This window comes from Colwellia echini (assembly GCF_002843355.2).
Classification (GTDB): Bacteria; Pseudomonadota; Gammaproteobacteria; order Enterobacterales; family Alteromonadaceae; genus Colwellia; species Colwellia echini.
This window is the reverse complement of record NZ_PJAI02000004.1, coordinates 57,672-115,342: the sequence shown is the minus strand read 5'-3', so window position 1 is coordinate 115,342 and position 57,671 is coordinate 57,672. Positions and strand designations below refer to the sequence as shown.

Below are 57,671 nucleotides of genomic sequence, written 5' to 3'. Positions count from 1 at the left end.
CTACAGTACCAATCTCATCAGACTCTATTAACTTGATGTCAAAGGATTTTCCCAATAACCTTGATAACGAAGCTGCCGCCATCCAACCAGCAGTCCCACCACCTGCAATAACGATTTTAGTGATTTTATTATTATTTAAATTATTCTTCATTTTAGCCTCAGTACATGCGTTGTTAAGGAAATTACTGTTTTCATTATTTTTTAAGATTATTTTTAAAATCTATTAATCGTTGAATATTGCCTAATGAAGCAGTAATAAAGTAAGCAATTCTTAAAAATCCTGATGTGTGCATTTCATTAAGCGCATCACCACTGAGTTTAGAAAGTTTTTCTTCGTTAAGGGTATAATTACCTTCAAGAGAAATATTATCCCCATTATTTAATTCTATATTTAAAGCGACAGGTTCAATCAATTCATTTTTTATAAAAACATCAAACATTTCTTGGTTTAGCTGAGAACCATCATAGAGTGCTTTTAAAGACTGATTGACTTGTTGAAGGTAAGGGCTAGCTTCACCATTTTTTTGGAAAACAGCTTCCCCTTTCATTTTGTTTACTCTTGGATTATCCAAATCAATAGCAATAATCGGTTGTTTAACTTTTTCGCCATTTACTTCTTGTTCTTCAAATCCGATAGTAAAAGGTCCTTTAGTGATCATCGCAGGAATATAACTTGCTTGCCAACCGGCCTTAATATAAAGATTCTCATTAGCAACTAAACCAAGTAATACGACACTTTGAAATTGACCTGTTTCAGGATTTTTAATAAAAAGAATAGGGTAATCACGTTGTGCATTTTTTATTTCGGTTGGAAATATTAAAGCACTATTATTTTTTTCGGCAAATTCACCGTCAAAATTGGTGATAACTTTAAGGTCTTTGTGATTTTTATTATCGAGAATACTGTGATCAGCCATGGGAATTCCTTTAGATGAAGCTTGCGCAACGTAACGTGTTATTTAACGTAATGATTTACTGTACTTAAAATTAATACTTTATAAAAGACTCTTTAGTAAAAGATTGTTTTATAAAAATTAACTTAACTTGCTTTAATTGAATATTAGTTTGCATCAATGTAGGGTATTCACAATAAGTGAAATTAATAAGCCGCTGAGTTTTTAATATTCAGCGGCTTATTTTAATTATTTATGCTTTTGTTGTTCGCTAATAATTAGATATTAACGATAAGTTAATACCTAATTAAGTACTACTTAGAACGTGTAACGAGCGCCTAATTCGTAACGAGCACTCCACTCTTCAGCAGATGTTAACTGATTACCTGTACGACCGTGTTTACGTGGATCTTCACCTGTAATGTTGATACCTGCAAATGACATAGAGAACTCTTCAGTAAATTGATAATTTAAATTGAAATCAATTTGTGCGAAGGCTTCCGTGAACTCTGGTTCATTTTGATAAATCGCTGCACTGTCTAAGAAGTCGTCACGCCAGTTATAAGCTAATCGACCTTGGAAATCATCCATTTCATACATTAATACTAAGTTTGCTGTATCACTTAAACCAAGTAATGCAAATTGAGTATCAGTAGAAGCTAAATCAAATTCAATGTCACCGTTAACATATGTGTAGTTAGCTATAACACCAAAACCTGTATCACCAAAGAAATGTTGAAACGCAAATTCCATACCGTCGATAACCGCTGACTTGTTATTAGTAGGAGATTGCGATAAGAATTCCATTGCAGGATCATCACTATTACCAAGGACTGTTTGCGTCTCATAGAAAGTATCGTCATGACCATTTGAGTAGATGGTTTCACCTAATTGGGTGGCTACCACTTGTGAGAACAAGGTTGTATCGTTTACTTCATATCCACCGGCTTGTAAATCAAGAATAGCTTGTTCTGCTCGTGGACCACCACTAGGGTCTGTTAAACCATAATATGGACTTGTAATAGGTGCGTTACCAATAAAACCATCAACGTCTTTTCTGAAGTAACCTGCAGAAACGTAACTCGTATCATCAAAGTACCATTCAAGCGAAAGATCGATGTTAGTTGATTCTAATGGTTCAAGTGAAGCTCTACCAACGTTTGCGCCACCCGCAGAGCCACCTAAGATTGTAGGGCTATTTGGACCGCCAGTAATACTTACACCATTACTTAATTGACCATAAGCAGGGCGACCAATTGTTTGACCAAATGCTGCACGACCTTTTAACGTATCGGTAAAGTTAATATCAAAATCGATGTTAGGTAGGAAATTACTATAACTATTTGACTCTGATATTAATGTAGCATCTTCGAAGGCGCCTTGGTTAACTTCAAAGTCGTTATTACTAACCCATGCAACAGCGGTTGGTGCTGCTATATTAGCTGTTGAAGTAGAATCTGTTTGTTCATAACGAACACCAACAGACACGTTATATGGCATATCACCCATATAACCAGCATAAGCACCTTTGATATAAGCTGCGGTAACATCTTCTTGAATACGACGGTCAGTAGCAAGCGCGGTATCACGTGCTAAATCTAAGTCATATACGCCTGCAGCCCAATTAGCTAAATCAATAGTGTCACCACGGAAAGCTTCAGTCCACCCTGCTGTTTTGTAATCGTCTAGCGAGTCGTTAAAGTCGATAGCTTCTAACATGCCGGCAGGTATTTCACCTGGATTACTTACACCCCAACCACCCATATTTTGGTTGGTGCTTGATTGCGTAGAATGATTATCCATTTTTCTAGATTCAACACCAAAATCAATTCTACCGTCTTCAAATTCCCATGCGCCGTCAATACGAATTTGAATAATGTCATTTGTATTATATGCATGTGCTTTTTGATAAATAGAGCTACCAACATCTGATTCATCAAACTTTTGATTACAATTTAAACCAATTCTTGGGTCACAATCATCAAAATCAACGATCATTTCAGGGATACCAGCGTCACTATAAGTAGCACCTTGTCCTGCTATAATATTAGAACCCAAGCCAACAGTTACATCATTACCTAAGCTTGATAACGGTGAAGAATCAGAAGAAGAATCGTTATAATCGAATGCAAAACTTAAATCATCATTAACTTGCCATTCTAAGTTAAAGCCAAGTGCTATATCTTCAGTTACTGAATTGCGGTATTTTGCTTTGGTTGCTATATCACGAGGAGCTTGTTCTCTTCTGTCTTCCATATAGTTTAAAGGAGACGGGTTTAAACCTTGAGTAAAGTCGATTTCACTTTTATAGGTATCCATCCAAATTGATAACTCGGTACCTTGTTCTTCTTTTTCTAATTTAGTGTAAGTGTAATCAAATGTCGCAGTTACACTGTCTATTGGGCGGTATTGTAGTGCTAATTGTGCATTAGTACGTTCACGTTGTCTGTCCCATAAACGGTACGCTAAATCTGAAGGAAGTAAAAAGTCATCACCATTAGTTGGAGGATTAGTTACATTGACAGGAATACCGTCGGTAGCAAGTAATGGACCGTTCCAATCACTGTTGCGCCATTGTGCAACGCCTGCAGTTGTTGAGCTACTGTCACGTTGTGCAAAACTACCAGAGAAAGAAGCACCAAACATTTCTTCTTCATCTGTCCAACTTAATAAACCTGATAATTCAGGTGTTACTTTGTCGCTGTAATCTTTAACACCGTTTCTTACCGAGGTATCCATCATTGCGTTCGCGCTAATGCTAGCAACTAAACCTGGGTTATCAAATGGTCTAGCCGTCTCAATATTGATGGTAGCCCCAATACCACCACTTGCCATGGCCGCATTAGCTGTTTTGAATACTTCAACTGTTCTAACTGCATCAGCTGAAATGTTTTGGAAGTCGTAAGCTCGGTTATCAGAAGCACCACCACCATCAGGTAATGTTGATGAAGCCATTTGACGTCCGTTTAACGTAATTATGTTATATTGAGGGCCAAAACCACGAACTGTTACTTGGCTACCTTCACCATTGGCGCGGTCAATTGAAACACCCGTAATCCGTTGTAATGATTCTGCTAAGTTAGTATCTGGAAACTTACCTATATCTTCTGCTGATATAGCATCAACAACGCCTGTTGCATCACGCTTTAGTCGAGTTGACTCCTGAATACTTGAACGTATTCCCGTTACTTGAATTACTTCAGTATCTTCATTTTGTATTTCAGTTGCTGCTACGACTTCTTGTGTGGTTGATTCATCTGCTGCGAAAGCAGGTAAACTAGTCGCGCCAAGTATCACCGATAAGGTGGTGGCAATCTTTGTTTTAGTAAATATTTTGCTGTTCATGTTGTATCCCCATTTTGTGGATCATTTTATAATTATTGATTTTGGTTGAGGCTTAAAATGCTATACAAAAAAATATCACGAGTTACTAAGTTTTAACAAGTTGTAAATAAATGTATATGTAAGCGCTTACATAAAAGTATGTTAATAATAAAAATACGTCAATAGTTATTTCAAACTAAATTAAAGCTTTTACACTAACTAAACCTATTTTTATTTACTTATAATAATAATTATTTTTATTAAATCATTTAATTACAGTTGTTTATATTTAAACTTGAGTGGTAGGTCAAATTTATTGATTGATAATAATTAAAATGTACGTATATTTGTAAGCGCTTACATTGATGTGTAATTAAGCAGGTAAATGTAACTTTTAATGAATATTTTTGATGCGAAAATGTAACTTTATTCATTAGAGAATAATTATAAAGTTCGGCTTTCTAACCCTGTTCAATATGCTCTTTATTAGCATATATATTTAATTAAGCTCATATAGCAAGAGCAATGCTACGGTTTATAAACAATAGCGATATAAAAGAATATATAACAAGTAACAACACCTAGAAAACATCGTACAAGTACTCGCGGTTAATTAATCTATAGCCAACATAATAGAAATAATAAAGAACGATAGTTTAAGAGAGTTTAATAATGATAAAAAAAATAAAACAACAACTCACATTGGGCGAAAAAGTCGGCTATGCCTGTGGCGATGTCGCTTCAAACTTTTATTGGCGAGTATTCGACGTATTCCTTTTCATTTTCTATACCGATGTCTTTGGTTTACCAGCAGCAGCTGTTGGCACCATGATGTTGGTAACTAGGCTTATAGATGCTTTTTCAGATCCTATAATGGGTGCATTAGCCGATAGAACAACTACGCGTTTTGGTAAATTCAGACCTTATTTATTATGGGGCATAATTCCTATGATAGCGGCGGGGGTACTTACCTTTACCGTGCCAGACTTTACTGATAGCAATAAATTGATTTGGGCTTATGCAACATACATATTTATGATGCTAGCTTACACATTTATTAATGTTCCATATGGTGCGTTAATGGGGGTAATGACGGGTGACAGTCAACAAAGAACCACATTAACTAGCTTTCGTTTTATCGGTGCTTTTTCTGGCGGTAGCCTTGTTGCTTATATGACACCTGAATTAGTCAACTATTTAGGGCAGGGTAATGAAGTACTAGGTTGGCAGTTAACTATGCTGCTTTATGGGCTGATTTCAGCAGGTCTTTTTGTTACTACCTTTTTATCAACTAAAGAGCGTATATCTCCACCCCCGCAACAAAAAACACCTGTATTACAAGATTTAAAAGATTTAACTCAGAATAAACCTTGGAAAGTTTTATTTGTTTTAGCGCTGATCATTATGATGACTATTTCGTTAAGGGGTAGTACGGGTACTTTTTATTTTAAATATTATGTTGAGCGTCCAGATTTAATTGGTAGTTTTGCAATGGCCTACATGATTTCATTAGCGATAGGTGCAGCCTCTACGCCGCTATTAACTAAGTTTGTAGATAAACGTCGTTTACTGATGATTTTAATGGCTATTGTAGCCACACTATCATTGGTTTTTTATTTTGTACCGAACGACAACATCACTTTAATGTTCGCTTTACAAATTATGATTGGTTTAGCGTTAGGACCAAAATCACCCTTGGTTTTTTCAATGTATGCAGATACCGCTGACTTTTCACAATGGCGAACGGGAAGGCGTGCAACCGCTATGATTTTCTCTGCAGCAGCATTCGCTCAAAAACTTGGCGGTGCATTTGCGGGGGCAATGATTGGCTGGATTTTAGGCTCTCTTGGCTATATTGCCAACGAAGCGCAATCAGGAGCTTCGCAAGAAGGGATTGTCTTATTGATGACTTTGATCCCAGCAGTTTTCGCGGCTATTGCTGTACCTCTAATTTACTTTTACCCATTAGATGAACATGAGTTAAATAGGATCCAAGGCGAGCTTGCTGCTGAAGATTTAGAGCAAGAGAAGTTAGCACAAAAACAGCTAAACAAAGAAACCTCGAATAAAGGTAATGATAAATCAGGTACAAGAGGAGCAACTAATGTCTAAAATACCTTTAATCAGTATTGATTCTAATAATATAAATAACAATAAAAGTGTTGAAACTAATTGTGGGAATCTCAGTAAAGTTAAACTGACAAGCCCAACAGCTTTGCCTAATGCGACAGGTTTTTTATGGAACCAAAACATGGTGATGCAAGTAAATTGTCGAGGCTATGTTAATTCACTTTTTATGCAGCCAGAGCCAGCTAAATATTCTTATGCGCCGAACATGGAAGCTAAAAGTTTTATTCAACCTGAGCACAGTTACTTTAGCCATCACCCCGGTCGATTTTTTTATCTAAAAGATGAAGACAGCGGCGAAATAATATCTCTACCTTATGAGCCTATGCGAGTTCAGCTTGATAGTTTTTCGTTTGAGTTAGCCGATAGTCATATTGCTTGGCTCATTGAACATCGCGGCTTAAAAATCGAAGTGAAAGTTAATTTAACAGAGTTTGACTTAGTTGAGTGCTGGCTTTTCTCGGTAACTAATGCAACGGATAAAATTAGAAATATTAGTGTTTATCCTTATTTTACTATTGGTTACATGTCATGGATGAATCAATCGGCAACCTATAACGAATCATTAAATGCGATTGTTGGCGATTGTGTTACGCCGTATCAAAAGGTTGAAGATTACTTCAAACATAAAGACTTTAAAGATAAAACATTTTTCTTAAGTGATACAAAACCTAGCGCTTGGCATGCGAATCAGAAAGTATTTGAAGGTGAAGGTGGCTTGCATCAACCAACAGCGTTGCAAGCAGACCTATTACAAAATGTTGATGCACGTTATGAAACGCCAGTTGCGGTAATGCAATTTAAGCAGAAATTATTAGCGGGAGAGCAAAAGAGTTATCAATTTTTGTTCGGACCTGCCAAAGATGATGCTGAAATAGCTACGATCAAAGAGAAATATCTTGGTGAACAAAAACTCATTGCAGCGAGAAAAGATTACCTAGCATACATAAAACAAGGTAAAGCTTGTGTAACTGTTGACTCAGGTAATGCCGGTTTTGATGATTTTTTTAATCATTGGCTACCAAGACAAATGTTTTACCATGGCGACGTGAATAGGTTGAGTACTGATCCTCAAACTCGCAATTATATTCAAGACAATATGGGGATGGCTTTTATCCACCCAGAAAAAACTCGGCAAGCTTATATTTTAGCGGTATCGCAACAAACCATTAATGGCGCTATGCCTGAAGGTGTGCTGCTTTATAAAGACGCAGAGCTTAAATATATTAATCAAGTTCCTCATGCAGATCATGGTGTATGGCTGCCAATTTGTTTATTAGTTTATTTAAACGAAACAGGTGATGTAAGCTTACTGAATGAGTTGATTAGTTTTGCTGACTCAACAGAAAAGCAAACGTTCTCCCGCCATATTGAATTAGCATTAGATTACTTGATTAAAGCGACAGATCACCGCCGATTAAGTTTTATTGAACAAGGTGATTGGTGCGATCCAATGAATATGGTGGGCTATAAAGGTAAAGGCGTATCAGCGTGGTTATCGTTAGCAACAGCATACGCGATAACTATGTGGTGTGATCTTTGTGAAGAATATAACATCTCAGTTAATCAACAAAGACACGAGGAATATCGTTTAGCAGCTAAAATGATGAATAATGCTGTAAATCAACATCTCTGGCATGATAAGTGGTTTGCTCGTGGTATTACCGATGAAGGGCGTGTATTTGGAACTGATAAAGATGTTGAAGGTAAAATATTTTTAAATCCACAAAGTTGGGCTATGTTAAGTGGCGCATCAAGTAAAGAACAGCAAACCAAAATGATAACGGCAATATCAAAGCAACTAATTACGCCCCAAGGTGCCATGATGCTAGCACCAAGTTATACCGCTATGGTTGAAGATGTTGGTCGTATAACTCAAAAACATCCCGGCGTTTCTGAAAATGGCTCGGTTTATAATCATGCGGCAATATTCTATATTTATGCACTTTATCAAGTAGGTCAAAATGATTTAGCTTTTGACCTACTCAGTAAAATGTTGCCCTCGATTGATAATGCTAAAGTTACTGGGCAATTACCTATTTACGTGCCTAATTATTATCGCGGTGCTTATCATCAACTACCAGAGCAAGCAGGGCGTTCAAGTCATTTATTTAATACCGGCACAACGTCTTGGTTATACCGTTGTTTAGTAGAAGAGTTGTGTGGGTTAAAAGGTTGCGCAACTGGCTTAAAAGTAGCGCCGAAATTGCCCTCATCAATGAAGCAGATATCAGGACAGCGATTATTTAGAAAAGCGATTATTGATTTTGAACTGTATCAACAAAGTGAAGTTGATACAGTTGAAATCTTATTAGATGGGCAAGTCGTAACGGGCAATATATTAGGTGATTTAAAAGCAGGACAACAATATAAATTGCTAGTAAAACTGCCTATTGTTGAACAGTAAAAAATAGTAAGGAATTAATATAATGAATAACTATCTTAAATTGATAGCCACATTAATGGTATCGGCTTCAATGAATACTTCAGCACTTGAAGCCAAAAAAACACCACAAGCAATACAAATAGATGGCTTAGCTAATGAAGCAAGCTGGCAATTAGCTAGCTGGCAACAGATTGACAATGTAATTTTGGGCGAAAACTTAACTAAGGATGATTTTTCAGCCCAGTATAAAATTATGTGGGATGAGCAACAGTTATATTTATTGGTAGAAATAACTGACGATGTATTATTTGATCAACATGCCGATCCTCGTTATTTATATTGGGATGACGATGCGTTAGAAATCTTTATTGACGAAGATGCTTCTGGTGGCAATCATCAATTTAATTTCAACGCATTTGCCTACCATATTGCGCTGGATAATCAGGCGGTAGATATTGGTGAAAAAAATGCAGACGGCTCAAATAACTTTGTATTATTAAACGACCACTTAACCAGTAAGTGGCAACGCAGTGAAGTTTCACCTAATAAAGTTATTTGGGAAGTTGCCCTTCGACTTTATGACGACAGTTTTACGATGGAGCAGAACAACCCTCAACCAGTGAAATTGTTTGTAGGTAAAAAAGTCGGCTTTATGTTGGCTTATTGTGATAATGATGGCAGTAAAGAGCGCGAGCACTTTATTGGTTCAACTGATATTAAAGCGGTGAACGGTAGTAAAAACTTAGGTTATATCACCGCAGATGTTTTTCAAAAATTGCTTTTGGTTAACTAGTTAATCAATGGTCATAATTTAAAAGTATTAGGTAAATGTATGTAAGGGCTTACATGATGTTTGTATTGTATGTGTTGCATAGATCTAATTACCACAGAATAATTTATTGGAAGGTTCGTGAATGAAATATAATAATAAATATACACTGTTATCAATTACGGTACTTGCTTTAACGACAAACCTTACCGCTTGTTTTAGTGAGCACAAAACAAGCGAAAATAAGGTAGCAGAGCAAAGTAAGCATAATAAAGAAAAATTAAATGAAAAGTCTGCGCTAAGTAAAGAAAACCGCCTAGCAACAGTAGAACAAGATGTTGAAGCGATGCTCGACAAAATGACATTACCCGAGAAAGTTTCTTTAGCGCATGCTAGTGGTAAATTTCATATCAATGCCATTGACCGTGTCGGTATTCCAGAAATGTGGTTGTCTGATGGACCTCATGGCGTGCGCCATCAAATTGAGCGTCACACGTGGGCATCAGCAGGTTGGACAGATGATCACGCAACTTATTTACCTCATCTTACTTCCGTTGCTGCAAGTTGGGATCTTGACATGGCCGCACTACATGGCCAGGTTTTAGGTGCTGAAGCACGTGACAGGAAGAAAGATTTTATTTTAGGACCTGGTGTTAACTTAGCCCGTTTACCTTTATATGGTCGAAATTTTGAGTATATGGGCGAAGATCCAATTTTAGCGGCAAAGTTAGTAGTTCCTCAAATTAAAGCTATTCAAGCTAATGATGTTGCCGCTACGGTAAAACATTACGCATTAAATACCCAAGAGTTAAATCGTATAGGGGTGAATGCAAAACCTGACGAACGTACCTTAAGGGAAGTATATTTACCTGCTTTTGAAGCGGCGGTAAAAGATGGCGGCGTATTGGGTATGATGGGCTCGTATAATCAATATTACGGTACCAATGCTAATCAAAGTAAGCACTTAGTAATGGACATTTTAAAAGGTGAGTGGGGTTATAAAGGGGTACTACTTACTGATTGGCATGTAGATATAAATACATATGATGCCGCTGTTAATGGCTTAGATTTAGAAATGGGCACTAAAGTTGATAGTTACGATGAGTACTTCTTAGCGAAACCTTTTTTAGAAATGATTGAAGCAGGTAAAATACCGGAATCAGTTGCTGATGAAAAAGCCCGTCGCATTTTAAGAGTACAGCATAGCATTGGCATGTACGACGAAAATCGTTTTCCAGGAGAAAGAAACAGTAAAGCTCATCAAGCTGCAGCACGATTAATTGCCGCAGAAGGCGTAGTACTATTAAAAAACACGCCTGTTGGAACTGATCCAGCAAAACCTGTTTTACCTTTAGATAAATCTAAAATAAAAAATATCCTAGTATTAGGACCAAATGCCGATAAAAAGCATGGTACCGGTGGTGGCTCTTCTGAAGTTAAGTCTTTATATGAAATTACTCCTTTACAAGGATTAAAAGCTGAGTTTGGTGAAAATGTAAACATAACGGTAATGAGAGCACGTAGCAGCGAATTATCAGCCATTGCCAGTGATTATGTTGAAAGCCGTCATTGGACAGGCACAGCAGCGTGGAATATTTCTTACTACACAGATAAAACTCGTGAAAACCTTATTGAAGAATCTTGGATTGTTGATTCTAAATTCACTGCAAAATCTATCAGTGAAGGTCATACTGAGGAAAATGAGAAAGCCAGTGTTAAAGGTAAGGTAGAAGGACTTTTTGAAGCAAGTAGTGATGAAAGCGCAGGCGCTAAATTAGCAGGCGAAATGCTTACTTCGTCTAAAGCACCAACCAAATATATTACTATGACCGCAAAAATTAAACCGCTGTCTACAGGCTTACACCAATTGATTGCAGAAACGGTTGGTGATTTCACCTTGATAATAAATGGCGAAATGGTACTTAACTCAGATGATTATGCTAGTGATAAAAAGAGTAAAGGTAACCTAACTAAGCTGACTCATGACGTTGAACTTAACGCAGGCGAAAGCTATGCATTTGAAATTAGTTATGATGGCAATGAAGGTTTTACTTTAGGTTGGAATGCTCCAGGCGAATTATTTAGCACTGAAGCTGAATATATTGCTGCCGCTAAAAAAGCGGATGCGGTTATCTACTTTGGTGGGTTAAGCCATGCAGACGATAGAGAATCAATTGATCGCCCAGATATGAAACTACCTTACTCTCAAGATGAAATTATTAGTAAGCTGATTGCCGCTAATGAAAAGACTATTGTGTTTCTTGTTGCAGGCTCTGCGGTTGAAATGCCTTGGGCAGATAAAGCTAATGCAATTGTTTGGGGTTGGTATGGCGGCATGGAAGCAGGTTACGCTTTTGCTGATATTTTAACGGGTGATGTTAACCCAAGTGGTAAAATGCCTATTACCTTGCCTAAGCGCCTGGAAGATACCGCACCTATCGCATTGAACGATTATAATGCCACGGAAAGTTTATACACAGAAGGCGTATTTATTGGTTATCGTTGGTTTGAACAACAAAACATCAAACCAACCTTTGCCTTTGGGCATGGACTTTCGTATACCCAATTTTCACTCACTGATATGAGTTTGTCAGCGCCAAAAATTAAAGGTAATGAAGGCATTACCGCGACGGTAAAGGTTACAAATACAGGTGATGTTGCTGGCGCAGAAGTGGTGCAATTATATCTTCATGATCTTGAGGCAAGTGTTGACCGGCCAGTAAAAGAGCTTAAAGGCTTTGCTAAGGTATTTTTAAAACCCGGTGAAAGTAAGTTAGTGAGTGTTTCATTAAATACCCGTGATTTATCTTTTTGGGATGTAAAAACTAATGATTGGTTAGCTGAATCAGGGGAGTTTGAAATATTACTTGGCACAGCTTTAGATGATATAAAACAATCAGCAAAGTTTAAGTATCAACAATAATATTGAGCCTGTAACAAATATTGTGTAATCAACTTTTTACTGGGAAATCAATGTGGGGGCAAGCTCATTGGTTTCCCTTTTTTACATAATCAACTGGTAATATGTTTTTATAGATATTTATTTAATACGTAATGTAAATCCGCTTGCTGAAATGGTTTGTTTATAAAGTCTTTAATACCTAGCTCAAGCGCTTTTTCTTTATCTTCTTTGCCAACACTTGCACTTAAAATAATAATCGGGATATCTTTTAAAAGGCTGTCGCTTTTAATCAACTTAGACGCAGTAAAACCATCCATGACTGGCATTTGTAAGTCCATTAAAATTAACTTTGGTTTATTATGGTTCAGGTAGTCTAATGCTTGTTGTCCATCATCAGCTAGATCACAAGTTACACTCAAGGACGATAATTGTTTTTGGGCAATCATTTGGTTTATTTTATTATCTTCCACCACCAAAATATTAATACCTTTACCAGTGAAGTCTTTTAATTGGGCTGATTCTTGGTTTGTTTTTTCAGTAGGTTGTGACGTTTGAGGTAACTCTATCGTGACAGTAAATGTGCTACCTTCGCCGGGTTGACTGGTTAAGGTTACATTTCCGCCCATTAGCATACTTAATTGTTTTACTATTGATAACCCTAATCCGGTACCACCGTATTTTCTGGTAGTTGAGACTTCTGCTTGCGTAAAAGCACTGAAAATATATTCTTGTTGTTCTTCTTCAATACCTATACCACTGTCTTTAACTACAACGGTTAATACTCGTGTATTGTTTTCAGTATTTTTACTATAGCCTTCAATGTTAATCACACCATGCTCTGTAAATTTAATCGCATTATTAAGTAAATTAATTAGTATTTGCTTAAATCTAAAGTTGTCTCCTGCTACCCAGAGTTCAAAGTTATGTGATAATTTTGTCGTAATTAAAATAGATTTCTCAATCGCTTTTTCATTTAACATTTCTATTACGGATGCTGTTTCCATTGCAGGATTAAATGAGCTATTTTCAAGATCTAATTTTCCTGTTTGCATTTTAGATATATCTAAAACATCGTTAACAATACTCAGTAAAAGGTTTGATGAGTGACTTATTTTAGTTAGATAATTAAGAGCAATTTCATCATGGGTTTCGCGTTGAGCTATTTCAGTAAAACCAATTATCGCATTTAATGGTGTTCTATATTCATGGCTAATATTAGCGAGAAATAAATTTTTAGCTTCATTCGCTACGACCAATTTATCATTAGCTTGAATAAGCTGTGCCGTACTTTCTTTTACTTTTCGGGTAAGAGAATAATTAAATGTGACAATAAAGAACACAAACATGACACAGATAATACCAATCAGGCAACTTGCAAATATAAATGCAAGGTTACTCCAATCTATCAATCCCTGCTCAAATTGTTCAGTACTTGAAAACGTTAGTAAGCCTTTTTTGTCAAATAAATCTATTTCATTGCTGAGAGTAAATAATCGGTGAGAATCATGGTCAGTATGTGAAAAAACGTTATTTTCCCCATAGCTTAGTTGGTAGGTAAAATTACTTGCGCCAACTTGTTCATATACCCCCGCAAGTAAAAAGTCTAATTCAAAAACAGCTTCAACTAAGCCTTTTAATGACACTGGCTTATTATCTGTCTTTTGGCTATAAACGGGATGATAAACTACAACTCCAGTATATTTATTTTGTTGTTGGACTAATGATAATAAAGGTGTCATTACTGTTTGGTTAAGGCTAATTGCTTTTTCGACACTATCTTTTACAAAAGGATGAGTTGAGACATCCAAGCCTACTGCAGATTTATTGCTCTCAAAGGGCTCAATAAAAGCAATGGGGAGGTAACTATCTTGAATAGGGGCTAATTGAAAACCACGGTCGGATAGATTTTTTATGTGATTAGCGCTAATACCATCTGCAAGTAGAGCTAGTTCAAATGCTTCTCTGTCTTGATTTTCTACTAATGGTAACCATCCTAATGCTCTTAAACTAATATCCATTTGATAAATAGTTTGAGTAAAAAGCTTAAATTCTTCTCGGCTTATATGATCACTTGATTGTAGTAATGCATTTAGAGAGATTAAATGATGATTTATACTCGATTGTATAACCTGTAATTGCTCTACAAATGGAATGGTTAAATTTATAAACTGCTGCTCTTTTTCTACATATTTATTATTGCTTGCTAAAACAAAAATAACACTAATGATAACGTAAACGCTTAGGCTTGTTACAATAGCAGGAGCTTGATGTTTTGCTTGTTTAACGTATTTATTCTTGCCAAGAAATAAGAATGTAGGGGTAATAAATAAAATGCTTATGAAGTCACCTAACCATTTTACCGCCCAAATATAGCAAAGCTCTTCAGTGGGAATACCTAGTGTTAACCATAAAGATATAACTAACAAAGTGCTTGTTATAAATGAGGATATAGGACCTGTTAACACTAAAAATTTAACAACTTCGCTAGATAGATGGGTTTTAATGGGAAAGGTAAAGCAGTGTAAAACAAATTGCTTGCTAATAACTAACTGTAAAACACTGATTATGGTTAAAATAATGATTAAATAGTCAGGTATTGGTGAGTTTAAATGTTGTTGGTAGGTAGTTAACAATGAGGACAGCAAAACGCCAATTAATGTTGCCCGACCCAATAATAAATACATAGCAAACATGACACCAGTTACAGGCCAAATTAAACTAGCAAAACCAAAAGGGATCGTAAATAGTGAGCCAAACTTCACTAAAGTAAAGTGAAGAAGAAAAGCAATTATTACTAATGAAATATTTCTAAAAATATGGGATTCACTTATTTTCATTAAATTAGCTTCTATGGTAATAAACATAATATTAATTTTGTATGTTTGATAAAGTGTTATTTTTCTAAATAACACAGTGTTGAGCGTATCTTTTTAGAGTTATCTCTTTTTAAATTTACTCTTAAACTCAATGAATTATAGTTAAAACTATTACTTTAGCGAAATTAAGTTAAATTTAATATCTAGGACTTAATGGCTTTAAAATATTCGAGTATGTAAACCCACTTATACGATTGTATTAGCTAACAATTAATGATGAATAAATATTTATCTAAGCCACTACTATTTACACTGTAAGTTGATTAAAATTAGCCATAGAAATTAATCTGTTTATATTGAAGTCGCTATACATTTAAGTACCTATATTATTAATTTGCTTACTTACTATTAACGGTATGTTTTAACCGCATGAGTTTATTTATAAATTACAATCCACTCCTTAAAATTAAAAACGGTAACCTATGAAATTTAGTCCTCTGGTTCAAGAGTTAATTGATTCGTTAAAATGTTTACCCGGTGTTGGTGCTAAATCAGCACAACGTATGGCATTTCAGTTACTTGAGCGTAATAGGCGTGGCGGTAGTAAACTTGCAAGTACCTTAGCAAAAGCAATGACAGATATTGGTCATTGTCAGCAATGTCGTAACTTTACTGAAGAAAGCTTATGTGAAATTTGTTTGTCACCCAAGCGAAAAATTGCCACTACTTTGTGTATTGTAGAAACGCCTGGAGATGTGATTGCTATTGAGCAAACGGGTGAATTTTCAGGACTATATTTTGTGTTGATGGGACATTTATCACCAATTGATGGTATAGGGCCTGATGATCTCGGTTTAGATATTTTAGCTAAACAATTTGCCACAGGTCAGTTTAGTGAGGTGATTTTAGCCACGAATCCAACAGTCGAAGGCGAGGCTACAGCGCATTTTATTGCTGAACTTGCACAGCAGCATCAGGTGAATATTTCAAGAATTGCGCACGGTGTACCCGTAGGTGGTGAGTTAGAATATGTGGATGGTAATACCTTGTCACATGCTTTATCAGGTAGAAAAAGTTACCTGATTTAAATGTATGAATCCTAAGGTACGCTAGCCGGCTTAAGTAGGTTTAAATTGGTTCAAATTATATTGAGCTACTGACTGTAGCTCTTTTAATTTGTTGATGGAAAAAATTGGTAATTGAGTTAACTAGTCAATCTAATTAGCCAAATTAACCACCAGTAAATTTAACTTTGAATCCTGATTTTTCTAATACTTGTTGGATGACGTCTCGTTTATCGCCTTGCACTTCAATAGTTTCATCTACCACTGAACCGCCAGTACCGCAGGTTTTTTTGAGTTTTTTTGCTAATTCTTTTAGCGCTTGACTATCTAAGCCAAGACCGCTAATAACGATAACGCCTTTCCCCTTACGCCCTTTGGTTTCACGCCTAACTCTCGCAAAACCGTCGCTTGGTGTAACACTTTTAGTTTTTTTCTGATCAATACGACCGCTTTCTGTTGAATAAACAAGATCGCCATCACTGGTAGGTGTAGTTGTATCAAGCTCTACAGGGGCTTTCCCAAACGCACTGGCTAAATCACTTAAACTAGACAAACTATTTTTCATAACAGACCTTTAGTAATGAATCGCTTTTAAAGCATAAAAAAAGACCTTAAAGTGATGTTAATTACTTTAAGGTCTTTTGATTATATCAATATTGAGTTAAGCATTACAGCTTGAACTCATATTGTGTTTTTATTCAGACATACTATTTATTAGGGCGCTACATGGAGGTAGCTTATAAAGAAAATGCAACAGCATATTTTCCGGAGTAACCCTTATCTCATCACACTGCCTCGCATTAAAATCGCTCAAGCACTCTGAAACCTGCATCTTGAATGGTGACGGGTATAATAATGCTACAGCTTACTTTCTAGTTCAGGTAAGGCATCAAATAAATCAGCTACAATACCGTAATCAGCCACTTGGAATATTGGCGCATCTGGATCTTTATTAATTGCGACAATAATTTTTGAATCTTTCATACCGGCTAAATGCTGTATTGCACCACTGATACCGACAGCAATATATAAATCTGGCGCAACAATTTTACCTGTTTGCCCCACTTGCATATCATTTGGAACAAAGCCTGCATCAACCGCCGCACGAGATGCACCAATGGCGGCACCTAACTTGTCAGCAATACCATCAAGCAGTTTAAAGTTATCACCATTTTGCATACCGCGACCACCTGAGATAACAACGCCTGCAGCGCCTAAATCAGGACGTTCAGATTTAGTAAATTCATCAGCTATATGATTTGATAAACCTGCATCTGTAACCGTATCTATATTAAATATATCGGCATTACCATCAGTGTTAACGGCATCAAAACCGGTAGAGCGGACGGTGATAACTTTTTTAGCATCTAAGCTTTGCACTGTTGCAATGGCGTTACCTGCATAAATTGGACGAGTAAAGGTATTATTACTTTCAACGCCAATAATGTCCGAAATTTGCGTAACATCTAATAATGCCGCAACTCTTGGCATTATATTTTTACCCGTAGTTGAGGCGGTTGCTAATATATGCTCATAATCAGCTGCTAATTCAGTAATTAATAAACTTACATTTTCAGCAAGTTGATGTTGATAAACAGTGTTATCACATACTAATACTTTGCTTATACCATTAACTTTTGCTGCCGATTCAGCAACACTTTGACAATTGAAACCTGCCACCAATAAGGTAATATCACTGCCAATTTGTTGTGCAGCAGTAACTGTTTTTAAGGTTTCCGTTTTTAATGCGCTGTTATCATGTTCAGCAATAACTAATATACTCATGAGATCACCTTTGCTTCATTTTTTAACTTATCAACTAATTCATCAATACTTTTAACCACTATGCCTGCTTGACGTTGTGCAGGCGCGGTAACTTTTAGTAATTTAGTGCGCGGTGTTAAGTCAATGCCAAATTCTGATGCTGATCTAACGACTAACGGTTTACGTTTAGCTTTCATAATATTAGGTAATGAAGCGTAGCGCGGTTCATTTAAGCGTAAGTCAGTGGTTACTATCGCAGGAAGGTTAAGAGCTAGGCTTTGTAAACCACCGTCAACTTCGCGGGTTACATTAACCTTATCACCCTCTACTTTTACAGCAGAAGCAAATGTACCTTGTGGCATGCCTGTTAATGCAGCAAGCATCTGACCGGTTTGGTTATTGTCACTATCAATGGCTTGTTTACCTAAAATAATTAATTGTGGCTCTTCTTCTTCAACTATTTTTTGTAATAGTTTAGCTATGTTAATCGAATCTAAACTTTCACTTGGCTGTAAATCAGTTTCTATTTGAATCGCTCTGTCAGCACCTAATGCTAATGCAGTTCGCAATTGCTCTTGGCAAGATTTATCACCAATAGAAATGGCTATAATCTCGGTTGCTATACCCGCTTCTTTTAACCGAACAGCTTCTTCTACCGCTATTTCACAAAAAGGATTAATTGCCATTTTAGTATTGCTAAGGTCTACATTGGAATTATCGGTTTTCACCCGAACTTTGACGTTATAGTCAATAACACGTTTTATCGGAACTAGTACTTTCATAGTAAAACCTCTGCAATTATTTGTTGATTTATAATAATAACTTAAAAAATGTAAACACTTATGTATTGCTATTAGTATTGATTTATTTTTGAGATAAGAGTAATTAATTATTTTTTAAAGGATTCTTATCAATTCTTGGTTCAACTTTAAACTTAACTTTTAACAATTTTAAACTAGTATTAAATTAATACTAAACCAATCCCAAGTTAAGCTTAGTTACACTTTAAATGCATGTTGTACTGTCTTGCTTGAGCATCAGTTATAAGATACTATCAAACACATGTTTTAATATCAAACGCTTGTTTGAATTTGTTGTTGTTTTAAAATAATCACTAAAATTCACTCAATAAGTTTATCTAATAAATATACCTAATAAATAGAATAATACTGGAGGTTTTATGGAACGTGAATCAATGGAGTTTGATGTAGTTATCGTTGGTGCAGGGCCTGCAGGTTTATCAACAGCTTGTCAATTAATGCAGTTAGCACAAGAAAAACAACAAGAGTTAACAGTTTGTGTAGTTGAAAAAGGCTCTGAAGTTGGTGCGCATATTCTCTCTGGAGCTGTATTTGAGCCAAGAGCACTTAACGAATTATTTCCTGATTGGCAAAGCCGTAATGCGCCATTAAACACGCCAGTAACCGCTGACGATATTTATCTTTTAAACAATGCCAATTCTGCTTTGAAGTTGCCTTATTTCTCAGTGCCTAAAACTATGCATAATGAGGGGAATTATATTGTTAGTATGGGCAATATATGTCGCTGGTTAGCAGAGCAAGCTGAGCAATTAGGCGTTGAAATATTCCCAGGTTTTGCGGCACAAAGTGTTATTTATAATGATGATGAAAGTGTTGCAGGTATTATTACTGGTGATATGGGATTAGATGCACAAGGGAATGAAAAAGACTCTTTTATGCCAGGTATGGAGTTACGCGCTAAATACACTGTATTTGCTGAAGGCTGTCGAGGGCATTTAGGTAAAGAATTAATCGCAAAATTTAATCTTAATGAAAACAAATCACCACAACATTATGGCTTAGGGTTTAAAGAAATTTGGGATATAGCGCCAGAAAAACATCAACCCGGTTTAGTGGTTCATACTGCAGGTTGGCCATTAGATAAAGAAACTACGGGCGGTGGTTATTTATATCACGCTGAAAATAACCAAGTGTTTGTCGGCTTAATTGTTGATTTAAGTTATAAAAATCCACACCTGAGCCCGTTTGATGAGTTTCAACGCTATAAACATCACCCTAAAATCAGCCAATACCTTGAGGGCGGAAAACGAGTTTCTTACGGTGCTAGAGCTATGGCAAAGGGCGGTTTTAATTCTTTACCTAAAATGACAATGCCAGGCGCGTTATTAGTAGGCTGTGATGCTGGTACTATTAACTTTGCTAAAATAAAAGGTAATCACACCGCAATGAAGTCTGGTATGTTAGCAGCAGAAGCTATTGTTAATGCGTTGTTTTCTGATGAGAATGTTGCAACAGCATCAGGTAAACAAGACTTAATTGAATACAGTAAGTTATTTAAAGATTCTTGGTTATATGAAGAATTATATAATACCCGTAATTTTGGCCCTGCCATGCATAAATTTGGCACTACTTGGGGTGGTGTTTACAACACGGTTGATCAAAATGTTTTTGCTGGTAAATTACCTTTTAACTTTAAAGATAATACCGAAGATTATGCACAGTTAAAACATGCGGAAGAGGTCGTTGTTATTAAATACCCTAAGCCTGATAATCAATTAAGTTTTGATAAACTTTCCTCTGTTTTCTTATCAAATACCAATCATGAAGAAGATCAACCTTGCCATTTAAAACTTAAAGATGCCAACATCCCCATCGCTATTAATATAAAACAATATAACGAGCCAGCACAGCGTTATTGCCCGGCAGGCGTTTATGAAGTTGAAAAAACAGAGCAAGGTGATAAGTTTATTATTAATGCGCAAAATTGTATTCATTGTAAAACTTGCGATATTAAAGATCCTAGCCAGAATATTACTTGGGTTACTCCTGAAGGGGCAGGTGGTCCAAATTACCCGAACATGTAACTGTAAGATAGTATTAATCTGTATAAAGAATCTGAGTTATGGATAATAAATATTGCTTATCCATATTCAGGTTGAATATTCCCCAAGCTTGAATTTGTTGTTTATACAAGAGCTACTCATCATCCATTTAATCGAAATACGATTAGGCTGAAAATTAAAAATCCCAGATAAACGGCCATTTATCTGGGATTTTTAATTTAATTAACTCAACTTAAGCCAAGTTAGTTATGAGCAAAGGTTAGTTATGCACTATGGCATCAATAATAATCTTTCGCTCTTTGTAGAACATTTTACTTGGTCCATACTCTCGTCGTGATCTCTCGTTATACTCACCTATGATGAGCTCTACGCCATGGTATAGTTTTTCTGTCGCTTCAATGTAAACACTACTTTTATATGTTTGAAGTTTTTCTTCGACAAGAAGTTTTTTATTTAGCACTTTACCCATTTGTTTAGCGTGATGTTGGTAACTTGGTACCAATTTAGCTAATAATTCAGGTTTAGCACTTTCTTTTGGTAATTTCTTTAATTTATTTATTGCTGCTAACAGTTCATCTGTAGTGGTGGATTCCTTTTTAATTAACTCATCTAAACTGTTAATTCTTTCTTTAAACTTTATTACTTGATGTTCAAAGTTTATAAAGGTGTTACTACCTGCAGTAGCACCAATAAAACCAGCATGAACGGAAGTACCCACTTTGCAGTATCCACCAATGAGTTTACCGTTTGCTTGCTCTTCTTTACCAACCCATAATCGACCATGAATATCTAAGATACTATGCATTAATTGATTTTCAATACGCACATTCTTTCCAGATACAATTTGTGCGTATTGACAATATAATGCATAAATACTGCCTTTGGCTTTTATATTGACACTCATTAATACATCGGTAATTGCTGTTTTTTCAATATCATGTTTGCGGCCGATAATTCCACCTGAAATAGTGATATCTCCCCCAGCTTCAAGTGTTGCTGACTCGACAAAGCCGCCGACGGTAATGTCACCCGAAGCAACTACCGTCATACCTTCATTAACATTGCCATCAATAATAACACTACCTGTAAAGTTAATATTACCGGTTGCCACGGTGACATCTTTAATTTTATAAACTTCGTCAACTTCCATGCCGTTATTAATCAACTTAGGCAAACCGACTCTTTCAGAGACCAAAACGTTATTATTCTTTGGACTGATATTGGTGCCTTCACCAGCAACTAACTCAACATCATTTCCAGGTGCTGGCGGTAATGATGTTGCAGTGACAGTGTAACCTTCTTTACCTTGTGTTAGTGGTACTTTTTTGGCGAGTGGATCGCCAATATTTACACAGATAATATCGCCTAGATCTCGCATGTCGACGCTACCGTCTTCACGTTTTTTGGGTTTCAAAATTCGAGATTGAGCGCTTTCAACTAACGGTTTTATTAATGCATCTTTGCCATTTATCGCGATTCGGCCTGTAGCAATTTGCATTTCAACTTGGGTATTAGGAGGTTCTTTTGCGGCAAGTTGGGCTAGCTCTATTAAGTGCTCTTTACTAAAACCTTTTTTAACCCCCGCTTCTTGTGCTGCTGTTAATATGGCTTTTGCAGTTAAATGCTTTCCACCTTGCGCGGTTGTGATTTCGGCCGAAGCACCCATTTCATCTGTTTCAATAGTAATAGATATGCTTGCGTCAATACGTTCAAGTATCTGATAGTTAATAGTTCTACCAGTTTTATTTTCTTGTAGTGGTTTTAAAACATCATTTAACTCAGCTAGAGCATTTTTAATATTACTGTTATTGACACGAAGCGTTTTAAATTCAGAGTTGAGAATTAATTCATTGATGCTTGCAGCTGATATAGTATCGCCACCTTTGATAGGCTCTAAGACTAAATCTATATTATTTTTGTTGTTACAGATTAAACTAGCTTTGGTCATTAAATTTGCTCCGCCTAACGGTTAAGTACTTCGGAGCTAAGTAACTGTTAGGTGCTATTTTTTCTTTTATATAATAATGTTAATCAATATTATAACTACTAGATTATAGGCAAGTTCAATAACTTTACATATAATGATTTTGGTGTATTTTGATAAAACTACTAGTGCCTTGTTTAGAGTAATCAATTTTATACTCTACGCCGTCAAGTGCCTGTACAAACAATAATGTTTTTTCTTCGCCAAACAACTCAGTTGAAGTAATATCAACAATATCTTGATAGGCTTTCTTTGCTTGTGAGCGTTTTTCAGGAACTATCCCTTTATAAAGCCCGATTCCACGGTGACTAATAATAATGACATCTTTTTCACCATTAAGAATCAATAAATCAAATTTTTTTATTTTATGGATAACGGTGTTTCGGCCACTTGTTATAAAATTTTTCTCTATCAAAATAAGCTCCTTATATTAAGTTATTGTTTCAATGTACAAACCACATAACTTAATATATAAATTTTTAGTTAACTAAGCAATGTAAATGCTAATCCATTAATTAGATCTCATATAGATCTCATATAGATCTCATACGGGTGAGTGACTTTACTTATTCAAGTATAGTTTACTCAACTTTAAGAGTAGTCTAACCCACAATATTGTTAATGTTCTTTTTTAAATGCAATACTCAAAGCTAACGTAACTCAAACTAATGCGGTTTAGGAAACGCTCGTTCACTAACGTAGTTAGGTACTGACGTTGATTTTTGTTGGTAACGACGCAGTAAATCTAAGCCAACAGCAGTAACAAATTGCTGAAATTGCTGTCTTTTGTAAGGTAATAATAAGCATTGAGTTTGTAAATCATTTAAACTACCCCAAGCAAGCCAAACCGTACCTACTGGTTTATCTTCACTGCCGCCATTAGGGCCAGCAATACCAGATACGGCAATGGCGATATCAGCTTTAGATTTTAATAACGCGCCTTTGGCCATGGCAATGACGACCGCTTCGCTAACCGCGCCATTTGTCGCTAGTATTGTTGGCGAGACATCGATCATCGCTGTTTTCATTGCATTACTGTAGGTCACAAACCCTGCTTCAAAACACATCGAGGAGCCGCTAACTTCTGTTAATTTACTTGCAATTAAACCACCAGTGCATGATTCGGCTGTGGTAATTTTTAAGCCATCTTGCTGCAACAAGTCGAGCAAATGTTCAGCCATTGTTTTAGGTTTGCCATTAATTTCTGCAATTAAATGATCACCAAGCGTATGAGTTAGTTTTTTCAGCCAAGGCGCTTTTAAAATAGCTCCTTTTTTAGTGGTGGTGGTTAATTTTACTTCTAGTAAAGGCATGCCAGCACGAAAACCTAGTTCTATTTCAGTTGGCCAATCAGGCAATTGCTCATCAATCATTTTTTGTAAGCTTGATTCACCTAAACCAAACACCTGTAAACGAGTAATATCTGTGTTGCTTGTACTAGGTAGTTTGTTAGCAATTGCAGGTATTATTTCTTCGTTAAGCATGGTTTTTAATTCATGGGGTACACCAGGGGTACAATAAATATCGCAATTTTGAAAGCGAACAGAAAAACCAACAGCACTGCCATTTTTATTCGCAATAATGTTACAGCCTTGAGGTAAAATGGTTTGTTTTAAATTAGGGGTATTTAACTCGGTACCACGTTGTTCACACCAGTTAGTTAAATGCGTAAGAGCTTGTGGGTGTTGTATTAGCTCAACGTCGATTGCAAGGGCTAACGCTTGTGCGGTTAAATCATCAATAGTAGGACCTAAGCCACCATTGATAATTAAAATGTCGCTAATGCTAGTCATATAAGTTATTTCATTAACGAGCATAGCTAAGTCGTCAGCAACGGTTACCTTGCGCTGTATGCTAAGCCCAATATCTTTAAATAGTTCGGCCATCAGGGCTGAATTACTGTCAACAATGTCGCCCGTCATTAATTCATTTCCCGTTAATAATAGCTGAACTATCGGCGTTTTCTGAGGCACGTTTATTAAATCGTTTACCTGTTTTAGGGGGACAGTTGACATGCTTTTTTCCTTAGATATTGTATATGAGGGTCAACTTAAACCTTTTTAAGTTAATTTACATCTACTTTTTATTTTCTGATTATAAGTCAAATAACCTTTTTTGTGTGCTTATGGATAAAAGTTAAGGTTTATCGGAAAATAATTTTTCCCATTCACTCGTATTAGCATTATTATATGCGCTGAATTAAAGACACTCGTTATTCGATGTTGAACTGTTAATAAACAATTATAAGCAGCAATGGTCTGCTTTTTATCGCTTATTGATAGCGATAAATACCGTTGAAATTTAGGAATAAATATAGTGAGTAAGACTAATTATCCCCGAGACTTACTGTTTGGTTCTTGGTATCGAAATGAACTTGATGAGCAGGGTAATGAAACCATTGAATATGCTCAATTAAGTGCTGACGGTAGTTTTGAATTTATGTTTACTACGCTAAATTCTCAAGGGGAGATCATTGAAGAAATAACAGAGTTGGGAGATTGGGGGTTAGTTGGCGATATCCACTTCACTATCACTAAAGATGAACTGATTGGTGAGGAGCTGTTTGCTGCTGATTTAAATAATGCTGATAATTATCAAGCATATAAAGTTTTAGCCCTAAATCATCAAACTTTTCATTATCAACATAGCTTGACCAATGAAGAATATATCATGAGACGGGTTGTTGATAACCTCGGTCATTGTTAGAATACCGCCCAGAATTTATTGAAATACCCGTGACCATTCAAAATACGGAAACTTTAGAGTGACTATAAATTTCATCTACAAGGCGCACAATTGAGTAATAGCTTATTATTAGCAATGAATGTAACGCAGTAGATTAAACTTTTAGACTTATAAAAACATGTATATTGAATGATTGTGAGTATATATACCAATAAGACGCATTTATTGATCTCTTGGTATGCCTTAATTGAAGTTAAATAAATAATTAGAGATAGTTAATGAAGCGATTAAAAGCAGCAAGTTTAATTACCGCAGTAAAAACTCCTTATACAGAGCAAGGAGAAGTTTGTTTAAAAACGTATGATTTCTTAATAGAACAACAAATTGCTGCAGGTGTAGATGGTATAATTGTTGGCGGCACTACTGGCGAAGGACATTTACTTAGCTGGGAAGAACATTTAATGCTGATTGCTCACTGTGTTAATAACTTCTCTGATAAGCTAGTTATTATTGGAAATACAGGTAGTAATAATACCCGTGAAGCGATTAAAGCGACTGAAAATGGTTTTGCTATTGGTATGGATGCGGCTCTGCAAATTAATCCATATTACGGCCGTACTTCTGAGCAAGGCGTTAGTGAACACTTTAAACGTGTGCTTGATATTGGTCCTGCTTATATCTACAACGTACCGAGTCGAACAGGCCAAGACATTACACCGGATATTATTGAGCCTTTAGCGAGTCATAAAAACTTTATCGGTGTAAAAGAGTGTGCGGGTAATGAACGTATTGCTTATTATGAAGACAAAGGTATTGCATGTTGGTCAGGAAATGATGATGAGAGTTATGTTGCTCGCCATAAACATGGTTCACATGGCGTTATTTCAGTAACTTCAAATATTATTCCTGGTTTAATGTGTCAGTTAATGAATACTGACCTTTCGGCAACTGAATTAGCAGAAACAGCTAAATTAAATGAAAGCCTACAAGGTATGATGAATTGGTTGTTTTGTGAGCCAAACCCAATTGCTATCAATACTGCGCTTATGATGACTAATGCGGTACCTAAAGTTTTCCGTCTACCTTATCAAGCGTTAACATTAGCTCAACGCGAACAAGGTTATGCGTTGTTAAAAGCAATTCCTACTGAAGATTTAGTGGGCGATAGTTTATCTGTACTTGCTGACGGTGATTTTACTTACTGTATTTAATGATTGAAATATCAACTTAGTCTTTCTATCTTAGTTTATGTTAATTTAAAGTAGTTTAAGTTAACGTTACAAAGCCTCAGCTTACTTAGCTCAACTTGAGTTAAGTCAATTGAGGCTTTAATATTTCTGGCAGTTCAAAAAAACGAGGTTTCGCTTCAAGTGAGTTGTCATTTCCCGTTAGTGGACAATCAAAGGCTAAACTTACCGCACAAAGTTGTAAATCTAACACTTCATTTTCATCAGCAATGCCATGTAATCTATCGCCCACCACAGGCATCCCTATACTAGCCGCATGTATACGTATTTGGTGTTTTCTACCGCTGTCTATTTTTACCTGAATTAATGATCTATCTAGAGTTTTATCATAAGCTAAGCAGTTAAAAGTACTGCGCGCTGGTTTCTGATCAACTTCTTGCTTAATAATTTCAGGTTGTGATCGGCCACTGTGATTACCATGCACAATAATATGGTATATTTTTACAAGTTGATGATGTTCGAACATGGCTGATAACGCTTGAGCGGCTTTTTTAGTGTGTGCTATTAATATCAAACCTGTTGCCGCTTTATCTAAGCGATGCACGATAAAAGCAGGGCGTTCGTTAGGCAAGTTTAATTGAGCAAAGCGGGCGATAGTACAGTGGTCACTCCATTTAGAGCCTTGTGATAACATGCCGTAGGGTTTGTACCACACACTGTAATCGGTTAAATCAGCAATAAGCCTCGCTGGCGGTACTGTAGTAGAAAGTACCGCATTATTATAATAAAAGTGTAATTCGTCACCGATATTAAGCGGCTTTTTTACTCGGCGTAAACGTTGCGTTTGTTTCTTGTTAGTTGCAGGCGTTAGCCATAAAGCACCTTTACTAATCGCTTTTTTTAGCTCCGAATTTGAAAGCTCAGCGTATTGTTGTTCATTTTTTTGTTTAGAATATTTTTGTTGAGCATAATATTGCAGCACTGTTATCGCTGTAATTTTATCAGCTATATCTTCTACCATTTCCACAGTAATGGTTATATGCCATTCAAACGTTTTATTTTTTAGGGATAAGGATTGATCTTGTGGGTTTGAACTGTTTAAATCTACGGGCATATTAATTGGCGGCTAACGAGAACTTTGTCTTTATTTTACTAGGTTTATTGACTTAGCAAAGCTAAAATAAAAAATATTATTGGTATAAAGCTTAACCCACTTAAATAAACCTACTTAAATCCACAGTAATAATTAATTGAGAGTAACTATGTCACGTGATTTAACACTTTTTCCAGAAGATGAAATTGGCGATACCCTTTGGCAAATGCAAGAAACAGGTGAAGATCTTGCTATTGAACGTGAAATTGAATTTTCAGTGCTATTTTCAAGTAAAGACTTAGCACTTGAATTCGGTCAAATACTATTAGAAAACAATCAAAAGTTATCATTTACCCCATTTGAAGGAGATGAGCTATTAACGTGGGAAGTAACGGCTTACCCATTTATGTTGCCGAGCTATGAAAATATAGTAAGTTATCAAGAGTTGTTAGTTGCAAGTGGTGAACCATTACAAGCGCAATTTAATGGCGTATTTTTTATTGGCTAGTACTTGGCTAGTACTTGGCTAGTTCGTGCTTAGCTAGTTCATGTTAAATACGAACTAACCGGACAACATCTTAAAAGAGCAAATTCCTCAGGAACTTTATGAGTATAGATTTAACGCAATTTGCCGCGTTACAAAAGGCAAGTAAAGCCTCTTTTTTTGAACAACAGAAATTAATGAAGCAGGTGATGGCAGGCAAAACTGTTTTGTGTAAAACCTGCAATCAACCATTGAAGCTATATACACCTGAACAGAATGAATTAACAGGTATTCGCTGCGCTAAAAGCTGCACAGATATTTCGTTAGACTTTGTTTAAATTTAAGGGTATGAAAGTAGATTTTCAAGGAAGACTGACTGTTTTTTAGCTTCTATATAGAGAAGACTTAAATTAATAGCCCATTCCAATATTGATGCCATAAACATTACCGGATGTTCTCGAATCACTGGTTTCTATATAGCGTCGAATATAATAGCGTCGAATATAAGGAGTAATTTGAAACTTTAAAATATTAAACTCTACTCCAAACTCTGGGTAGAGTGCTGTAGTAAAACTATCAATACACCCTTCGAATTGCTCTTCTTCATCTGTACAATTTTGTGTTTTCCCAATAAATATACCTAAGCCAAGGTATGGGTTTATTAATTGGCCTGTATGAACAAAAAAAACCTGACACGCCGACATAAGTTTCATTTTTCTCATAACTTTTATAACCTTCATTACTATTACTTTTATCAGAAAAAAGATCATAATCATCATCATTATTAATGTAACTTAAATAAGTTTCATCATTAGTTTCATACACTTCAACTATATTATTTCCACCTGAATATAACATAAGGCTTGCTCGTACCCCCCAATTATATTCTCTAGTTGATGTTGATAATTAATACCAGAACGCTCACCTTTGGATTCATTAAATGCACCTATAGAGTATAAAGCCACATCTTGGTTTGCATTAGTTAGAGTAGAAAAAAAGAGTAAAGCAGTTGATAAACATAATTTAATTAAGTAATGCATAATTCCATTTTCGCATAAAGGTGTTTATGAGCTTTTAATAAGTTACTTGAGGACAAGTAAGTTCAAAGTATTTTAGATTGAGATAATAAATAAGTGATTTGGTAACGAATAAACTATCATTATCTAGAATTTAGGCAAAATAATAAAAAACCCGACAGTTAATCGGGTTTTTAGCTAATGACTAGGTCATCTGATGGGGTGTTATTCTGAAGCTAGTTGACTCAGATTAGCGAAATAGTATCAAGATGACGAATATCAGTGAGTACTTTTACGCATAAGATGAGTCAACTAGCGAAAATATTAGCCAATAAATTTACGCGCATTACGGAACATACGAACCCAAGGTGAATCTTCACCCCAGCTATCTGGATGCCATGAGTTAGCAACCGTTCTAAATACACGTTCAGGATGCGGCATCATAATCGTTACGCGACCATCCGTAGTTGTTAATGAAGTTATACCGTCTACTGAGCCGTTAGGGTTAGCAGGGTAGGTTTCAGTAACATCACCGTAGTTGTTTACAAAGCGCATTGATACTGTGCCTGAGTTATTGGCTGCATCAATTGCTTCATCAGATTTGAATTCAGCATGTCCTTCACCGTGTGAAACAGCGATTGGCATACGAGAGCCAGCCATACCTTTAAACAGTACAGAAGGGCTTTCTTGAATTTCAACTAATGAGAAACGTGCTTCAAAACGCTCAGACTTGTTTTGTACAAAGTGAGGCCAGTGCTCAGCGCCAGGGATGATTTCTTTTAAGTTAGATAACATCTGACAACCGTTACACACACCTAATGAGAAAGTATCTTCACGCTCGAAGAAAGCTTTAAACATGGCACGTGCGTTAGCATTGAATAATATTGATTTTGCCCAACCTTCACCAGCACCTAATACGTCACCGTATGAGAAACCGCCACAAGCGACTAAGCCGTTGAAGTCTGCTAAATCAGTTCTACCTGATAATATGTCAGACATATGTACATCAATCGCTACAAAACCAGCTCTGTCGAATGAAGCAGCCATCTCAACGTGTGAGTTAACACCTTGCTCACGTAAAATTGCGATACGTGGGTTAGTGCCAGCCTTTGCGTCTTTAACAATTAAATCAGCAACTATATCTTCATTAATATCAAACGTTAGCTCAGTGTTTAAACCTGGATCTTCAGTATCAAATTTAACATCATGCTCTTGTTGTGCACATTCTGGGTTGTCACGAAGTGACTGCATTTTGTAAGTTGTTTGTGCCCATGTAGTACGGTAATAAGTACGAGAATTTTCTAATACAACTTCACCACCGCGACTAAAGCGAATAGTATCTTCGTTGTTCAATGTACCAATAACGGTAGCTAAGTCGGCAATACCATATTCAGCGAACACTGCATTTACTGCGTCAAGTTCACTGTTAAGTACTTGAATAACACCACCTAGCTCTTCATTGAATAAAGTAGCTAAGTCATCGAATGAACCTTTAGATAGCTTGCTGATATCAATATCAACACCGGTGTGACCTGCAAAAGCCATTTCAGCAACCGTAGTAAATAAACCACCGTCTGAAATATCATGGTAAGCAATAACTTTTTGGGCGCGAACAAGTGTTTGCATCGCGTTGAAGAAACCTTTTAACACTTCTGGGCTATCAACATCAGGGGTTTCATTACCAAGCTTTTTGTAAACTTGGGCAATACATGAGCCGCCTAAACGTTTTTTACCGTTTGATAAATCAATAGCGATAAGTGATGTTTCACCTTTATCAGAGCGAAGCTCAGGAGTAACGGTTTTACGAATATCTTCAACAACACCAAAAGCGGTAATAACTAATGATAATGGCGAGGTTACGGATTTCTCAACGCCATTTTCTTCCCATTGGGTTTTCATTGACATTGAATCTTTACCAACCGGGATGGTTAAGCCTAAAGCCGGACATAACTCTTCACCAATGGCTTTAACTGCTTCGTAAAGACCAGCGTCTTCACCAGGATGGCCCGCAGGAGACATCCAGTTTGCAGAAAGCTTAATGCGGTTCAATCTCTCACCGTCAGAGCCAGCAATATCAGTTCCAGCAATGTTAGTTAATGATTCAGCTACCGCTAAACGTGCAGATGCACCGAAGTTAAGTAATGCAACTGGCGTACGTTCACCTAATGACATTGCTTCACCGTGGTAAGAATCAAGTGCTGAGGCGGTAACACCACAATCGGCAACAGGAACCTGCCAAGGGCCAACCATTTGGTCACGATTAACCATACCGGTAACAGAGCGATCGCCAATAGTAATTAGGAAGGTTTTTTCCGCAACGGTAGGTAGTGATAAAATTCTGTTTGCAGCATCTTCTAAACTAATATTGCTGAAATCTAATACATCACCACCCGCTTTTGCAGATTTTACATCGCGAATGATTTTAGGGGTTTTACCTAAAAGTACGTCAAGTGGTAAATCTATTGGGGTGTTTAATGCGTCATCATTTGCAAAATGTTCATCTGTTACAGTCAAATGCTCTTCTTCAGTGGCACGACCAACAATTGCATATGGTGCGCGTTCGCGTTGACATATTTTTTCAAAGGTTGCTAAGTTTTTGTCTGAAACAGCAATAACATAACGCTCTTGAGATTCGTTACACCAAATTTCGTGTGGTGCCATGCTACGTTCATCATTTGGTACTTTACGCAGTTCAAAAACCCCACCACGGCCACCATCTGAAACTAATTCAGGGAATGCGTTAGATAAACCACCCGCACCAACATCATGAATGAAGGCAATAGGGTTCTCTTCACCTAGCTGCCAACATTTATCAATAACTTCTTGACAACGACGCTCCATTTCTGGGTTTTCACGTTGAACAGAGGCAAAGTCTAAGTTTTCAGCTGATTGACCAGAAGCCATTGATGATGCTGCACCGCCGCCTAAACCAATGTTCATTGCTGGGCCACCTAATGCAATTAAGTGAGCACCAACAACAATTTCACGTTTTTGGACATGTTCATCACGAATGTTACCTAAACCACCAGCAAGCATAATAGGTTTGTGATAACCACGGACTTCAACGCCGTTAAATGAGTTAACTTCTTCTTCGTAAGTTCTAAAGTAACCTAAAATAGCAGGGCGACCAAATTCATTGTTAAAAGCCGCGCCACCTAATGGACCTTCCATCATGATGTCAAATGCTGTAACTATGCGACTTGGTTTACCAAAATCAGTTTCCCAAGGTTGTACAAATTCAGGAATGCGTAAGTTAGATACAGAAAAACCGACTAAACCTGCTTTCGGTTTAGAGCCAATACCTGTTGCGCCTTCATCACGAATTTCACCACCACTACCTGTTGCAGCACCTGGGTATGGAGAAATTGCAGTAGGGTGGTTATGGGTTTCAACTTTCATCAATACCTGAATATCTTCATGGTGATAACCATAAACATTGGTTTCAGGATTTGGGAAGAAACGACCACCTTTATTACCTACCATTACCGCAGCGTTATCTTTATATGCGCTTAGCACGTAATCACTGTTTAATTCGTGCGTATTACGGATCATTTTAAATAATGATTTAGGCTGTTTAACGCCATCGATAGTCCAATCTGCGTTAAAAATCTTATGACGACAATGCTCTGAGTTTGCTTGGGCAAACATGTATAATTCTATATCGTGCGGGTTGCGGCCTAATTTAGTGAAGTTTTCAAATAAATAGTTAACTTCATCTTCTGCAAGGGCTAAACCTAATTCAACGTTAGCGTTAACTAAGGCTGCTTTACCGCCATTTTCAATATCAATTGCGGTTAATTTACCTGGTTCACTGCTAGCAAATAATAAGCTAGCTTGATCAAAGTCATTAAAAATACTTTCCATCATGCGATCGTGTAACAATGTATTAAGTTGCACTTCTTGTTCTGTGGTTAATACTGCGCCGTTTTGCAAAGTAATATAATAAGCAATGCCACGTTCTAGACGCACTACGTTAGCAAGACCACAGTTATGGGCAATGTCGGTAGATTTTGATGACCAAGGAGAAATAGTACCCGGACGAGGCGTTACTAATAAAAACAAACCGCTAGGTTGATGTTCTTCAATGGTTGGACCGTAAGTTAATAATTTAGCTAAAACATTTTCTTCGCTCGCACTTAATTCTGTACTAAGGTGCGCGAAATGGGCAAATTCAGCGTATATATCATTTACTGGAAGTTGTAACTCTTCACATTGAGCTATTAATTTTTTAACTCGAAAGTCAGAAAGTGCTGGAGCGCCACGAAGATTTTTAATTAACGTAGTCTTAGGCATCGTCATAGGGTAATCACCAAGTTTGTGTAAGGCTGTGATTGGTTGCTATGAATTAACTTGGGATAACCGAACACTAATAATAACGTGTTTTTGTTGGCTCAATTTAAGTTGTAGCAACTAACCGAAAATTTCGCGCGTATTATAATTGAAAATGCAGCTTTTGTTAATGGCTAAATTCAGCGAAATGTCATCCCAAAAAGAAGAATAAATACAAATAAATAAATTAACATCGTTGATAACTAAAAAATGCTTGGCTAATAAGTCAATTCACGACACAATTAAGCCTATGAATAAATACTTTTCCTTTATTAACAAACCGCAGTTCACTAATGAAGTACTAGCTAAAGTGGCTATGATTTTATTAGCTATTTTTATTTCTTCACTGTTGAGTGGTTGTAATAAAGAGAACGAGCCAACAAGTTTATCTCGTATTTTAGAGCGCGGTTATATCAATGTTGGCACTATTTTTGGCCCAACCAATTACCATAGTACGGCTGACGGCTTCGAGGGGTTTGAATATGAACTTGCCAAAAAATACGCCGAATCACTTAACGTAGAACTTCGTATTATCCCAAGTTACAGTCTCGACGAACTATTTATTAAATTGAATACTGGTGAAGTTGACGTATTAGCTGCAGGGTTATCTATTACCGAAAAGCGGCTACAACGTTTTCGCTTTGCCCCTACTTATCAATCTATTACGCAAAAACTGGTATTTAAACAAGGTAATATTAGACCACGCGAAGTTAAAGATTTAACGGGGAAGTTAATGGTTATGACGGGGTCAAGTTACGTTGAAAATCTTGAAAAATTAAAACAAAGCTATAATCCCCTTAATTGGCAAGAAACTGCTGATTTTGATAGTGAAGAGTTATTAGCTAAAGTATTGAATGACGAAATTGATTATACCATTATCGACAGCCACAGTTTAGCGATTAACCGACGCTACTATCCTGAAATAAGCATTGGTTTTAGCATTAAAGAGCCTGAAAAATTAGCGTGGATGGTGAGCAAAAACAGTCAGGATGATCTGTTATCTAGCTTGGTAGAGTTTTTTGGTGTTGTGCATCATGATGGTACTTTACTAGCATTAGACGATAAATATTATGGCCATATAGAACAGTTTAATTACGTAGAAACCCGCACTTTTATTAAGGCGGTGAGTGATACCCTACCTCAGTATCAACCGCTTTTTGAAAAATATTCACAAGATATTGATTGGCGTTTACTGGCGGCGATTAGTTATCAAGAATCGCATTGGAACCCTAAAGCTCGTTCCTACACCGGCGTTCGCGGCATGATGATGCTGACTTTAAATACGGCAAAACAAATGGGCATAAAAAGCCGTTTAGATACCGAACAAAGTATTCAGGGCGGGGCAAAATACTTTAAGCGTATGATTGCTAAAATGCCAGACAGAATACCAAGCCCCGATAGAGTTTGGTTTGCGTTAGCCTCTTATAATATTGGTTTTGGTCATTTAAATGATGCGCGGATTATTACTCAGCAGCAAGGGGGCGATCCAGATCGTTGGGTTGAAGTTAAAACCAGACTGCCGCTTTTACAGCAGAAAAAATATTATAAAAAAACTAAATATGGTTATGCACGCGGTGAAGAGCCGGTACATTATGTTGATAATATTCGTCGTTACTACGACACGCTAACGTGGTTAGACAACAAAGCTCAAGAAGAAGCCATCGCCTTAGCATCAGAAGCAAAACAGTTAGAAGATGAATTGAAAATAGCTGAAGAGCTTTTAACCACAGGCTCAGTGGAGACGTTTATATTTTCTACTGAGGATAATAGTGACATTGATAGTGAACTCTCAGTTGGCTCTGATACTGATTCTGAAAGTAAAGCTAAGTAACCTGAGTTCAGTATAAGCAAAGTGCTACAACAGTCTTATTTATCCGTATTCCTTCGTTATAAAAACTCCCAATAACTCGCTATTGGCTTCGCTTTCTCGCCTTGACCTGCGAATAACTAAAACTATTGTAGATGCTTTAATACAAATAGTTGATATTGTTATGCTTTACAATTTAGTTATCCCGAAATTAGGTTAAGTAATATTGCCATAGCCTCTGCTGTTGATGCAATATCCCCTCTTTTATTTCCACTTTATTTTTACTTCAAAATGAGCTTTGGTTGGGATTAAACGCAGGCTTGTTACAAACTATTACTATATTTTTACTTCATGATTAGAAAAATACATTATAGTTTTTAGATGATTGACGAGACACGAAGTAATACTTTTCCCAAATTATTTCTTATTGTCATAAAGTTGTCATTTTAACCGACTATAGTAACTGTAATCTTATTTTAAACTATTGGAAATTACGATGAAAAGATCTTTAAAAACAAACCAACGTAAAAAACTATTAAATCGCCAGCACAACAAAATGAGTTCACGTAGACTTTCTCATTTTAATTTATCATTATCAGCAGTTAGCACTGTTCAACAAGCAGAGAGTGAGCGTTAATTAGGTTGAATGAACCTATCATTTATATTAATGCTTAGCTTTCCCTGCTAATTATCTACCGCTTAGAACGTCTCTCTCCCAAGCACCTAGCACTTCAAATATCCCCCTCATTTATTAATTATGAGTAAAGTAATCAACGGTTAACCAATAATGATTGCAGTTTCATCAAGCGTATTACTTTCTTTATCAATAAATTGAAACTGGCTAAAGCCAATGCTAATAATGTCTTCATGATCTAATTGCTGACGGGCTATTTCACGGCCATTTAATTCAGTACCGTTAGTGCTTTTTAGATCTTCTAAATAGGTAATTAATTGGCCTTCGATAAAAGGATTTGGTCCTGTTATCAACCGAGCATGCTTTGAGCTGACAGCGGCATCTTTAATTTGAATATCATTATCTTCTGCGCGGCCAATGGATAATGAGCCTTGGGTGAGCTCCCATTTATTAATGATCACATCTTCAACACTTAAGGCTAAGTAAGCCATAAAAACTCCTAATTATTGTTTTTTGATACTTATTTATTAACTAACCTCAGTTAGGGTTAAGCTATTTCAGTAATTATTATTAAATAAGTTTATTGGTTTTAGGTTGTTATTCTATTTTATTGCTCTGCGATATTAATTAAACCGACTGTCAGGTTGTCTCTACTATTATTTGCAATGGCTTTGTTTATCATGTCACTACAGAGGCTATTATTAGTAGAGTACTCTGATAAATATGTACTTATCGTTTGCTCTGATAAGTAATCATGTAAACCATCGGTTGATAGCATAATAATATCGCCATTATTTATTGTTATGCTCTTAGTATCAACGGATATTTTATCTCTCACGCCAATTGCTTGTGAAAGTAGGTTTTTAGTATTTGAATGTTTTGCTGTTTCGGCGCTAATGGCACCTTTATTGACTAATTCTTGAAGCATGGTGTGGTCGATAGTTTCTTGAATGAGAATATTATCTTTTAGAGAGTAAGCGCGCGAATCTCCAACCCAGCCGATATGACACTTTTCATTTTCTAAGATAACTAATACCCCAGTTGTTCCCATACCTTGTTGAGCACTATTTTTTTGGGCTGATGTTAAAATGGCTAAATTTGCAGTATTAAGTTGCGTGACAATCCAATCTTGCCAGTTTGTTGGTTTAACGGAACCTAATTGCTGAACAGCATTACAGATATGATTAACTAGCAGTGCACTAGCTATTTCGCCAGCATTATGTCCGCCCATACCATCGGCTATTATCATCCAAGTAAAACCGAGTGGTTCGTGAAAACCGTACTTTATCGCATCTTCATTATTGTCTCTGATCACGCCTTGATGGCATAACGATTTAATATGGTTGTTCATAAGCGGCGCTTGTAAATCCCTTTCATTTTATTTAGATTTTAATTAACCGTAGTGTTAATTAACAGTAGTTTTAAAATCACGTTTTAAAGCGTTAACTAAAGCTAATTTAAAATCAGCCATAGATTGATAACGTTTTTCAATATCTTTATGCATCGCTTTATTGAGAATACGTTGTGCACTTGGTGGTAATTCAGGATTATGCTGATTAACTCCTGTAGGCTTCGCCTTGGTAATTTGATAAGCCACAGTGGCAATCGATTCACCTTCAAAAGGTAAATTCCCAGTCAGCAATTGGTAAAAAGTAACCCCTAAGCTGAAGATATCACTTCGGCCATCAACTTTTAATCCTAAAATCTGCTCAGGCGACATGTAGTAAGGGCTACCCATAATAACACCAGTACGGGTTTTACTATGATCGCTAACATATGCAATACCAAAGTCAGTCACCGTCACTTTAAATAGATCATCGTCATAAATGATATTGCCTGGTTTAATATCTCTATGTACCACATTTTGATTATGGGCGTATTCTAATGCGTCGGTTATTTGTATTAATAATTGATAAATTAACTGCACAGGTAAAGTTTGTCCTGGCTGGCTGAAAACAGATAAAGGCGCACCTGTGAGTAAATCCATGGCGATATAACCTAAATCATTCTCTTCACCTACATCATAAATGGTTACTATATTTGCATGACTTAAACCGCCGGCGGTTTGCGCTTCTCTAAAGAAACGCTCTTTTGCTTCTGTCGACTCGTGTGAGTCTAAATCAGTAGACAATTGTAGAGTTTTAATCGCTACATGACGATTTATTTTAGGATCAACTCCTTGATACACTATGCCCATAGCTCCTTTACCCAAAATACCTTCTATTTGATAACGACCAAAGCTATTGACATCTATATGTTGATTTCGCGTTTTTTGCTGTTTCTTTTCGGGCGCAGTGATCACTAAGGTTTTATCTAAATCAGCTGACTTATTATTAGCTTTTGTGGTTGCAGGCATATTTTTAACTAAATGACCCCAGCCAGTTGCTGTTGGCGCTATCGTTGCGGCAGGTGAAAAGTTTTGTGGAGACTTGTAAAGCGCTGGTTCATGGGGAGAATTGGCGTTACTTGCTTTAAATTGCGTTAATGTGGGCTCATTTACATTACTGGTAGTGGTCGATGGACTTGTCGATGAATGAGTTAAATTGCCCTCAATTAGGCTGATTTCTCTATGATAAGCCAATAATAATCCCCAAGTACCAATAACAAACAATATTACTGGTATCACTTCTAACCATTGCTGTTGATTTATTAATAAAGACTGTAAGAAAAAAAGTACAACAACATAAGTTATGATACATAGTGCTTGTTGCTTGTTAGGTAAGCGTTGAATAAGCCAAATTAAAACAATGCCTGATAACAGTAAAATCCAATATAGTGAAAGAGTAATAAAGTTTTGTGATAAATAATTACCCTGAGTTAATTTCAATAGTAAAGGTTTCAGTCGCTCGTCCGACGGGTTATCGGTAATAATAATTACTTTATAATTTGTTTGATCCGAATTTATATAATTTGCACCATATTGTTGCTTAATAAATTGACTGATATTAATAAGTTTACTTGTTGCTAGAGGACTTATCTTTGCCTCATTTTCTCTCGCTTCAATATTTAGTGAGCCACTTTGCTGTATATCATAGGCTTTTTCTGAGGTGAATACGTCACCAAAAAAGCCGAGAGGCAATAATTGAGCAGCTAAATTTTCTTGATTATTAGTCAAGGTTAGTTGCCAATGCTGAGCTAGTGTTAATTCATTTTTCTGATTTAATTGCCTTAAAACCTCACCGGGTAAACTAAGGTAAGTAGCTTTTTTATGCTGCCAAAGTAAAGGAAAACTTTGTCGTTGATTCACTAAGAAAGGTGCATAAGTAAAATATTTTGACGTAAGCAGGGTTTTATTTGGCGTTTGATCAAATCTAAACCAATTAAGTACGCTAGAAAAAAACATAGTAGAGCTAATTGTTATTGGCGTGGTCGATAAGGTATACGCAGACTCAATAATTATTTTGTTGTTATTAGGTTTTTTGGATAAATATTGGCTAATTTTTTTAATAAATACGTTTGATTGCTTACCTTGTAAAACAATAAGACTGTCAGGATGATATGCCAATAAGGTAGTAATGTCGGTGAGATTATCTTCGTTAAATGAGGCATATAAACTTAGTATGTTTTTTTCGGTTAGTGACTGCGCATTATTAGAAAATGATTTTTCAGTTGTTGGTTGAGTGTTTGTTTTATTGTCAAGCAACTTGATATTCAACTGGTTAATTGAATTGAAATCACCAACAGATACGCAGTAACAAATTGCTCCCCAAAAGAGTAAAATGAGATAAAACCAACCCGTTTGATAAATGGGCAGAATGGGTTTGATCATGCGTGCTGATAACCTTTAGCTATTTTATATCCAAGTGACTTAAAGTAAGGGGAAGCTTAACTCACTTGGGATAAGTTGTTATTATTATATTGCTAGGCGCATATTAAACCTGAATGTGTTGAGTTTATCAAATTTAAGATGGTATAAAGCGCTATATTCATTATTCATTTACCGCATTTTGTAAAACAGCGTTTAAGGCGATAAAGCTCTCTTCTATGGCCTTAAATAAGGCTTCTATTTTAGCTTGTTCTGGAGCCGTTGTTTTAACATAGCTATTAAAGTCTTTAGTAACTTTCAGTAACTGTTGTGCACTCAAGTTTGCAGACATTCCTTGTATTTTATGACTGAGATCATGCTGTAGTTTGTGATCTTTACTTTCGATACTGTTTGCCAATTCAATAAGTTGTTTAGGGGCTTCGTCTAAAAATAGTTCTATTAACTTCTTCTCAATAACACGGTTGTTATTTAACCGCTTACTAAATGTGTTTCTTTCCCACACATTTAATGATTCATCACCGCCTTCATTATCAGATCGTTCTTGTTCTTGTTGAGGAGGATTACTGTTATTTAGATTCGCATCAGGCTCACTAATCGTTATAGATTTACTTATATTTTTATTGTTGTTTTCTTGTACTGATTTATTGACGGCTTCATTTACAACTGCCTTTTTAATGACACTTTGGTTAAAGTATTGTTGTAGTTTTTCTTTAATTTTTTCTGGATCTATCGGTTTACTCAAATAATCAGTCATACCCGCGTCTAAGCATTTTTCTCTGTCGCCTTTCATTGCATTTGCTGTCATCGCAATGATAGTTATTGATTTGTTTTCACTGCCAGCGTTACCTTGACGAATTGCCCTTGTTGCTTCATAGCCGTCCATCTCAGGCATTTGGCAATCCATTAAAATAATATCGTAAGGCTTATTACCGCAAGTTGCGGATAAATGCTCGATTGCTTCAATGCCATTAATTGCCAAGTCAGGTGTAATGTTAAACTCGGCTAATATATGGCGAGCAACTTCTTGATTAATACGATTATCCTCAACAAGTAAAACTTTACATTGGGTAAATTCGTTACTGTCATTAACTTGTTTTATATTATTATCCTCAAGATTTTCATGGCTATCATCCAACGTGTTTCGGTAGGTTGAAGGCGTATTATTACTTTGTGTTATAACCGGATTTGCCGGCTTGTTTTTTGTCAGACAAGTAGTTAAAGCTCTAAATAAGTCTTTAGTTATTACAGGTTTTGGAAAATATGCCCAAACACCTAATTCGCTATAATAACGTGACTCATCACGATCAGCCATCGAGGTCATCATTACTAACTTAAGGTGATTTAAACTCTGCTGGTTATTAATTTTGTGAGCTATTTCTTCTCCACCCATAATGGGCATATTCTTATCAAGAAAAACGATGTTAATTAGTGGTGTTTGGTTAAGGGCAACTATATTGTTGGTTGATGTGTGTGTGTTGTTATTACTTTGTATAGTTAATGCGTTATTTTGCTTATTTTTTTCAAGTAAAGCTAAAGCCTTTAAACCAGACTCAGCTTCATAAACCTTCGCTCCCCAATGCTCTAATTGTTCTTTTAATACTCGACGATTACTCTCGTTATCATCAACAATTAACATGCCAATACCTTTAATATCTATATGAGGTAAAACTTGAATAGATTGCTCACTCTTATCTAGATTGATAGTAAAAGAAAAAGTTGAACCTTTGCCAAACACACTGCTTACCTGTAAATCTCCTTGCATCAATTGGCATAACTGTTTGCAAATAGCTAGTCCTAAACCAGTACCTCCATATTTACGTGTGGTTGATGCATCTACTTGGGTAAAAGATTGAAACAAATAAGGAATATTTTCTTGTAAAATACCTATACCAGTATCTTTAACGCTACATTGTAAGACTAAGGTGCCGTTTTTGTCGGTTAAACTGGCGGTTATAACAACTTCACCAGTGTCAGTGAATTTTATTGCATTGCCAATTAAGTTATTAAGAATTTGGCGAATACGCCCTGGATCACCTTTTACGTGACTGTGTTCAATAGCACGATTATCAAGTATTAATTCAATGTTTTTTTCTTGTGCCTTCAGTGCGAACGATTCAGTAAAGTCACCAAATAATTTTCTTAAATTAAAATCAATAACTTCTATATCAAGCTTGCCAGCTTCGACTTTAGAAAAATCTAGAATATCATTTATTAGGCTTAGTAAGGCTTCTGCACTTGAGTTTGCTAGTTGCACTCGATGTTTTTGTTCAGGAGTTAATTCATTTCTTAATAACAAGCCTAGCATGCCAAGTATACCATTCATTGGTGTTCTAATTTCATGACTCATACTGGCAAGAAATTCCGCTTTATGACGGGCAGTATCTTCAGCTAATTCTTTCGCATCAATATGCTGTTGCTCAATTTCCTTACGCTGAGTAATATCATAGTTGACCCCAGTAAATTGTATAACATCACCTTGGTTGTCTAATTTTAATATAGCCATTGCTTTAATATGTTTGATTGTGCCTGAAGGGGTAATTATCCGAAATTCATAATCTAGATTCGTTTTACTTTTCATTGCTTCATTGAGTGAAGCATTGGCTTGCTTAATGTCGTCAGGGTGCACATGCTTTTGCCAAGCATTAATATTATGAGTAAAGTCTTGCTCTGCCACTTCATAGATGCTGTGCATCCATTTATCCCATGTTAGTGTGCCTGTGCTAATTTCGTATTGCCAAATTCCCAGGCTTGCTGCATCGGCAGCTAGAGTCATTCGTTCATTAGCATCAATCAGTGCTTGCTTACTTTTTATTTGGGCTAATTCTAACTGCTCTTCTTTAGAAATATCACGAACAATACCAGTGAATACAACCCCTTGTTCACTTATCACTTTAGAGATAGCTAAATGAATAGGAAATAACTCACCCGATTTTTTTTTGCCTTGCAGTTTCCTTCCTGTATTAATATTGTTAATTATGTTGTTATCAAGATGGTCTTTATCTTCATAAAAAATAGGCCTTCCGTTAAATGGCATTAATATATTAATATTTTTTCCAATAGTTTCCTCTTCACTGTAAGCAAACATTTTTTGTGCAGCTTGATTGAAACTGATAATAATATTTTGTTCATTAATAGTAATAAACCCCTCAGCTGCACTAGAGAAAATTGCTTTTATTTGATCAGAGCTTTGTTTGGCAAGTAGGGCAGAATACTTCTGTTCGCGTAATGAATATTGCATTTGCTTAACTAAGTTACTAAAACTACGAGCAAGTACTCCAATTTCAGTATTACTGTTAATAGGTAGTTCACTTAATTGACTAGATTTGTCGTGATTTTCTAAACTATTTGATATTTGTTGTAATGGCGTGGCAATTCTTCTTGCCGCCATAATCGCAATTGCTAACGCAATAGTGGCGAGAGTAACGCCCATTAATAAACTACGCATTCGATAATCAGCGAGAGTATTCTCAATCTTGGTACTATCTTTTAATACGAGCAAGTTCAGTTGATGGGTATTGTCAAAACGGTTTAATTTAACGCGTTGATAATAACCAACATATTTACTTTCATTAATGCTTACTTTACCCAAGCTAAACTCTTTAATATTGCCTTTCACAATGGGTGAAAGAGTAGGGAATTCATCTTGGATTAAGTAACGCTTGTTTAAATCAAAACCAAATGTTTTGCTATTGTCAGGATGAGATACATAGTCGCCATCGCTATTAGCTAAATAAAATGATAGTTGTCTCAATTCTTCTGATTTTAAATGACTAATATAGGCACCAAAATCTAAATTGATAATAATAATACCAAATACATTGCCTGTTTCATTATTGTAAATAGGGGTGGCAACACGCAAAACAGCTCTGTGTGGTAATTCTATTTTGTCATAATTTTTGGCTAATTCAATTTTTGAAAAATAGACACTATCAGGGTCTTTATTAATTGCTTCTTGAAAATAGGCTCTGTCAGCTTTTTGCTGTAGGCGAGAGTTTGGTATCACTATACTATGCTTATCGTTACGAACATTAACCAGTTCTTGTCCGTTATTTGCAACGCCAATATAACGAATTTGATAATAAAAGGTTTTATTGATCAGGAACTGACTAAATATTTGCTCAATACGGTTTTGCCATAATAGGTAGTTATGTTCATCATTATCTGTAATTGCTTTAAGCATTCCTTGAATGGGTGGTGTACGACTCAAAAATAGTATGTCTGAATTGGCTTGTTCGTAAAGTTGTTCGATCATAGGTTCGACTAAGTTACTTTGAATAATAATTTCGCTATTCGTTTGTTGCACTAATAAACGCTCAGTTTCAAAGTAAAATAAAACACTAATTACAGTGGTAACAGTAACAACTAAAATAAAAGCCGCAATAGGGATTTGTAAACTGATAGATAATCTTGCCTTACCAACATTTAATAGCTTTAGCGAATTTGATTTTACGGGATTGTGAATATTACCTTTTTTATTTGTGTTAGCTTCGTAGTTAGCTAAGTTAGTCTTATTCGTTTTAGATTTAAATGCGCTCTTTTTTAAATCAAATAATAAACCTGTAAAAATACAGACATAAGCAATTATTTTTAAAAAATGTGCAATATTAAAGTGGTTATCAAATAATGCTATTGAGCCAAAACTCATATGACATTGACTGATTATTCCAGGGATGACACTCAGTAATACCCCATAGGTAGCATAGTTCGGTGATTTCTTATAAAAATTATAAAATAAACTCGCGGCAAAAATAAATAGTCCAAGCGGCAGTATGTCATAAGGTCGGGTAATGGTCGCTTGTGGAAATATGGTTTGTGGTAAAGAAGCACTATTAGCAACTACATACAAGCAGATAGCAGTTAAAGTAATAAAAACAATGCCTATTATAAGTAATATTTGGTAGTTTTTAATCTGCTTAAAATAATTAAAAGACTGATCTTTAATCGCGTTATTATTTTTACGGTAAAAATATAAACAGAGTATAGTGGCCAGAATCATTATTAAAGCATTTAAAATACGTGATAACGCCCAGGTTAAGGGAAGATAATTTGTATTTGTTGGCTCAATACTTATTAATTGATTTGCACTTAAGGTGTGAAAAGCATCAGCGAAACCAGCACATAAAACGGCTATCCCTATTATGGGCGTTGAAATATCTCGATGCACACGATAATGCACTAAGCTGAGTACAAAAATTAATATCGCGAATATTACTGCTGGCCAGTCGAGTAAAGTGTGCTGCATTACCCCAGTAAAATTTTGCGTTAAGGTTTTTATATCAGTGGTATTGTCTATTGCACCCAGCATATTCAAAGTGAATTCAGGTGATGAGAAGTCAATAGCCAAGAAATTTAGTAAACTAGGCAGCAGACTTATTAGCATAATGAAAATTAAAAAAACTTGTTGGTTTTTACTTGTAAGATTAGTAGCCGACACAGAAGAAGCGAGTGGGGTGTTGTGTTGTTCAGAGCTATTTGAAGCGTTAGCTGACATAAATAGTGCCTATGAGCCTAATATAAAATAGAATTTAATACTTATAAGTTAGCACAGCTTGACATATTCGCCATGTAATTTAGATTGATTTTACATGGGCTTACTTTAGTTTGATTTAAAATAGAACAGATTGGAACTTGTTAGCCATTTGTTTCAGCAGCTTTAAGCTTCTCTGCATTTTTAAGCTGTTTTTTTTCTTTTCTTCGTCGCTTGAAAAAAGCAGAAAGTAATTGACTACATTGGGTTTGCATCACATGTGAATGAACGTCAATTTGATGGTTTAATTGTTCGTTGTTGACCAAGTTAAAAACACTTCCTGCAGCGCCAGTTTTAAAATCGTTTGCGGCATAAACTAAGCGACCAATTCGACTATGAACCAATAAGCCAGCACACATAGGACAGGGTTCAAGTGTCACGTACAAGGTACAATCAAGCAGACGATAATTATTAAGTTGCTGACCCGCTTGTCTAATAGCATTCATTTCGGCATGACTTGATGGATCGTTAAGCATAATCGATTGATTAAAACCTTCACCAATTATCTTGCCTTGATATACAACAACTGCGCCAACAGGTATTTCATTATGTTGTTCAGCTTGTTGGGCTAGTTCAAATGCACGCTGCATAAAAATATTATCAAGTGCGGTTTGTGCTTCATTATCTTTAGTCGTTTCGTTCATCGTAGGAGTTACGTATGTTGCATGGTTATCAGGAGCATCGGTCATAAAAACATCTCTAATAAATCATTTAAATATCGTTGCCCCGTTGTTGTTACTCGCCAATGTTCTTCATTGTTTATTTTTTCAATAGCCATTAGTTTTTTAGTTTGGGCAATATGTAATGTAGGTAATACTGTGTTGATACTAAGCCCTGTACTTGCTTCAAAACTGCTAACATTGAAGGCTTTATGCAGTCGTAATTGATTCATCATAAACTCGAAAGGGCGCTCTGATTCATCTACTTCAGTAAGTTTATCTAAATAGTCACGATTTTTATCCAAATAGCCTTTAGGATGTTTAACCTTAACAGTGCGCATAATTTTATTATTATCACTGAGGGTTATTTTGCCATGTGCGCCACAGCCAATACCCAAATAATCACCGTATTGCCAATAATTTAAATTATGCTGGCATTGATACCCAGGTTTTGCATAAGCTGAAATTTCATATTGCTGGTAACCTGCGGCGTTTAAAAGCTTTACGCCTTGATCTTGAATTTCCCATAAAATATCATCTACCGGTAATTTAGGCGGCTTAGAATGAAAAATAGTATTGGGTTCAATGGTTAATTGGTACCAAGAAATATGCTTAGGGTTTAAGCTGATAGCGGTTTTTAAATCGTCGAGGGCATTTTCAATTGATTGATTAGGTAAACCATGCATTAAATCTAAATTAAAACTTGTTACACCACTTTGAGTTGCTAACTGTGCGGCGGTTTTAGCTTGGTTACTGTCATGAATTCTACCTAGTTTAATTAGTTTATCTGAAGAAAAACTTTGTACGCCAATAGATAATCGACTGATACCAGCGTTAAAAAAGCCAATGAATTTATCAGCTTCAACTGTACCTGGGTTTGCTTCTAAAGTAATTTCTATATTTTCTTTGTGTTCAAATCGGCTCAGTACTTGAGTCAGAATGCTTTCTATTGATTTTGCACAAAATAGGCTAGGCGTACCGCCACCAATAAAAATTGAATGTAACGGACGATCATTAAGACTAAAACGTTTTATGTCAGCATCAAGATCGGCAATTAACGCACTAACATATTCTGCTTCTGGGATGGTTTCTTTCACCGCATGTGAATTAAAGTCACAATAAGGACATTTTTCAACACACCAAGGAATGTGGATATAAAGTGATAAAGGTTGGTTTTCTAACATTCGTTATTGTTACCTTGGCTGATTACTGATTACTGATTACGATTAGCGATTAATAGCTAATTAGATATTAGGTTATGCTAACTGTGCCACAAGTTTAGCGAGAGCTTTTCCGCGATGACTTCTGCTATTTTTTACATCACGTGAAAGCTCAGCCGATGATTGTTGTAAATCTTCTTGCCAAAATATGGGGTCATAACCAAAGCCTTGTTCACCGCGTTTTTCGCGAGCAATAACACCTTCCCACACCCCATGACAGATAAGAGGCGTTGGGTCATTTTCGTGTTTCATATACACTAATACACAATGAAAACGTGCAGTTCGTTGTTCATCTGGGGTGTTTTCTAGAGCGGAAAGTAATTTATCGGTGTTATCATCGTCAGTTACTTTACCAATGACTATGTCAGCAGCATAACGGGCTGAGTAAACACCAGGAGCGCCATTTAACGCATCAACTTCAAGTCCTGAATCGTCGGCAATAGCAGGTAAACCGGTAATTTTTGCTGCATGACGGGCTTTGATAATAGCGTTTTCAACAAAGGTTGTACCTGTTTCTGCTACATCAGGCACGTTAAATTCACTTTGTGGCACTATTTCAATTGCTTGATCAGACAGTAATTGTGCTAATTCTTTAACTTTTCCCTGATTGCCAGTGGCTAATACAATTTTTGACATAATGGTTTCCTGAAATTAATGGGCGTTTCGTTTATAGCAGGTTGATAGATGCTTTATCTTCGCAGTATTCTAACCTGAGTTCGGGATAATGAAAGTGAGTAGAATAATAATATCAATCACTTAGGATTTTACCTTTACAATAGTTTTAATTATTCGTAGTACAAGGCAGGAAAGCGAAGCCAATAACGGGTTATTGGGAGCTTTCATAACGAAGTAATACGGGTAATTAAGGCTGTTGTAGCATTTTGCTTATCCCGAACTCAGGTTATTCTACGCTATTAACGAATACATCACTAAATTTTACGACTAAAAAAAAGCGCATTAAGCGCTTTATTATTTACAAATATTAACCGTAATATTTAATTTGAGGTTTTTTCGTTTTGCTTAGAATATTTTTTATGCCACAGCATACATAGCAATAATGCCAATGTGCCACTTAAATAAGTTGCTAATAAAGGAATAATGGTTAGTTGATAAGCGTGCTCATGATCTTCAGGGTAAAACGAATCGCCTGCTAAAAAATAAGCCGAAATGGCCCCAACGATTAACCACAATGCTGCTGCTTTTTGTTTATGGTTAGGAGCGGTGATATAACCGGTAATAACCACACAAAAAGCAGCAAAAGCGCCAATAAAAGGTTTTTTCCAAACTCCCGCTAATCCGGCTAATGTTCCAGCTGAAAAAGCAGCAATCACAAATATAAGGATTACAATAACCGAGGATAATGCGAAACCCTTAATTTGATTCATTAGCATCCCTATTTGATTAATTTGTTTAATTTGTTTAATTTGTTTAATTTGTTTAATTTGTTTAATTTTTTAACTTTGATTGGCTTGCTTTCATTATCCCGAGCTCAGGTTAATCAACATAAAATATTTGTGAAAATTTTAATCTTTGCTGTTCTTTACCATCGTTAATCATAATATCAAAATGCAGAGTTTCTTCATTGTTATAGCTAACTTGCGCAAGATAATAAATTGCATCGCCTTCTCTAACTTCTTCAAACTCTAGCGCTTTGAACTGGCCTACATTATTTTTGGCTTGCCCCATAATACTGACAGTTTTAGCTGGGTTACCTGCTTGGCTATTATCTAATACTGAGATGTTAATTAGACCATTATAACGACTACGAGTAATACCATAAGCTTTGGCTACTTCAGGGGTGAAAAAGGTTGAACCTATCGCCATATAATGAACATTCATACTGCCCAATTTTTTCATGTTTTCTGCATTAGCGGTAGCCATAAAAAATAAACTGCAACTTAATGCAATAATTATGGAAATTGACGTTACTAAGCTTTGTAATGATTTATACATAATTTTCTCCATATATACCCGCCCGCTTGATGTAAATTATCTTTGCAAGTAAAACGGGTATAAGCAGTGCCTTAGCGCTTACAATGCGGCCCAATAAGGTAATGAATTTGACAATAATATATTAATGACATTCATCGCTAAGAAAGCCACTAGCATTGATAAATCTAATCCGCCCATGTTAGGAATTATTTTACGAATAGGATTTAAAAATGGTTCAGTTAATTGACTTAGCACCATTAATGTAGCGTTGTAACCTTGTACCACCCAGCTCATAACCGCCATAATGATCATGATAATGAATAATAAAAATCCAGCTTGTTTGAACAAGGCTAATAAACCGATATAAAAGGCGAAAACCCCAAGACTTTGTCCTGATAATGCCGCTAGTGAAACAAATTTTAACGTAGCTACAGCATAAGCGAGTAGCAAAGTGGCTAGATCAAGCCCGCCAAATCCAGGAATGATGCGGCGCAGTGGTACAACTAATGGATTACTTACTTTAACAACAAACTGGCTTAACGGATTGTAAAAGTCAGCCTTCACCCATTGCAACCACACACGAACGATTAAAATCATTAATAAAGCGTCGAATACGAATCTAAGCAAATAAATAATTGCTTCCATGGTTTTTCCTCTACTTAATTTATAGTGCTACTAATTTTAGATAATTGAATATTATGATGAAAATAATTATTTAGCCATTTCTTCAGCACGGGCAATCGCTGCATTCATTGAGTTTTTTACCATTTCATCGATACCTTGCTCTTTAAATTTTTCGATTGCAGCATGTGTAGTACCACCTTTAGATGTAACATTGCCACGTAAGGTGCTGATTTCCAAGTCACTATTTTGTACAACCATTTGTGCAGAGCCAAACGCAGTTTGCTGAACTAACATACGGCTTTCTTCTGCGCTAAAACCTAAAGTAATTGCGTGTTTCTCCATCGCTTCCATAAACAGGAAGTAATACGCTGGTGCTGAGCCGGCAACAGCAATAACATCATTAATTTTAGCTTCAGTTTCTAACCAAATGACTTTACCAACAGCAGTCATTAAAGTATCAGCACTTTCTTTTTGCTCTGCTGTTACTTCTTTTGATGGATATAAACCACTCATACCTAAACCCAATTGAGATGGCGTATTTGGCATAACTCGTACAACAGGAGCAAGTTCAGTTGCACTTTCTTTAGTTAACGCTGCTTGAATTTGCGCAACCGTAGTACCTGCTGCAACGGAAATAAATAACTTGCCAGTAATATCAATAGCCTGACTTATTTGCGAGCAAACATCTTCAATAAAATGTGGTTTTACACAAAGTACAATAACGTTAGCAAACTCACTGGCTTTTAGGTTATCACTGGTTTGTAATACCCCAAATTCTTGCTCAAGTTGTAAACGTTTACCTTCTGATGGGTTAGCCACCATTATATTTTGTGCCGCAACGCCTGAGTTTACTAAACCAATGATAATTGCGCGTGCCATGTTACCTGCGCCAATAAAAGCAATCTTGTTCATAAATATTCCTATAAGTTAAGCTTTGTTAAATCTAATTCAACTCAGCTAAGATAAATTAAGTTTTATTTGTTCGTTCGCCAAAAATGGCGGTGCCAATTCGAACCATAGTTGAGCCATGAGCGATGGCTTGCTCTAAATCATTCGACATACCTAACGACAATGTATCGACACTGGGGTAGGATTTTTTAAGTTGTTCAAAGAGGTTTTGCATTTGTTCGTAACAAGCATTTTCTGCACTTTTTTCAGGAACAGCCATTAAACCACGTAAGGTGAGTTTATCACAGTTGTTGACGATTTCGGCTAAAGCAAAAACTTCGTTAATTGCGACTCCAGACTTAGACGATTCGTTACTAATATTCACTTGTAAACAAATGTTTAGCGGCGTATTGTGAGTTTCATCGTTGAGCAGGTGCTGATTTAATCGTAACACTATTTTTTCTCTGTCAACGCTATGCACCCAGCTAAAATTACTGGCTATTTGTTTGGTTTTGTTCGATTGAATGGGCCCAATAAAATGCCAAACCAAATGTGGTAAGTGTGCTAATTCAGTAATTTTTTCTAACGCTTCTTGCAGGTAGTTTTCACCAAAATCATTTTGTCCCGCTATATGAGCCTGCTTAATAAGGGCTGCTGGTTTGGTTTTACTGACCGCCAATAGTGAAACAGGAGAAGAGGAGCTTGATAAACCTGAATGTGAAATTAATCGACCATTTTCTTGGCAAGCTTGTTGAATTTGAGCTTTAATTTTATCAATATTATTTTTAATGTTTATCATGTTAAATTTTTAGTTAAATTTTTAGCTAAATATAGTTTAAGGTTTTAACTCAAAAGTATTTAATAGCGTTAAAATACAATGAACTGTTTTAACTTATGTTATTTTCTGGTTAGTATAACCTATTAGACCACGCCTATTAATACATAAGTAATACATAAGCGATAATTCTATAGCTATTAAATCATTACCTATTAAATCATTACTTATAAAAAATGTAGCTATTAATAGGTAAGCAATTAAGTAAATTACGATAAACACCTACTTATAGCTGTTTATCATTCTAAACAAAGAGGCATTTATGGATATTACCGAACTACTAGCATTTAGTGTGCAACATGAAGCATCAGATTTACATTTATCAACAGGCGTACCACCGGCTATTCGTGTTGATGGCGATGTGCGTAAACTTAATATTCCTGCTTTTGATGCGAAAGATGTTAATGCCTTAGTTTATGACATAATGAATGATCGCCAACGCAAAGAATATGAAGAAAAGTTAGAGGTCGATTTCTCATTTGAAGTACCTAACTTAGCGCGCTTTCGTGTTAATGCTTTTAATCAAAATCGTGGTCCTGCGGCAGTATTTCGTACTATCCCAAGTAAAATATTGTCGCTAGACGACTTAGGTTGCCCAGACATTTTTCGCGATATATCAAATACACCGCGTGGCTTAGTGTTAGTTACTGGGCCAACAGGCTCGGGTAAATCTACTACCTTAGCAGCCATGGTTGACTATATTAATGACCATAAAAATGATCATATTCTAACCATTGAAGATCCAATAGAATTTGTTCATGAAAATAAAAAGTGTCTTATTAACCAACGTGAAGTTCATCGTGATACGTTAAGCTTTGAGGCGGCATTGCGTTCGGCATTACGTGAAGATCCAGATGTTATTTTAGTTGGTGAAATGCGTGACTTAGAAACCATACGTTTAGCGATGACAGCTGCTGAAACGGGTCACTTGGTCTTTGGTACCTTGCATACTACCTCTGCACCAAAAACTATCGACCGTATTATTGACGTATTCCCTGGGGAAGAAAAATCAATGGTTCGTTCAATGTTGTCAGAGTCATTGCGCGCAGTAATTTCACAAACGTTAATTAAAAAAGTTGGCGGCGGCCGTGTAGCTGCACATGAAATTATGATTGGTGTTCCCGCTATTCGAAATTTAATCCGTGAAGATAAAATTGCACAAATGTATTCTGCTATTCAAACCGGTATGCAACATGGTATGCAAACCATGGATCAATGCTTACAAGGACTGGTTAATAGAGGCATGATCACTAAGAAAGACGCAATGGAAAAAGCGGTTGATAAAAATCAATTCTCAAGTTATTAGGCTTTAAGTACCAGTAATGAGGTTAGAAAAAGTGAATAATATAATAATAAAGGATAACAAATGAGACTTCATGAATTATTAGAGCGCATGGTAAAAAATGACGCTTCTGATATGTTTGTTACGGCAAAGCTTCGAGTAAGCGCCAAAATCAATGGTGAATTACAACCAATAGACGAACTAGTATTAACGGCTGAAGAGTCACTGGGCTTAGTTCATGATGCTATGAATGAAAAGCAAAAGCGCCAGTTCGATCTTGAAAAAGAATGTAACTTTGCTATCGAAATAGATGACATTGGTCGTTTTCGTATTTCTGCTTTTTGGCAACGTGATATGGCCGGTATGGTTGTTCGTCGAATTGTTACTGAAATTCCCGATGTTGATGACCTAGGTTTACCGCCTATTCTTAAAGATGTAGTAATGTCTAAACGCGGTCTTGTATTGTTTGTTGGTGGTACAGGTACTGGTAAGTCTACCTCAATGGCATCATTGATTGGTTATCGTAACCGTAACTCGCACGGACATATATTAACCATTGAAGATCCTGTCGAATTTGTACATGAGCATGGTAAAAGTATGATCACCCAACGTGAAGTTGGTTTAGATACTGAATCATTTGATGCAGCGCTGCAAAGTTCTTTGCGCCAAGCGCCAGATGTCATCTTAATTGGTGAGATTCGCAGTAAAGAAATCATGGAGCATGCCCTAAGTTTTGCTGAAACGGGGCATTTATGTATTGCAACCTTACATGCCAATAATGCAAACCAAGCTATTGACCGTATTATGCATCTTGTTCCATCGGATCAACACGGTAAGTTACTATTTGATTTAGCCCTAAATTTGCGCGGTATTATTGCTCAACAATTAGTACCAACCCAAGATGGACATAGCCGAGTAGCGGCTATCGAAGTTTTACTTAATTCGCCTTATATTTCAGAGCTAATTAAAAAAGGTGATGTAGGCGGGATCAAAGAAGTGATGGAAAAATCAAATGAGCTAGGGATGCAAACATTTGATCAGGCGTTATTTAAACATTATCAGCAAGGTACAATTACTTATGCCGATGCATTACATCATGCCGATTCACCAAATGACTTACGTTTAATGATTAAACTACGTAGTAATGAACAAGGTGGCTCAGGGGCATTTTCTGGGGTTACCCTAGACGGTGATGATACTTAACCTGAATACGGGATAAGCAAAATGCTACAACAGCGCTAATTATGCGTATTTCTGCGTTGTGAAAACTCCCAATAACCAGTTATTGGCTTCGTTTTCTCGCCTTGAAGGACAATAATCAAAACTATTGTAGAGGAGTAACAATAGTTTTGATATTATTAGGTTATACATATTCATTATCCCGAGTTCAGGTTACTTAGTTATAAGTAAACCGGCACTCAATTTGCGAGTTAGTTTTTGATTTAGCTTTGTTGAATTAGCTTTTGATGAAGTAATTTTTGATAAAGTAGCTTTTGAGAAAGTAGCTTTTGATAAAGTAATTATAGAGCGGATAAACCTTTTAAAGTTTATCCGCTTTTTGTTTTTGAAAACTAGCTTTTAGGCTCTTGGATGTTGCCGATATAATAATATAAAGTCCAAGTCGTTGAAAAAAGCCCAGGACTAGGGATCAATTGTGTTGAAAAGGTTACTAAATCTTTAGGTGAGGCATCTACATTAGTAAAAGTAGCTTTTAGGCCATTATCGCGTGCTCTGTTACTTTCTTCAAACTTCCACTCATCGCCCAAACACTGTTGGGTAACTTTTTTAGCATTTTCGTAGTATTTTTTAGCAGCCTCTTCATCCGGTGCTATTACATTACAAGAATAGGTATGTTGTGCGCCGCCCCATGAAAATATTTGGCAATTTTCACCAAATAATTGGTATTTAGCTTTCCACATGTTACTCATTCGGCCAACAATTTCTTCTGATTTTAACGAGCTGAAATTAGTATAATAATCATTTTTGATTAATTCTAATTTTGCACACGCGTTAGTTGTAGGCATTAAGTTATTGGAAATTTTTGTATTTTGATTTACACAACTTGCTAACAATAAACTAGAGGTAATAACGAGTGTCTTTAAAGGTATTTTCATAAAACTATATCGGCCTGATGTAAAATTTTAAGGGAGAGTCTGTTCATAGTAAGACTAGTGCACTTAATGTTACAGAGTTTTAACTCTTTTTCCTAGTTCACGCACTAACTAAGCGTTAATTAACCGTTCTATTAGCAAAGTAAAAAAGTAGGTATCGTGAGTAAACAAAGTATTATAAGTTAGTTTCAACTTTCGCAAATATATTTGCTGATTTTTAAGGCGGGTGAAGCTAGAGTGAACAACGTATTTATAACTAATCTTTTGATTTAAAACAAACATGTTTTGATTAAAACAAACATGTTTTTAGTGACTTAAATAGCTTAAAATAATGCACTTCTCTTATCCCTAAACTATGTAGATTAATCAAATGCCCTCAATTTTTCCTTTAAAAACTAGTAATACATCACAAATCAAAGCAACCATTGACAACAAAACTAAACCATTAGGGGCTTTAGGTGCGTTAGAAACATTAGCTTTACAGTTGGCATTGATTACGAAACAAAGACAGCTCAATACTATTGAGCAGCGTACTTCACCATTGGAGGTTAATGATAAAATAAGCCTTAATAAACCTTCTATGTTGATTTTTGCAGGCGATCATGGCATCAATGTTGAAGGCTTAAGTATTGCGCCGAGTGAAGTAACCAAGCAAATGGTACTTAACTTTTTACATGGCGGCGCGGCAATTAATTGCTTTTGTCAAAATAATGATATTGCTCTGACTGTGGTAGATTGTGGAATACTGAACGCGGTTACAGCCGATGAAATGCCGCAGTTTAACTCAGCTAAAGTAAGTGAAGTAACGATTAAAGCAAGCAATGAAGTTAAATTGATTGAACAAAGATTAGGAGCAGGAACCAATAACTTTGCTACAGAGCCTGCAATGACTCTAGCACAAGTACAACAAGGTTTTAGCCAAGCAAAAACGCTAGTAAATAACCAAATTTCGCAAGGCGTTGAGTTAATATTGTTAGGTGAAATGGGCATAGCGAATACTAGCTCTGCTGCGGCTATTATGGCAGCGTTAACCTCGGCAACTGTTGTAGAATGTGTTGGTCGCGGTACAGGTATTACTGATCAGCAATTAGCTAAAAAAGTAGCGTTAATTGAACAAGCATTACAACGTCTCGCGTTAACGAGTAATGGCGACAATGTTGATTTTAACAATGTTAATTCAAGTAATGTTAACTCAAGTAATGTTAATAGCAATAACACACAAAAACTTCAATTTACCGAAGCTGATATTTTAAACATATTAGCCGAGTTAGGTGGTTTTGAAATAGTACAAATGGTTGCTGCTATTCTTACCTCCGCAGCGGAAAATGTGCCTATTGTTATCGATGGTTTTATTGTTAGTGTTGCCGCATTAGTTGCATTACGTTTAGATAAAAACGTTGCTAATTACCTTGTTTTCGCGCATGTATCACAAGAGCAAGCGCATCAGTTATTACTGCAAGAGCTACTTGCCGCGCAAACCTTTACTGAGCAGTTATCTGAAAAACAAAATATTCAACCTTTATTAAATCTAGGTTTACGATTAGGTGAGGGCACAGGTGGCGCCTTAGCTTTACCGTTAATAACTGCCGCAGCGAGTTTTTATAATAATATGGCAAGTTTTGAAAGTGCGGGAGTAACCGTTTGATAGAACAAAAAAATGGGCAAACTAACGCTAAAGATAATGATGAAGTAATCGCTAGTCTTGATGGTCATACCGCCGATACTGACACTTATACTGATAGTAATATCGAAGAATTGCGTGCTAATGAGAAAGGTGAGAGTCAACTTAATCTCTTTTATTTAGCATTGAGTTTTTTTACCCGTTTACCAGTACCCAGTTCAATGCAATACAGCGAGGTTTTACTAAATAAAGCAAATCGTTATTTCTCTTTGGTCGGTATTGTTATTGGCTTGTTGCTGGCGTTGGCTTATTTTATTTTTAGTAGTGTCTTACCTACTAATATCGCAATATTGTTAACAATGGGCTTGAGCTTATTATTAACAGGGGCTTTTCATGAAGATGGTTTAGCGGATATGGCCGATGGTATTGGCGGCGCTTTTGCCATTGAACGACGCCTGCGTATTATGAAAGATAGTCGTATTGGCACATATGGCTCAGTAACCTTGATTATGGCGTTGTTATTAAAGTTTACCCTGCTAACTGAATTGGCAAAGCTAATGTCGCCTGATAGTGGTTATTTACTTCTGAGCATTGTTTTGGCAGAAAGTTTATCACGTGCAGTAGCGGGAAGTTTAATTTCAAGTATGCCCTATGTTAGCGATACAGACACCAGTAAAAGCAAACCGTTGGCACAAGCGCAATCTTCATCTGAATTAACGCTATTGTTATTAATTGGCGTTGTACCACTGCTTTTTTATTCATTTAATATTATTGTTTCTATAGCGTTTGTACTTATTGTTTTTCGCAGTTTATTTAAACGTTGGCTTATGGTCAAAATTGGTGGTTTTACGGGGGATTGTTTAGGCGCTGCGCAACAAATAGCACAATTGCTTATCTATCTTACTTTGCTTGTTTGCCTTAATAATTTAGTTATACAAGGAGTAGCAGGGTGATTCATTTTGTTTTAGGTGGTGCACGCTCTGGTAAATCACGTTTTGCCGAGCAACAAGTCTTATCGTTATCTGCAAATTCAACTGAGTTACCTATATACCTAGCTACAGCAACGTCAATAGATGGTGAAATGGATAGCCGGATCAACAAGCACCAACTTGACCGAG

Annotated in this window: 43 protein-coding genes (2 of these 43 cut by a window edge); 17 read left to right on the top strand and 26 right to left on the bottom strand. The window is 36.2% G+C overall.

The genetic code is table 11. The features are described from left to right. From CWS31_RS05460 to CWS31_RS05450, 3 genes are all read right to left on the bottom strand, one after another. Nucleotides 1-151: the start of a tryptophan halogenase family protein gene (locus tag CWS31_RS05460; RefSeq protein ID WP_101345169.1), read on the bottom strand. It extends 1,343 nt beyond the left edge of the window; 151 of the gene's 1,494 nt are visible here — the first part of the coding sequence; it begins with the start codon at nucleotides 149-151; the stop codon falls past the left edge of the window. A gap of 43 nt (nucleotides 152-194) precedes the next feature. Further along, a complete protein-coding gene (locus CWS31_RS05455) occupies nucleotides 195-917 on the bottom strand; it encodes a SapC family protein (RefSeq protein WP_101345168.1) in 723 nt (240 codons plus the stop codon). Between the two features lie 294 nt (nucleotides 918-1,211). After that, the gene (locus CWS31_RS05450; RefSeq protein ID WP_101345167.1) at nucleotides 1,212-4,238 is read right to left on the bottom strand and encodes a TonB-dependent receptor; all 3,027 of its coding nucleotides are present in this window, start codon (nucleotides 4,236-4,238) and stop codon (nucleotides 1,212-1,214) included. Nucleotides 4,239-4,889: 651 nt separating this feature from the next. On the opposite strand from CWS31_RS05450, the gene CWS31_RS05445 reads away from it, so the two are divergent. The 4 genes from CWS31_RS05445 to CWS31_RS05430 all read left to right on the top strand — a co-directional run bounded on the left by CWS31_RS05445 (nucleotide 4,890) and on the right by CWS31_RS05430 (nucleotide 12,422). Continuing rightward, nucleotides 4,890-6,329, top strand: a complete 1,440-nt coding sequence (locus CWS31_RS05445; RefSeq protein WP_101345166.1) for an MFS transporter — start codon at nucleotides 4,890-4,892, stop codon at nucleotides 6,327-6,329. Next, the gene (locus CWS31_RS05440) at nucleotides 6,322-8,751 is read left to right on the top strand and encodes a GH36-type glycosyl hydrolase domain-containing protein (RefSeq protein WP_101345165.1); all 2,430 of its coding nucleotides are present in this window, start codon (nucleotides 6,322-6,324) and stop codon (nucleotides 8,749-8,751) included. The genes CWS31_RS05445 and CWS31_RS05440 overlap by 8 nt, the downstream gene beginning before the upstream one ends. Nucleotides 8,752-8,773: 22 nt before the next feature. Beyond that, nucleotides 8,774-9,523, top strand: coding sequence for a sugar-binding protein (locus CWS31_RS05435; RefSeq protein WP_101345164.1), 750 nt, complete (start codon nucleotides 8,774-8,776; stop codon nucleotides 9,521-9,523). A gap of 121 nt (nucleotides 9,524-9,644) precedes the next feature. Continuing rightward, a complete protein-coding gene (locus CWS31_RS05430) occupies nucleotides 9,645-12,422 on the top strand; it encodes a glycoside hydrolase family 3 C-terminal domain-containing protein (RefSeq protein ID WP_101345163.1) in 2,778 nt (925 codons plus the stop codon). A 107-nt stretch (nucleotides 12,423-12,529) separates the two neighbouring features. On the opposite strand, the gene CWS31_RS05425 is transcribed toward CWS31_RS05430, so the two are convergent. Continuing rightward, nucleotides 12,530-15,238, bottom strand: coding sequence for a CHASE domain-containing protein (locus CWS31_RS05425; RefSeq protein ID WP_170252768.1), 2,709 nt, complete (start codon nucleotides 15,236-15,238; stop codon nucleotides 12,530-12,532). Between the two features lie 461 nt (nucleotides 15,239-15,699). On the opposite strand from CWS31_RS05425, the gene recR reads away from it, so the two are divergent. Beyond that, nucleotides 15,700-16,305 (top strand): recombination mediator RecR, encoded by a 606-nt coding sequence (gene recR, locus CWS31_RS05420; RefSeq protein WP_101345161.1) that lies wholly within the window; start codon nucleotides 15,700-15,702, stop codon nucleotides 16,303-16,305. A 142-nt stretch (nucleotides 16,306-16,447) separates the two neighbouring features. Here the strand turns inward: recR and CWS31_RS05415 are convergent, their stop codons facing one another. From CWS31_RS05415 to CWS31_RS05405, 3 genes are all read right to left on the bottom strand, one after another. Then, nucleotides 16,448-16,723, bottom strand: coding sequence for a translation initiation factor (locus CWS31_RS05415; protein ID WP_101345275.1), 276 nt, complete (start codon nucleotides 16,721-16,723; stop codon nucleotides 16,448-16,450). Between the two features lie 416 nt (nucleotides 16,724-17,139). Beyond that, nucleotides 17,140-18,066 carry an electron transfer flavoprotein subunit alpha/FixB family protein gene (locus CWS31_RS05410; RefSeq protein ID WP_101345160.1) on the bottom strand — a complete coding sequence of 309 codons (927 nt, stop codon included), beginning with the start codon at nucleotides 18,064-18,066 and terminating at the stop codon, nucleotides 17,140-17,142. Continuing rightward, on the bottom strand, nucleotides 18,063-18,827 hold the full coding sequence (locus CWS31_RS05405; protein ID WP_101345159.1) for an electron transfer flavoprotein subunit beta/FixA family protein: 765 nt from the start codon (nucleotides 18,825-18,827) through the stop codon (nucleotides 18,063-18,065). Before CWS31_RS05405 ends, CWS31_RS05410 begins: the two co-directional genes overlap by 4 nt. 398 nt (nucleotides 18,828-19,225) lie before the next feature. Here CWS31_RS05405 and CWS31_RS05400 point away from each other — a divergent pair, with 398 nt between their 5' ends. Beyond that, a complete protein-coding gene (locus tag CWS31_RS05400) occupies nucleotides 19,226-20,890 on the top strand; it encodes an electron transfer flavoprotein-ubiquinone oxidoreductase (RefSeq protein WP_101345158.1) in 1,665 nt (554 codons plus the stop codon). A gap of 238 nt (nucleotides 20,891-21,128) precedes the next feature. Here CWS31_RS05400 and CWS31_RS05395 read toward each other — a convergent pair whose 3' ends face one another. The 3 genes from CWS31_RS05395 to CWS31_RS05385 form a co-directional block, all read right to left on the bottom strand. Beyond that, the gene (locus tag CWS31_RS05395; RefSeq protein WP_101345157.1) at nucleotides 21,129-22,817 is read right to left on the bottom strand and encodes a flagellar assembly protein A; all 1,689 of its coding nucleotides are present in this window, start codon (nucleotides 22,815-22,817) and stop codon (nucleotides 21,129-21,131) included. A gap of 124 nt (nucleotides 22,818-22,941) precedes the next feature. Beyond that, nucleotides 22,942-23,268: a hypothetical protein gene (locus CWS31_RS05390; RefSeq protein ID WP_101345156.1), complete on the bottom strand. Its 327-nt coding sequence runs from the start codon at nucleotides 23,266-23,268 to the stop codon at nucleotides 22,942-22,944. 250 nt (nucleotides 23,269-23,518) lie between these two features. Next, nucleotides 23,519-24,868 carry a CinA family nicotinamide mononucleotide deamidase-related protein gene (locus CWS31_RS05385; protein ID WP_101345155.1) on the bottom strand — a complete coding sequence of 450 codons (1,350 nt, stop codon included), beginning with the start codon at nucleotides 24,866-24,868 and terminating at the stop codon, nucleotides 23,519-23,521. 301 nt (nucleotides 24,869-25,169) lie between these two features. On the opposite strand from CWS31_RS05385, the gene CWS31_RS05380 reads away from it, so the two are divergent. Continuing rightward, nucleotides 25,170-25,559, top strand: a complete 390-nt coding sequence (locus tag CWS31_RS05380; RefSeq protein WP_246143378.1) for a hypothetical protein — start codon at nucleotides 25,170-25,172, stop codon at nucleotides 25,557-25,559. Between the two features lie 257 nt (nucleotides 25,560-25,816). Continuing rightward, on the top strand, nucleotides 25,817-26,749 hold the full coding sequence (gene dapA, locus CWS31_RS05375) for a 4-hydroxy-tetrahydrodipicolinate synthase (RefSeq protein WP_101345153.1): 933 nt from the start codon (nucleotides 25,817-25,819) through the stop codon (nucleotides 26,747-26,749). Between the two features lie 100 nt (nucleotides 26,750-26,849). On the opposite strand, the gene CWS31_RS05370 is transcribed toward dapA, so the two are convergent. Beyond that, on the bottom strand, nucleotides 26,850-27,839 hold the full coding sequence (locus CWS31_RS05370) for an RluA family pseudouridine synthase (RefSeq protein WP_101345152.1): 990 nt from the start codon (nucleotides 27,837-27,839) through the stop codon (nucleotides 26,850-26,852). Nucleotides 27,840-27,987: 148 nt separating this feature from the next. Here CWS31_RS05370 and CWS31_RS05365 point away from each other — a divergent pair, with 148 nt between their 5' ends. Continuing rightward, on the top strand, nucleotides 27,988-28,326 hold the full coding sequence (locus tag CWS31_RS05365; protein ID WP_101345151.1) for a ribonuclease E inhibitor RraB: 339 nt from the start codon (nucleotides 27,988-27,990) through the stop codon (nucleotides 28,324-28,326). A gap of 98 nt (nucleotides 28,327-28,424) precedes the next feature. Further along, a complete protein-coding gene (locus tag CWS31_RS05360; RefSeq protein WP_101345150.1) occupies nucleotides 28,425-28,640 on the top strand; it encodes a hypothetical protein in 216 nt (71 codons plus the stop codon). A 72-nt stretch (nucleotides 28,641-28,712) separates the two neighbouring features. Here CWS31_RS05360 and CWS31_RS05355 read toward each other — a convergent pair whose 3' ends face one another. Both CWS31_RS05355 and purL read right to left on the bottom strand, forming a co-directional pair. Further along, on the bottom strand, nucleotides 28,713-29,024 hold the full coding sequence (locus CWS31_RS05355) for a hypothetical protein (RefSeq protein WP_148747688.1): 312 nt from the start codon (nucleotides 29,022-29,024) through the stop codon (nucleotides 28,713-28,715). 618 nt (nucleotides 29,025-29,642) lie between these two features. Next, nucleotides 29,643-33,611, bottom strand: a complete 3,969-nt coding sequence (purL, locus tag CWS31_RS05350; RefSeq protein WP_425457512.1) for a phosphoribosylformylglycinamidine synthase — start codon at nucleotides 33,609-33,611, stop codon at nucleotides 29,643-29,645. Nucleotides 33,612-33,897: 286 nt separating this feature from the next. Between purL and mltF the strand changes: the two genes are divergently transcribed. Beyond that, nucleotides 33,898-35,478: a membrane-bound lytic murein transglycosylase MltF gene (mltF, locus tag CWS31_RS05345; RefSeq protein WP_101345147.1), complete on the top strand. Its 1,581-nt coding sequence runs from the start codon at nucleotides 33,898-33,900 to the stop codon at nucleotides 35,476-35,478. A 472-nt stretch (nucleotides 35,479-35,950) separates the two neighbouring features. Next, entirely contained in the window at nucleotides 35,951-36,091 is a 141-nt protein-coding gene (locus tag CWS31_RS17540; protein WP_170252767.1) for a hypothetical protein, read from the top strand. Nucleotides 36,092-36,231: 140 nt separating this feature from the next. Here CWS31_RS17540 and CWS31_RS05340 read toward each other — a convergent pair whose 3' ends face one another. The 12 genes from CWS31_RS05340 to CWS31_RS05285 all read right to left on the bottom strand — a co-directional run bounded on the left by CWS31_RS05340 (nucleotide 36,232) and on the right by CWS31_RS05285 (nucleotide 51,503). Further along, the gene (locus CWS31_RS05340) at nucleotides 36,232-36,579 is read right to left on the bottom strand and encodes an FHA domain-containing protein (protein WP_101345146.1); all 348 of its coding nucleotides are present in this window, start codon (nucleotides 36,577-36,579) and stop codon (nucleotides 36,232-36,234) included. A gap of 116 nt (nucleotides 36,580-36,695) precedes the next feature. Beyond that, a complete protein-coding gene (locus CWS31_RS05335; protein ID WP_101345145.1) occupies nucleotides 36,696-37,439 on the bottom strand; it encodes a PP2C family protein-serine/threonine phosphatase in 744 nt (247 codons plus the stop codon). 54 nt (nucleotides 37,440-37,493) lie between these two features. After that, on the bottom strand, nucleotides 37,494-39,857 hold the full coding sequence (locus CWS31_RS05330; protein WP_101345144.1) for a serine/threonine-protein kinase: 2,364 nt from the start codon (nucleotides 39,855-39,857) through the stop codon (nucleotides 37,494-37,496). A 160-nt stretch (nucleotides 39,858-40,017) separates the two neighbouring features. Continuing rightward, nucleotides 40,018-45,345, bottom strand: a complete 5,328-nt coding sequence (locus tag CWS31_RS05325; protein WP_101345143.1) for a response regulator — start codon at nucleotides 45,343-45,345, stop codon at nucleotides 40,018-40,020. 140 nt (nucleotides 45,346-45,485) lie between these two features. Continuing rightward, on the bottom strand, nucleotides 45,486-46,025 hold the full coding sequence (gene tadA, locus CWS31_RS05320) for a tRNA adenosine(34) deaminase TadA (protein ID WP_101345273.1): 540 nt from the start codon (nucleotides 46,023-46,025) through the stop codon (nucleotides 45,486-45,488). A 41-nt stretch (nucleotides 46,026-46,066) separates the two neighbouring features. Continuing rightward, a complete protein-coding gene (gene hemW / locus CWS31_RS05315) occupies nucleotides 46,067-47,224 on the bottom strand; it encodes a radical SAM family heme chaperone HemW (protein WP_101345142.1) in 1,158 nt (385 codons plus the stop codon). Between the two features lie 72 nt (nucleotides 47,225-47,296). Then, complete coding sequence (gene rdgB / locus CWS31_RS05310) at nucleotides 47,297-47,896, bottom strand: RdgB/HAM1 family non-canonical purine NTP pyrophosphatase (RefSeq protein ID WP_101345141.1); 600 nt, start codon at nucleotides 47,894-47,896, stop codon at nucleotides 47,297-47,299. 359 nt (nucleotides 47,897-48,255) lie between these two features. After that, complete coding sequence (locus CWS31_RS05305; RefSeq protein ID WP_101345140.1) at nucleotides 48,256-48,645, bottom strand: hypothetical protein; 390 nt, start codon at nucleotides 48,643-48,645, stop codon at nucleotides 48,256-48,258. A 109-nt stretch (nucleotides 48,646-48,754) separates the two neighbouring features. Further along, nucleotides 48,755-49,213, bottom strand: a complete 459-nt coding sequence (locus tag CWS31_RS05300; RefSeq protein ID WP_101345139.1) for a DUF4426 domain-containing protein — start codon at nucleotides 49,211-49,213, stop codon at nucleotides 48,755-48,757. Between the two features lie 78 nt (nucleotides 49,214-49,291). Continuing rightward, nucleotides 49,292-49,837, bottom strand: coding sequence for a YggT family protein (locus CWS31_RS05295; RefSeq protein ID WP_101345138.1), 546 nt, complete (start codon nucleotides 49,835-49,837; stop codon nucleotides 49,292-49,294). A gap of 66 nt (nucleotides 49,838-49,903) precedes the next feature. Next, on the bottom strand, nucleotides 49,904-50,728 hold the full coding sequence (gene proC, locus CWS31_RS05290; protein ID WP_101345137.1) for a pyrroline-5-carboxylate reductase: 825 nt from the start codon (nucleotides 50,726-50,728) through the stop codon (nucleotides 49,904-49,906). A 55-nt stretch (nucleotides 50,729-50,783) separates the two neighbouring features. Continuing rightward, nucleotides 50,784-51,503 carry a YggS family pyridoxal phosphate-dependent enzyme gene (locus CWS31_RS05285; protein WP_101345136.1) on the bottom strand — a complete coding sequence of 240 codons (720 nt, stop codon included), beginning with the start codon at nucleotides 51,501-51,503 and terminating at the stop codon, nucleotides 50,784-50,786. A 298-nt stretch (nucleotides 51,504-51,801) separates the two neighbouring features. Between CWS31_RS05285 and CWS31_RS05280 the strand changes: the two genes are divergently transcribed. Continuing rightward, nucleotides 51,802-52,845, top strand: coding sequence for a type IV pilus twitching motility protein PilT (locus CWS31_RS05280; RefSeq protein WP_101345135.1), 1,044 nt, complete (start codon nucleotides 51,802-51,804; stop codon nucleotides 52,843-52,845). A 60-nt stretch (nucleotides 52,846-52,905) separates the two neighbouring features. Then, the gene (locus tag CWS31_RS05275; protein WP_101345134.1) at nucleotides 52,906-54,024 is read left to right on the top strand and encodes a PilT/PilU family type 4a pilus ATPase; all 1,119 of its coding nucleotides are present in this window, start codon (nucleotides 52,906-52,908) and stop codon (nucleotides 54,022-54,024) included. Nucleotides 54,025-54,392: 368 nt separating this feature from the next. Here the strand turns inward: CWS31_RS05275 and CWS31_RS05270 are convergent, their stop codons facing one another. Beyond that, nucleotides 54,393-54,935, bottom strand: coding sequence for a hypothetical protein (locus tag CWS31_RS05270; protein ID WP_101345133.1), 543 nt, complete (start codon nucleotides 54,933-54,935; stop codon nucleotides 54,393-54,395). A 367-nt stretch (nucleotides 54,936-55,302) separates the two neighbouring features. Between CWS31_RS05270 and CWS31_RS05265 the strand changes: the two genes are divergently transcribed. The 3 genes in view from CWS31_RS05265 to cobU are tightly spaced (each overlapping or abutting the next) and all read left to right on the top strand, a layout consistent with a single transcriptional unit that may run on beyond the window. Next, nucleotides 55,303-56,577: a nicotinate-nucleotide--dimethylbenzimidazole phosphoribosyltransferase gene (locus CWS31_RS05265; RefSeq protein WP_101345132.1), complete on the top strand. Its 1,275-nt coding sequence runs from the start codon at nucleotides 55,303-55,305 to the stop codon at nucleotides 56,575-56,577. After that, the gene (locus tag CWS31_RS05260; protein ID WP_342780219.1) at nucleotides 56,574-57,506 is read left to right on the top strand and encodes an adenosylcobinamide-GDP ribazoletransferase; all 933 of its coding nucleotides are present in this window, start codon (nucleotides 56,574-56,576) and stop codon (nucleotides 57,504-57,506) included. The genes CWS31_RS05265 and CWS31_RS05260 overlap by 4 nt, the downstream gene beginning before the upstream one ends. Beyond that, on the top strand, nucleotides 57,503-57,671 hold the 5' portion of the coding sequence (gene cobU / locus CWS31_RS05255; protein ID WP_101345131.1) for a bifunctional adenosylcobinamide kinase/adenosylcobinamide-phosphate guanylyltransferase. 404 nt of this gene lie beyond the right edge of the window; only the first 169 of its 573 coding nucleotides appear in the window; its start codon is at nucleotides 57,503-57,505; the stop codon falls past the right edge of the window. The genes CWS31_RS05260 and cobU overlap by 4 nt, the downstream gene beginning before the upstream one ends.

Bases quoted from the DNA above. Each gene is read 5' to 3' on its own strand.
- purL (WP_425457512.1), bottom strand. From the start codon at position 33,611: ATGCCTAAGACTACGTTAATTAAAAATCTTCGTGGCGCTCCAGCACTT.
- CWS31_RS05295 (WP_101345138.1), bottom strand. From the start codon at position 49,837: ATGGAAGCAATTATTTATTTGCTTAGATTCGTATTCGACGCTTTATTA.
- CWS31_RS05330 (WP_101345144.1), bottom strand. From the start codon at position 39,857: ATGATCAAACCCATTCTGCCCATTTATCAAACGGGTTGGTTTTATCTC.
- tadA (WP_101345273.1), bottom strand. From the start codon at position 46,025: ATGAACGAAACGACTAAAGATAATGAAGCACAAACCGCACTTGATAAT.
- CWS31_RS05430 (WP_101345163.1), top strand. From the start codon at position 9,645: ATGAAATATAATAATAAATATACACTGTTATCAATTACGGTACTTGCT.
- CWS31_RS05325 (WP_101345143.1), bottom strand. From the start codon at position 45,345: ATGTCAGCTAACGCTTCAAATAGCTCTGAACAACACAACACCCCACTC.
- CWS31_RS05275 (WP_101345134.1), top strand. From the start codon at position 52,906: ATGAGACTTCATGAATTATTAGAGCGCATGGTAAAAAATGACGCTTCT.
- CWS31_RS05355 (WP_148747688.1), bottom strand. From the start codon at position 29,024: ATGAGAAAAATGAAACTTATGTCGGCGTGTCAGGTTTTTTTTGTTCAT.
- CWS31_RS05400 (WP_101345158.1), top strand. From the start codon at position 19,226: ATGGAACGTGAATCAATGGAGTTTGATGTAGTTATCGTTGGTGCAGGG.
- CWS31_RS05385 (WP_101345155.1), bottom strand. From the start codon at position 24,868: ATGTCAACTGTCCCCCTAAAACAGGTAAACGATTTAATAAACGTGCCT.
- CWS31_RS05305 (WP_101345140.1), bottom strand. From the start codon at position 48,645: ATGAATCAAATTAAGGGTTTCGCATTATCCTCGGTTATTGTAATCCTT.
- CWS31_RS05340 (WP_101345146.1), bottom strand. From the start codon at position 36,579: ATGGCTTACTTAGCCTTAAGTGTTGAAGATGTGATCATTAATAAATGG.
- hemW (WP_101345142.1), bottom strand. From the start codon at position 47,224: ATGTTAGAAAACCAACCTTTATCACTTTATATCCACATTCCTTGGTGT.
- CWS31_RS05365 (WP_101345151.1), top strand. From the start codon at position 27,988: ATGTCACGTGATTTAACACTTTTTCCAGAAGATGAAATTGGCGATACC.
- CWS31_RS05425 (WP_170252768.1), bottom strand. From the start codon at position 15,238: ATGAAAATAAGTGAATCCCATATTTTTAGAAATATTTCATTAGTAATA.
- CWS31_RS05370 (WP_101345152.1), bottom strand. From the start codon at position 27,839: ATGCCCGTAGATTTAAACAGTTCAAACCCACAAGATCAATCCTTATCC.
- recR (WP_101345161.1), top strand. From the start codon at position 15,700: ATGAAATTTAGTCCTCTGGTTCAAGAGTTAATTGATTCGTTAAAATGT.
- rdgB (WP_101345141.1), bottom strand. From the start codon at position 47,896: ATGTCAAAAATTGTATTAGCCACTGGCAATCAGGGAAAAGTTAAAGAA.
- CWS31_RS05270 (WP_101345133.1), bottom strand. From the start codon at position 54,935: ATGAAAATACCTTTAAAGACACTCGTTATTACCTCTAGTTTATTGTTA.
- CWS31_RS05405 (WP_101345159.1), bottom strand. From the start codon at position 18,827: ATGAAAGTACTAGTTCCGATAAAACGTGTTATTGACTATAACGTCAAA.
- proC (WP_101345137.1), bottom strand. From the start codon at position 50,728: ATGAACAAGATTGCTTTTATTGGCGCAGGTAACATGGCACGCGCAATT.
- CWS31_RS05300 (WP_101345139.1), bottom strand. From the start codon at position 49,213: ATGTATAAATCATTACAAAGCTTAGTAACGTCAATTTCCATAATTATT.
- CWS31_RS05440 (WP_101345165.1), top strand. From the start codon at position 6,322: ATGTCTAAAATACCTTTAATCAGTATTGATTCTAATAATATAAATAAC.
- CWS31_RS05265 (WP_101345132.1), top strand. From the start codon at position 55,303: ATGCCCTCAATTTTTCCTTTAAAAACTAGTAATACATCACAAATCAAA.
- CWS31_RS05360 (WP_101345150.1), top strand. From the start codon at position 28,425: ATGAGTATAGATTTAACGCAATTTGCCGCGTTACAAAAGGCAAGTAAA.
- CWS31_RS05455 (WP_101345168.1), bottom strand. From the start codon at position 917: ATGGCTGATCACAGTATTCTCGATAATAAAAATCACAAAGACCTTAAA.
- CWS31_RS05335 (WP_101345145.1), bottom strand. From the start codon at position 37,439: ATGAACAACCATATTAAATCGTTATGCCATCAAGGCGTGATCAGAGAC.
- CWS31_RS05450 (WP_101345167.1), bottom strand. From the start codon at position 4,238: ATGAACAGCAAAATATTTACTAAAACAAAGATTGCCACCACCTTATCG.
- CWS31_RS05445 (WP_101345166.1), top strand. From the start codon at position 4,890: ATGATAAAAAAAATAAAACAACAACTCACATTGGGCGAAAAAGTCGGC.
- CWS31_RS17540 (WP_170252767.1), top strand. From the start codon at position 35,951: ATGAAAAGATCTTTAAAAACAAACCAACGTAAAAAACTATTAAATCGC.
- CWS31_RS05395 (WP_101345157.1), bottom strand. From the start codon at position 22,817: ATGACCAAAGCTAGTTTAATCTGTAACAACAAAAATAATATAGATTTA.
- dapA (WP_101345153.1), top strand. From the start codon at position 25,817: ATGAAGCGATTAAAAGCAGCAAGTTTAATTACCGCAGTAAAAACTCCT.
- mltF (WP_101345147.1), top strand. From the start codon at position 33,898: ATGAATAAATACTTTTCCTTTATTAACAAACCGCAGTTCACTAATGAA.
- CWS31_RS05280 (WP_101345135.1), top strand. From the start codon at position 51,802: ATGGATATTACCGAACTACTAGCATTTAGTGTGCAACATGAAGCATCA.
- CWS31_RS05410 (WP_101345160.1), bottom strand. From the start codon at position 18,066: ATGAGTATATTAGTTATTGCTGAACATGATAACAGCGCATTAAAAACG.
- CWS31_RS05435 (WP_101345164.1), top strand. From the start codon at position 8,774: ATGAATAACTATCTTAAATTGATAGCCACATTAATGGTATCGGCTTCA.
- CWS31_RS05285 (WP_101345136.1), bottom strand. From the start codon at position 51,503: ATGATAAACATTAAAAATAATATTGATAAAATTAAAGCTCAAATTCAA.